Raw genomic sequence first — 55404 nt, 5'->3', positions numbered from 1 at the left:
CGCTGCCGCCGGAGCGTGGCGTGCGCAGGGCGTAGGGGAGGCTTGGGGGGGCGTGTGGCGCCCCCGGGTCAGCCGGCGGGCGCGAGTGCCACCGGGGCGCCGCCGGCGAGCCGGCTGCGTTCGGCGGCGAACGCCATTCGGTGGCTGTCCAGGGACTCCTGCGGCCCCGAGCGCATCCGGGACCGGTCGCCGGTGGCCACCGCCTCCACGAAGGCCGCCATCAGCGCCATGTCGCCGCCGCCGTGGCCGGAGCCGGCGTCCGCCCCGCCGCCCCGGGTGTCGGTGGTGACGGTCTCGCCGGTGACGAAGTCGGTGACGGCGACCTGTTCGCCGTCGCCCTCCAGGTAGCCGTGGGTGCCCATGATCCGGGTGCGCCGGTGCCCGCCGGGGGTGAAGGCGCTCATGGTGAGGGTGGCGGTCGCGCCGCCGGCGAACGAGACGGTCACGCTCTGGTGGTCGGCGACGTCGTTCCCGCCGCCGTAGACGCACCGGCCGTACGGTCCGTCGTGGAGCGCGGCGTCCACTCCCGCCTCGGTCAGGTCGCGGGTCACCACCGCCAGCGGCCACTGGTGCCGGTCGGGGTCGGCAAGACAGGCGCGGTAGAAACGGGCGGCCGAGTAGGGGCAGGTCGACTCGACCCGGCAGTCGAGGCAGCGGTCGGCGGCGCCGCGCGGCCGGTTGCCGGGGTGGAAGTGGTGCAGTGCGCCGACGCTGCTGACCCGCGTCGGGGTGTCGTCGACGATGTAGCGCAGCCAGTCCAGGTCGTGGCAGCACTTGGCGAGCAGGCTGCTGGAGGAGTCCTCGGCGCGGCGCCAGTTGCCGCGGACGTAGGAGTGCGCGAAGTGCCACCAGCCGACCGGCTCCAGGTGCTCCACGCCGACGATCCGGCCCAGCGCGCCGCTGTCGACGTACCGCTTCACCGCGTCGGTGTAGCGGGTGTAGCGCAGCACGTGGCAGACGGCGAGCAGCACGCCGGTTCGCTCGGCTGCCGCGGCAACGGCCTGGCACTCGGCCTCGCCGGGTGCGATCGGCTTCTCCAGCAGGATGTGGTAGCCGAGGTCGGCGAGGCGGACGGCCGGTTCGGCGTGCTCCCGGTCCGGGGTGGCGAGGACGACGGCGTCGGCCAGTCGGGGTTGCGCGGCGAGGTCCTGCCATGATTCGAACGACGCGGACGCCGGGACGCCGTGGGCGTCGGCGAGCGCGGTGCGGTGGGCGGGCCGCGGGTCGGCGACCGCGACGACGCGGGCCCGCTCGGGGTGGCGCAGTGCGTATCCGGCGTACGTGCTGCCGCGGTTGCCGGCGCCGACGACGGCGAGGGTGACGGTCATCGGAGTCCTTCGCTATTACGGTTCTGGATCGATCTGTCCAGGTATTCACACGAACAGTAACGATGTGACCTCGGTGCATACGGGCTCTAGTATCGGCCCGGACCGTAAGTTAATGTACTGCGAACCTGACTCCCCCGGAAGGATGCGAGATGCGTGTTCGGAAGAGCCTGTCGGCCGTGGCGGTGGCGACCGTCGCCGCGCTCGCGGCTACGGGCTGTGGCGGTTCCGGCTCCGGTGACTCCGGCAAGGCGACCGTGACAATGTGGACATATCCAGCTATCTTCGACGAGGCGAAGCACCGCGCGCACTGGGACGAGACCATCAAGGCGTTCCAGGCGACCAACCCCGACATCAACGTCAAGGTTGAGATCTTCCCCTGGGCCAACCGCGACCAGGCGCTCGCCACCGCGATCGCGGGCAACAAGGGGCCGGACGTCGTCTACCTGATCCCCGACCAGCTGCCCAAGTACGCCCGCAACATCGAGCCCGTCGACAAGTACCTCGACGAGGCGACCAAGAGCGACCTGCACGCGAACGTGGTGCAGTCGGTGACCATCGACGGCAAGATGATGGGCGCCCCGATCCTCACCAGCGCCTCCACCCCGATCTGCAACAAGAAGGTCTTCGCGGCCGTCGGCGAGACGAACTACCCGACGAGCTGGAACGACCTGCTCACCCTGGCTCCGAAGTTCAAGGCCAAGGGCTACGACATCATCTCGTACGCCGGCGACGCCAAGCAGACCCTGAACCAGACCTTCTACCCGCTGCTCTGGCAGGCCGGGGGCGACGTGTTCAGCCCGGACGGCAAGTCGGTCGCCTTCAACAGCGACGCCGGGAAGAAGGCGCTGAACTTCCTCAAGCAGCTCGTCGACGGCGGCTACGTCGACAAGTCCATGATCACCGCCGTTCCGCCGATCGAGCAGACCCGCATCGCGCAGAACAAGGTCGCCTGCAGCTGGTACACGCCGGTCGCCGAGATCGAGAAGTTCTGGGGCAAGGAGAACATCCAGGTCATCCCCCACCTCACCGAGACCAAGCAGATCGGCTACGGGACCGTCGGCTCGCTGTCGATGCTGAAGACCTCCAAGGACAAGGAGGCGGCCGGCAAGTGGCTGGCCTTCGCCACCAACGCCGAGAACACCAAGAAGTACGACATCGGTGCCAGCCTCTTCTCCCCCAGGAAGTCCAGCGGTCCGCTGTATGCCAGCGACCCCGTCCTCGGGGAGCAGGAGAAGCACGTGGCCACGAGCACGGTCGGCCCGCTGCACGAGAAGGCCCGCGACGTCCAGGGCGTCCTCTCCCCGGAGATCCAGGCCGCCCTGCTCGGCAAGAAGTCTGTGGACCAGGCGCTCGAGGACGCGGCGAAGGCCGCCACTCCGCTGCTCGGATAGTGCCGGCGCGGCTCGCGGTGGGCGCACCCGGCCCACCGCGAGCCGCCGAGAAAGGTTGTCAGATGGTTGCACTACCGGGGACCCGCCGCCCGCGCATACGCGTGCGCCGCCCCTCCGCCCGCGAGGCCGGCACGGCGCTGCTGTTCGTCCTGCCGTTTCTGCTGCTCTTCGTCGTCTTCCGGTTCGGGCCGGCGATCGCCGGGGTGGTCCTCGGCTTCACCGACTACACCATCGGTGGCGAGACCAGCTTCACCGGGCTGGAGAACTTCCGCCGGCTCGTCGACGATCCCACGTTCTGGACGGCGCTGCGCGTCACGGTCCTGTTCACCGCGCTGTCCGTACCGCTGTCGATGCTGGCCTCCCTCGGCATGGCGCTGCTGACCCGCCGCGCCTTCCGCGGCGCGAAGCTCTTCCGGTCCATCTTCTTCCTGCCGGTGGTGACCAGCCTGGTCCTCGCCGGCGTGGTCTTCGCCTGGGTCTTCGCCGAGGACGGGCCGTGGTCGCGGGCCATGGGCGCGATCGGCCTGCCGGCCGGCTCCTGGCTCGCCGACAGCGTGCTGGTGGTCCCCGCGCTGGTGCTGGTCTCGGTCTGGTCCCGCTTCGGCTACGGCATGCTGATCCTGCTCGCCCGGATGCAGGACATCCCGGCGGAGCTGGAGGAGGCCGCGCTGACCGACGGCGCGTCGGCGTGGCAGCGCTTCCGGTACGTGACGCTGCCCCAGCTGCGGCCCGCTCTCTTCTTCGTCGCCATCATCGAGACCACCGTCTCGTTCCAGGTCTTCGACCTGATCTACGTGATGACCGGCGGCGGCCCCGTGCGGTCCAGCTACAGCCTGGTCTACCTGCTCTACGACCAGGGCTTCAAGTACTTCGACCTGGGCTACGCCAGCGCCGTCGGGGTCGCGCTGTTCGTGCTGACGATCATCGTGGCGCTGATCCAGCGGCTGACCCTCGGGAGGGAAGAATGACGGACACGATCACGCCCGCAGCCACCGCCGTCCCCACCCCGCCGGCGTCGCCCACGCGCGCCCGGCCGTACCGGCCCGGCCGGCCCGGCAAGGGCTGGGTGGTCGGCCGCACCACGCTGCTGCTGATCGGCGCGGCGGTCACGCTCTTCCCCTTCTACGCGATGGTCGTGCTGTCGTTCAAGCCGACCGGACCGGTCACCTTCCCGGACAGCCTGCTGCCGTGGCCGTTCTCCACCGAGGCGTACGACCAGGTGATCGGCGCCAAGAGCGTGCTGCGCTGGATGTGGAACACCGTCATCTACTCGGTGGTGTCGGTCGTCGGCGTGCTGCTGTTCGCCTCGATGGCCGGCTACGCCTTCGCCAAGAAGCGGTTCCCCGGCAAGGAGACCATGTTCTGGTCGTTCCTGGCGATGCTGATGGTGCCGTACCACGTCACGATGATCCCGACGTTCATCATCATCTCCGAGCTGAACGGCGTGGACACGTACTGGGGCATGATCGTGCCGACCCTGGCCAACGCCCAGGCGGTGTTCCTGATGCGGCAGTTCATCGCCTCGCTGCCCGACTCGCTGTTCGAGGCGGCCCGCCTCGACGGCTGCTCCGAGTGGCGGGTGTACGTCTCGATCGTGCTGCCGCTGATCAAGCCGATCCTCGCCACGCTCGGCGTCTTCGTCTTCCTGTGGCACTGGAACGACTTCCTGTGGCCGCTCATCGTCGGGCAGAGCCTCGACATGCGTACCCTCACCACCGGCATCGCCTCGCTCCAGCAGGAGAACGTGGCGCTGAACATGCTCCTCGCCGGGTCGGTCGTGGCGTTCGTGCCGATCTTCATGGCGTACCTGATCGGACAGCGCTACTTCCAGGAGGGCGTCGCCACGACGGGCATCAAGGGATGAGCGTCATCGCGGTGGCGGCCTCGCCGGAGGTCCGCGAGCTGTTCTTCGACACCGACGCCTGGGCGGCGCTGGCTCGGCTGGGGGAGGTGCGGATGCCGGCCGACGGTGCCGACGTCGGGGACGAGACCGTGCTCGCCCGGCTGCTCACCGACGCCGACGTGGTGGTCACCGGCTGGGGCACCGCGCCGCTGTCGGCGGCGGTGCTCGCCGCCGCGCCCCGGCTGCGGCTGCTCGCGCACACCGGCGCCAGCGTCAAACCGTTCGTCACCCCCGCCAGCTTCGCCCGGGGCGTCCGTGTCACCCAGGCCGGCGAGGCGATGGCGTACGCGGTGGGGGAGCAGGCGTTCGCGCTGACCCTCGCCCTGCTGCACCAGCTGCACCGCTTCGACCACGCGCTGCGGACCGGGGTCGACTGGGCGACCGCGAAGGCGGCGCCGCCCCGGCGGGAGCTGCGCGGGGCGGCGGTCGGGGTCGTCGGGGCTTCCCGCACCGGTCGGGCGTACCTCGGCCTGGTGCGGGCGCTCGGGGCGCGGGTGCTGGTGGCCGACCCGTACCTGTCCGACGGCGAGGCCGCGACGCTCGGGGTCGAGCGGGTCGCGCTCGACGACCTGCTCGCCCGCAGCCTCGTGGTGTCCCTGCACGCGCCGGTGCTGCCGGAGACCGTCGGGATGATCGGCGCGCGCGAGCTGGCCCTGATGCCCGACGGCGCGCTGCTGGTCAACACCGCCCGCTCGGCGCTGGTCGACGAGGCCGCGCTGCTGGCCGCGCTGCGCTCCGGGCGGATCGATGCCGCGCTGGACGTGTTCGACGCCGAGCCGCTGCCGGTGGACCATCCGTTCCGGCGGCTGCCGAACGTGCTGCTGACCCCGCACGAGGCGGCCGGGACGGTCGGGTCGCGGCGGCGGGCCGCCGACATCGTCGTGGACGAGATCGACCGGTTCCTACGCGGGGGGCAGCTGCGCCACGAGGTGCGACCGGAGCACCTCGATCGCACGGGCTGAGCGCGGCTGACCTGCTCTGGCGCGGCGGCAACCCGGATGAGTAGCCTCTGCGCTCATGCGCATCGCCCTCGCCGGACTGGCCACCAGTCACCCCTACACCGACGCCCGCACCCTGCGCGACGACGCGGAGCTCGTGGTGTGGGAGCCCGACCCGCAGCGGCTGGCGCGGTTCCGGGCCGAGCAGCCGGACGCGGCGGTCGCGCCGGACCTGGCGGCGCTGCTGGCGACCGACCCGGACGGCGTGGTCCTCACCGTCCCCACCTCGGACGTGCCGGAGGCGTTGGCGCAGGTGCTGGAGCGTAAGCTGCCGTGCTTCGTCAACAAGCCGGCCGCCGCGACCGTCGAGCAGCTCGACCGGTTGGAACGCGTCGTGGCGCGGGCCCCGGAGCTGGTGCTCTCCTCCTCGGTGCTGCGCTTCGCGCCGGAGTTCGTCGCGTTCGACGTGCCGCGCGACGAGGTGCTGTCGGTGCGCGCCACGGTCCGGCACGACGTCGGGATCTGGGCCACCGGCTACAACCCGTGGCAGGACGACCCGGCGGTCGGCGGGGGCACCCTGGTCATGATGGGCCTGCACGGGGTGGAACTGCTCGTCGCGCTGCTCGGGCCGGCCGTGCGGCTGGTGGGGGCCGCCGGCACCGTGCGCCGGCACCGGGGCCTGCGCTCGGAGGACACGGGGCTGCTGGCCGTGCAGTGGGACGACGGGGTGCCCGGCACGGTGGAGGTGCTCGGGGTCAGCGAGGGCGAGGCGTACGAGGTCACCGTGCACACCGCCGCGGGGGAGCGCCGGGTGGTGCTGCGCGGCGGGGCCGACGAGTTGGGCTACCGGGCCACCATCGACGCGTTCGTCGGCATGGTCCGGGGCGCCCCGAGCCCGGTGCCGTGGGCGCAGACCCGTGCGGTCCTGGACGTTCTCACCTCGGCGCGCGCCGTGGCCTGACAATCGCCGACCCGATCCACGCGTCGGGTGCCTTGACGCCCCTCCGGCCGGAGGTTACGGTCATGACCGTTACTTCGGAAGGGGTGTGGTGGCATGCGTACGGTGGCGGACCTGGAGGAGCGGCTCTCCCGCCCGCGGGACGTCCTGGTGGACGATCTGCGCAAGCTCGACGGGGACATCCTGATCCTCGGGGCGGGCGGCAAGTTGGGGCCGAGCCTCGTCCGGCTGGCGCTGCGGGGCGTGGCGGCGGCGGGCACCGGCGCCAAGGTCATCGCGGTGTCCCGCTTCTCGGAGGCGGGGCTGGCCGACGCGTTGCGCGACGAGGGCGCGGTGGTGGTCGAGGCGGACGTCACCGACGACGCCGCGTTGGCCGCGCTGCCCGACGCGGCCAACGTGGTCTTCCTGGTCGGGGCGAAGTTCGGCACCTCCGGCCGGGAGCACGCCACCTGGGCCACCAACACCTACCTGCCCGGGCGGGTCGCGCAGCGCTTCGCCGGGTCCCGCCTGGTGGCGCTGAGCACCGGCAACGTCTACCCGCTGGTCCCGGTGACCTCCGGCGGCTGCGTCGAGGAGGTCCCGGTCCAGCCGGTCGGCGAGTACGCCATGTCCTGCCTGGGCCGCGAGCGCATCCTCACCCACTTCGCGCTGCGCGACGACACCCCGCTGGCCCTGATCCGGCTCAACTACGCCGTCGAGATGCGCTACGGCGTCCTCGTCGACATCGCCCGCACCCTGCACGCGGGCGAGCCCGTGGACCTCACCATGGGGCACGCCAACATCGTCTGGCAGGGCTACGCCAACGAGGTCACCCTGCGCGCCCTGCACCACACGCGGACACCGCCGTTCGTGTTGAACCTGACCGGGCCGGAGCTGGTCTCGGTCCGTCAGGTCGCCACCGCGCTCGCCGCCCGACTGGGCCGTGAGCCGGTCTTCACCGGCACCGAGGCGCCGACCGCCCTGCTGTCCAACGCCCAGCTCTGCCACCGGCTCTTCGGCTACCCCGACGTGCCCGTCGCCGACCTGATCGACCTGACGGCGGACTGGGTCGCCGACGGCCAGCCCCTGCTCGGCAAGCCGACCGGATTCCAGCGCCGCGACGGCAAGTTCTAGGAGAGACCGTGTTGACCGCATCGAGCACCCGACAGACCTCGGCCCTGGCCCGGTTCCAGCGCGGCTGCGTCATCCCCGCGCACCCGCTGGCCCTGGACGCCGACCGCAAGCTCGACGAGCGCCGGCAGCGGGCGCTGACCCGCTACTACCTGGCCTCCGGCGCGGGGGGCATCGCCGTCGGCGTGCACACCACCCAGTTCGCCATCCACGACCCGAAGGTCGGGCTACTCGCCCCCGTGCTGGAGCTGGCCGCCGAGACCGCGGCCGGCTCGGACGCCATCCTGGTCGCCGGCGCCTGCGGGGACACCGCCCAGGCGGTCGCCGAGGCGGAGCTGGCCGCCTCGCTCGGCTACGACATGGTGCTCCTGTCGCCGTACGCGCCACTGGACGAGGACGCCCTGGTCGAGCGGGCCCGCGCGGTCGGCGAGGTGCTGCCGGTGATCGGCTTCTACCTGCAACCGGCCGTCGGCGGGCGGGAGCTGTCCCGGGGCTTCTGGGCCCGGCTGGCCGCCCTCGAGTCGGTGGTCGGGATCAAGGTGGCGCCCTTCGACCGCTACCGCACGCTGGACGTGCTGCACGGCGTGGTCGCGGCCGGACGCAACGGCGACCTGGCCCTCTACACCGGCAACGACGACCACATCCTCGCCGACCTCGTGGCGCCGCACCGGGTCGTCGTGGACGGCCGGGCCGTCGAGGTCGAGTTCGTCGGCGGGCTGCTCGGCCAGTGGGCGGTCTGGGCGAACACCGCGGTGAGCCTGCTCGACGAGGCGCGCCGGGCCCGCTCCGGCGACGACGCCGCGCTGCGCCGGCTGCTCACCCTCGACGGCCACCTGACCGACGCCAACGCGGCCATCTTCGACTCCGCCAACGGCTACCACGGCTGCATCCCCGGCATCCACGAGGTGCTGCGCCGGCAGGGCCTGCTGGCCGGCCGCTGGTGCCTGGATCCGGCCGAGGAGCTGTCGCCGGGGCAGATGGCCGAGCTGGACCGGGTGCACCGGGCGTACCCGCACCTGCGCGACGACGACTTCGTCGCCGAGCACCTCGACACCTGGCTGTCCTGACCGCGCGAGGCGGTAGGGAGGTCGGCGGCGCGGGACACCGTCCCCGCCGCCGGCCTCGGGGCCGCCCGCCCCGGACAGGGGCGGGCCGGCAGTCAGAGGGTCAGGCGGTAGAGGGTCAGCGGGCGGCCGCTGGTGCCGGAGGCGAGGTTGCCGGTCCGCTCGGCCAGGCCGGCCAACTCCAGGCGGTGCAGCATGCGCCGCGCGGTGCGCTGCTGCACCCGCAGTTGGTCGGCGACCTCCCGGCTGGTCAGCGGCTCGTCGCCGACCGTCGTGCGCACCTCGCGCAGGCGCAGCAGGGTGGGCACGGACAGGCCGACCCGTTGGGCGATGACCGCCAGGTTCACCTCCGCCGGCGGCGGGGCCGGCGTGGTGGACTCCAGCACGATGTCGGTCTCGCCGCGCAGCGACAGCACGGCCGTGGTGGGGCCGACCCGGCGGGCCCGGCTCAGCGCGCGGCGTGCCAGGTTCTCCGCCTCGGCGGCGCTGCGGCCCAGCCCGAACCCGATCTGCACGGTCTCGTGCCGGTCGGCCAGGCGGCGCAGCATCGGCAGCGCCGTGAAGCCGCCGGTGGCGTCGTGCAGCGGCCCGCGGGTGGTGACGATGAGGTACGTGTCGGGGGCGAAGCGCGCGACGGTGCCGCCGAGCCCGGCCACCTCCTTGAGCAGCCCGTCGTCGCCGTCGGACAGGTTGGCCAGCCCGAGTGCGATCTGGGCGTCCTCCTGGGCCTGGCTGCCGACGTGCAGCAGGAGTTGGCGCAGCGCGGCGCGCACCGAGTGGTTCGACGGGGCGAGGCGGAACGCCGGCATCTCGTGGCGCAGCACCTCGTAGACCGAGCTGATGCAGGTGACGGCGACGTCCGCGCCGGCCTTGCGCTGCCTGCGGTGGAAGGCGACCACGTCGTCGGAGCTCAGGCCGCTGCGGTAGGGCAGCGACCGGACCCGGTCCACCGGCAGGTCGGCCTCGCCGAAGGTGCCGGCGACGTCGGCGCCGGTGACGGTGTCGATCGACATGCGGGTGACGTCGCGGCCGTCGCGCAGCAGCCGCACGGCGGCCTGGAGCAGGGTCGCGCCCGTGTAGTCGACGAAGACCGCCGGCCGGTGCAGCAGGTTCGCCTCCCGGGCGAGGGTGTACGGCACGACGCCGGTGAACAGCCACGCCTCGACCTGGCCGGCGTGCGCCTCGACGATCGCCGGTGCCTGCGACTCGTGGTCGTAGTGCAGCCGTCTGGCGGTGACGCCGGGCTGCTCCTCGCAGGTGGCGGCCACGTCGTCGACCAGGTCGTGCGGACCGACGACCCCGATCTCAATGGTCACCGCTGCCTCCTGTCAGGGTTGCGTTGTTCGCAGCACAAGATTACGGTCAGGCCCGGTATTACTGTAGCCCTGGGAGGGTGCGTGTCGTTCCCCAGCATGGCCGACGCCGGCGGCCGGACGATCGGTGCGGAGGAGCTGGCCGCTGTCAGCCGGGTGCTCCAGTCGGGCATGCTCAGCTCGGTCTGGGGCACGGAGGTCCGCGCCCTGGAGCGCGAGATGGCCGACCTCCACGGAGTGTCGCACGCCGTGGCCGCCAGTTCCGGGACCGCTGCGCTGCACCTGGCCGTCGCCGCCGTCGCGCCGGACCCGGGCGACGAGATCATCACGTCTCCGATCAGCGACTTCGGCACGGTCGCGCCCATTCTCGCCCAGAACGCCGTGCCCGTGTTCGCCGACGTCGATCCGTACACCGGAAACCTCGACCCGGCAGCGGTCGCCGCCGCGATCGGGCCGCGCACCCGGGCGATCCTCGGGGTGCACCTGTTCGGCGCGGCCGCCGACCTCCGCGAGGTCGCCGACACCGCCAGCGTGCCGCTGATCGAGGACTGCGCCCAGGCGTGGCTCACCCGCTACCCGGACGGCACCCTCGCCGGCACCGCCGGCGCGATCGGCTGCTTCAGCCTCCAGCAGTGGAAGCACATCACCTGCGGCGACGGCGGCCTGACCGTGACCGACGACGCCGTGCTGGCCCGCCGGATGCGGCTCTTCGCCGACAAGGGCTGGCCCCGCGACGAGGCCCGCCGGCACGTGAGCCTCGGCCTGAACTACCGGATGACCGAGCTGGCCGGCGCCGTCGCCCGCGCCCAACTGGCGAAGCTGCCCGGCGTGCTGGCCGACCGGCGGCGCACCGCCCGCCGACTGGCCGCCGCGCTGGCCGACCTGCCCGGCGTACGCCTGCCGGCGGACCTCGACGCGCACGCCTGGTGGCTGTTCCCCATCGTGCTCGACCCGCCGCTGACTAACCACGAGGTGGCCGGGAAACTGGCCGCCGCCGGGATCCCCGCCCGCGCCGGCTACCTCCAGCAGCCGCTGCACTGCGCCCCGGCGCTGACCGAGGCCCCCGTCTACGGCACCTCCCGCTTCCCGCTGACCGTGCCGCCGGCCGACCGCCTGCCGGCCTACGGGCCCGGCGCGTTCCCGGTCGCCGAGCGGCTCATCGCGGAGACCCTGCTGGTGATCGACTGGAACGAGCGGTACACCGACGCGCACGTCGACGAGATCGCCCGGGCGGTCCGGGCGGCGGTGACCCCGTGATCGCGCCGGCCGCCGCCGCGCTGCGCGAACGGCTGCGCTGGCGACTCGTCGCCGCCACCGCCACGCCGATGGACGCCGACCGGGCGGTCGACGCCGCGGTGCTCGACCGCTACCTGCGCGGCCTGGTCGTCGACGGCGCGGACGCCCTCGCCGTGTGCGCCCACACCGGCCGCGGCCCCCACCTCGACCCGGCGACCCGCGACCTGGTCGTGCGCCACGCCGTCGACACCGGGGTGCCGGTGGTCGTCGGCGTGGGCGGCCGGCCGGGCGAGCACACCGACGAGGTCGCCGCGCAGGCCGCCCGGGCCGCCGACCTCGGCGCCGCCGGCGTCCTGGTCTTCCCCGTCGACGGCGACGCGGTCGCCCACCACGACGCCGTCTGGCGCGCCGCCGGCCTGCCGATGCTCGCCTTCGACCTCTACACCCGGCCGTACTCCGCGTCGCGGCTGGCCGCCCTGCTGGAACACCCCGGCGTCGCCGGGGTGAAGGTGGCCCGGCTGCACGACGCGATCGCCTGCCAGGCCGCCCTGGCCGCCGCGCACCGGGCCGACCGGCTGGCGGTCACCGGCGAGGACCGGATGTTCGGGCCGTCGCTGATGTGGGGCGCGCAGGCCGCCCTGGTCGGCCTCGCCGCCGCCGCCGTGCCGGTCACCGCCGCCGTGCTGCGGGCGTACGCCGACGGGAAGCACGACGACTTCGTCGCCGCCTCCGCCCGGCTCGACCGGCTCGCCGAGGTCACCTTCACCGACCCGATGGAGGGGTACGTGCACCGCATGCTCCAGATCGCCGCTGACGAGGGGCGGATCCCCGCCTCCCACGCGGTCGACCCGTACGCTCCGGCGCTACCGGACGGCGACCGGGACCGCGTGCTCGCGGTGGCGAGGCAGCGGTGAGCGGCAACCCGTTCGTCGCGGCCGACCTGCCCCCGGTCACCTTCGACGTCGACGTCCTCGTCGGCCGGTACGCCGACCGGCCGGGCCCCACCGGCGACCCCCGCGACGTCGCGGCCACCCTCCGCGCGAACGGCATCGCGCGGGCGGCCGTGGCCAGCCTCCGGGCGGCGCTGTTCGACATGGCCAGCGGCAACGACGAGGCCGCCGCCCTGGCCGGCCCCACCGTGCTGCCGGTCGGCGCGCTCGACCTGCGCGACCCGCTCGGCGCGGAGCGGGAGGTCGTCCGGCTCGCCGAGCGCGGCTTCCGGGCGGTGCGGCTCTTCCCCGACGAGCAGCGCGTCGAGCCGGACTTCCCGTCCGTGCGGCACGTCGCCCGCCGGGCCGCCGAGGCCGGCCTGGTCATCCTGACCGGCGGGGACGTCCGCCGGTTCTGGCGGCCGCTGCGCGGCGCGACCGTGGTCTTCCTGGACACGCACTTCTACCACCTGGGCGACTTCGTGGTGGCGGCCCGCGACGAGCCCGGCTTCCACACCTCCACCCGGCTGCTCAACTCGCCCGACGCGCTGGAGACCGTCGTCGCCCACGTCGGCGTCGGGCGGCTGCTCTACGGCTCCCGCACCCCGTTCTACGAGCCGGTCGTGCCGCGACTGCGGCTGGCCCGCGGCGGCCTCGGGCCGGCCGAGGTGGCCGCCGTGGCGGGCGGCAACGCCCGCCGGATCCTGGAGGGCCAGGAATGATCATCGACGTGCACGCCCACTGGGGACCCTGGTTCTTCAGCATGGACGTCGGGGCGGTCGCCACCAACCTCGCGGTGATGGACCGCTACGGCATCGACCTCGCCGTCGTCTCCGCCACCGAGGCGGTCATCTACGACGTCACCGCCGGAAACCGGGCGATGGCCCGGGTGCTGGAGACCAACGACCGCCTGCTCGGCTACCTGACGATCAACCCGCGCCGCCTCGACGACGCCGAACGGGACCTGCGCGAACTGCTCCCCACCGGCCGTTTCGTCGGCGTGAAGATCCACACCGACTACACCGGCTCCCCGGCGGACTCCCCGCAGGCCCGCGCGGCGCTGGAACTCGTCGCCGCGCACGACCTGCCCGCCCTCGTGCACACCTGGGACGCGACGCCGCTCGACCTGGCCCAGGCCGTCGCGGACATCCCCGGCCTGCGCGCCATCGCCGGACACATGGGCGCGAACGGCTGGCGGCACGCCGTCGAGGCGGCCAACTCGGTCGACCGGCTCTGGCTGGAGCCGTGCTTCTCGCACACCGAGGCGGGCCGGTTCGCCGCCGTGGCGGCGGCGGTCGACCCGTGTCGGCTGCTCTTCGGCACCGACGCCACGCTCATCGACCCCGCGGCGGCCTTCGGGGCGGTGCTCGCCGCCGACCTCGACGCGGAACTGGCCGAGCGGGTCGCCTGGCGCAACGCCGCCGAGTTGTTCCGTCTCGACGTGTAGCTGACGTCGGCTCTGTCCGGTCACCGGGCGTCGACGTGTCGCGGGGGCCGCCTCCTGACGGGAGGCGGCCCTTTCCGCTGTTGGCGGACGGCAGTAACCTGCTCGCCGCGCGCTCAGTCCGGGTCGGTGACCCGGGCCAGCACGATGCCGCCGATGATCAGGGCCAGGGCGGCGAAGCGGCCGACACCGACCGGATCCTTGTGCACGACGATGCCCAGCGAGATCGCGCCGATCGCGCCGATGCCGGTGAACACGGCGTAGGCCGTGCCGACCGGCAGGTCCTGCATCGCCCGGGAGAGCAGGTAGACGGCGGCGGCTCCGAGCGCGACGCAGAGCAGGGTCGGCACCGGCCTGGTGAAGTTCTGCGTCGGCTTGATGGTCTGCGACCAGATGATCTCGACCAGGCCGGCGAGCGCCAGGACGAGCCAGCTCATGCCTGCGGTCCCGAGGGCGCCAGCGCCTCGGCGGCGACGGCGCGGGCCACGTCGACCGCCGCCTGCCGGGCATCGGCGTACGACCGGTGGTAGGACTCGCGCCACTGCTCCAGCCTCGGGTCCACGGTGGAGTTGACGAACTCGGTGTTGATGACGGTGACGTCGTCGACCTGGAAGTGGCCGAGGAAGAAGTCCCGCAGGTAGCGCTCCTGGTGGTCGACGGGCTCGCGCGGGGTGCCGGGGGCGTAGGAACCGCCTCGCGCGCCGGTGACGACGACCTTGAGGTTCAGCGTGGCGTGCGGGAACGTCACCTGGTCGATCCACAGCTTGAGGCTCGCGGGGATCGAGAAGTTGTACATGGGAGCGCCGATGAGCAGCACGTCGGCGGAGACCAGTTCGGTGAGCAACGGCTCCACCACCGCCCAGGCCTCCCGCTGAGCCGGGGTCCGCACCCCCTCGGCGAGGCGGCCGGGTTCGGTGATGGCGTGCCGCAGCGCGTAGTCGCAGATCTCGGTCCACGCTTCGCCGATGACGGGCACGGGGTCGGCGGCGAGATCGCGGTAGGTGTAGGTCCCCGTCGGGTGGGCGGCCCGCCACTCGTCGGCGAACTCCCTGCTCAGCGTGCGGGAGTGTGATGCCCGACGGGCGCTGGCGTCCAGGTGCAGCAGGTGGGCCATGACTCTTGTCCCTACTCGTCGGAGAAAACGGACACGATGTCCGGTTGTTCGGCGACGCTAGCAGCTAAGTGGACGCCGTGTCCATTTAGCCGTGCGTGCGGGGGCCGCCGCAACCGGACGGGGTGTCCGGTTAGGCTGTCGGGATGGCGGATGACCTTCTGGCCCCGGCCCCCGCGGAACGGGCCGACGCCGCGGCCAACCGGCGACGCATCCTCGCGGCCGCGGAACGCCTGTTCGCCGAGCGCGGTCCGCAGATCTCCATGACGGACCTGGCCACCGCCGCCGGCGTCGGCCGCGCAACGCTCTACCGCCGCTACCCGGACGTCACGTCCGTGGCTGTCGCCCTCCTCGACGTGCACGAGCAGCGGTTGCAGCAGCAGATCCTCTCCGGCCCGCCGCCGCTCGGGCCGGGCGCGTCGCCTCGCCGCCGCCTCGACGCGTTCTACGACTCCATGATCGATCTGCTCGAACGACACCTGCCGCTGGCCCTCGGCGCCGAACTGGGTGCCAGCCGCTTCGCCACCGGCGCCTACGGCTTCTGGCGGACGTTCGTCATGTCCCTGATCCGCGACGCCGGCTGGCAGGAAGACGCCCTCGCCGACGTCCTGCTCGCGCCGCTCGCCCCCGAGGTGTACCGGTACCAGCGCCACGACCGGGGGCGAACGGTGCCCGAGATCAAGTCGGCGCTCGCCCGCCTCGCGTACGTCCTGCCGGACTGACTCCGGCACGGAACGTCCTCGGCGACGAGGGCCTCGGCGGTGATAAGGAACGGGCGGGTCAGGCGAGGCGGTGGTCGAGGGCGGTGTGGCGGCGCCCGGCGCCGACGGTGCGGACGGCGGCGGCGAGGGCGCGCCGGGAGCCGACGAGGACGACGAGCCGCTTGGCGCGGGTGACGGCGGTGTAGAGCAGGTTGCGTTGCAGCATCATCCACGCGCTGGTGGTCAGGGGGATGACGACGGCGGGGTACTCGGAGCCCTGCGAGCGGTGGATGGTCATGGCGTACGCGTGGGCCAGCTCGTCGAGTTCGTCGAAGTCGTAGTCGATGCTCTCGTCCTCGTCGGTGCGTACGGTGAGGGTCTGCTCCTCGGCGCTCAGGGCGGTGACGATGCCGACGGTGCCGTTGAAGACGCCGGCCTGGCCCTTGTCGTAGTTGTTGCGGATCTGGGTGACCTTGTCGCCGACGCGGAACACCCGCCCGCCCACGCGGCGCTCGGGCTGCCCGTCGCGGGCGGGGGTGAGGCGCTGCTGGAGCAGCGTGTTCAGGGCCGCGGCGCCGGCGGGGCCGCGGTGCATGGGGGCGAGGACCTGCACGTCGCGCCGCGGGTCGAGGCCGAAGCGGGCGGGGACGCGGGTGCAGGCGACGTCGACGGTCAGGGCGGCGGCGGCCTCGGTGTCGTCGCAGGCGAACAGGAAGAAGTCGCCGAGCCCCTGGAGCAGGGGTGGCTTGCCGGCGTTGATGCGGTGGGCGTTGGTGACGACCCCGGACTCCGCGGCCTGCCGGAAGATCTGGGTCAGCCGGACCCGGGGGATGGCCGGGGCGGCGAGCAGGTCCCGCAGGACCTCCCCGGCGCCGACGGAGGGGAGCTGGTCGACGTCGCCGACGAGCAGCAGGTGCGCGCCGGGCGGGACGGCCTTCACGAGCTTGTTGGCGAGGACGAGGTCGAGCATGGACGCCTCGTCGACGACGAGGAGGTCGACGTCGAGGGGGTTGTCCCGGTCGTAGGAGGCGTCCCCGCCGGGGCGTAGCTGCAGCAGCCTGTGCACGGTGGCGGCGGGATGGCCGGTCAGCTCCGACAGTCGCTTCGCGGCGCGGCCGGTCGGCGCGACGAGGGTTACCTTCGCCTTCTTCGCGGCGGCGAGTTCGACGACCGAGCGGACGGTGAAGCTCTTGCCGCAGCCCGGCCCACCGGTCAGCACGGCGACCTTGGCGGTGAGGGCGAGCCGGACCGCCTGTTCCTGCTCCGGGGCGAGGTCGGTGCCGGTGCGGGCCTTCAACCAGGCCAGCGCCCTGCCCCAGTCGACGCCGGCGAAGTGGGGCAGCCGGTCGGCGCGGTGGTGCAGCAGCCGCAGCAGTGACCCGGCCAGGGACTGCTCGGCGCGGTGCAACGGCACCAGGTACACCGCCGCCGTCGGCTCGCCGTCCGGCCCGGGCAGGGTCTCGCGGACCACCCCCTCCTCGCCGACGAGTTCGTCGAGGCAGGTGGTGACGAGGTCGGCGGGCACGTTGAGGATCTTGGTGGCCTCGACGACCAGTTGACCGTCGGGCAGGTAGCAGTGCCCGTTGTCGGTGGCCTCGGAGAGGGTGTACTGGAGGCCGGCCTTGACCCGCTGGGGGCTGTCGTGCGGGATCCCCACGGCCTGGGCGATGGTGTCGGCGGTCTTGAACCCGATGCCCCACACGTCGGCCGCCAGCCGGTACGGCTCGTTCTTCACCACCGTGATGGAGGCGTCGCCGTACTGCTTGAAGATCCGTACGGCCAGCGAGGTGGACACGCCGACGCCCTGGAGGAAGACCATCACCTCCTTGATCGCCTTCTGCTCCTCCCACGCCGCGGTTATCTTGGCGGTGCGTTTCGGCCCCAGGCCGGGCACCTCGACCAGCCGGCTCGGTTCGGTCTCGATCACCTGGAGGGTGTCGAGGCCGAAGTGCGCGACGATCCGCTCGGCGAAGACCGGGCCGATGCCCTTGACCAGTCCGGAGCCGAGGTAGCGCCGGATGCCCTGGATCGTGGCCGGCAGGACGGTGGTGTAGGAGTGGACCTCGAACTGCCGGCCGTACTGCGGGTGTGACGACCAACGGCCGGACAGCCGCAGGCTCTCCCCGGGCTGGGCCCCCAGCAACGCCCCGACCACGGTGAGCAGGTCGCTGCCGCGGTCGGTGGACACCCGGGCGACGGTGTAGCCGGTCTCCTCGTTGACGTAGGTCAGCCGTTCGAGCACCGCGTCCAACACGGCCGACGGCGGGCGAGTGGGGGCAGTCACCCGCCCATCCTGCCCTGCGTGCCGCTCGACGCTCGCGCGTGTCCCGGGTGAGGGTCACCCACCAGGCGATTCGGGTACGCCGGCACCCGTGGCGCCGGCAGCCCGTCGCACCGGTCGTCGGTCGAGGTCCCGGTCGGCCGCCGGTGGCGGGTTGCCCTGGTGGCAGGGGCGGGCGCCGCCGGGACGGCGGCGGCGCCCGCGTCCTGCCTCAGCAGCCGCACGTGTAGAAGAGGATGTCCCAGTGGCTGCCCTCCTTGGTGTAGAGGTTGCCGGAGGGCGCCCGGTACTGGTAGCCGAAGCCGGAGATGTAGCCGACGTAGGTGTAGTGCGCCGAGATGTAGTTCTGGATGCAGGTGCTCAGCGCGATGTCCAGCTTGTAGCCGTTCCAGTGGCTGTAGGTGCCGCTGGTGTGCCCGACCTCGGTGCCGGCGGTGATCGTGATGGCGCAACCGCTGGCGCGTTTGAAGGTGATGATCCCGTCGATGGTGGCCTGCCGGACGCCGTCAAACGAGGTGCAGGTCGAGACGTAGCGGTCGCTGCAGTTGCCGCTGGAGGTCCAGGAGATGCCGGCGGCGCTCAGTTGCGACGTGGCGCTGGAGTGGGTGATGGCGAAGGCCGGGCTGGCCAGCCCGAGCGCGGCCCCGATCGTGGCCGCGACAGCGACCAGCAGGGTGAGCAGGCGGCGGCGCAGGGGGGAGCGGGTGGACGACATGGCTCTCTCCGTTCGCGTGGGGGATCCTTGCGATGGGAAAGGCCGACCTTGAAAATTTTCTACCAGACATCGATGGATATGACTAGTAGGAGCTGGTGCCGCCCTGCCGGCGCGCTACCCGGTGGGGGACAGGGCGAGGTCGGTACAGCCGCGCAGGTCCCCGTACTCCCGGAGGATGCGCGCCGCGTCGTCCCCTCCGGCGAGCTGGGGCTGGCCGGTGCGGCGGGAGATCAGCGCCGGCACCAGCTCCGTCTTCACGATCTCCGCGCCGCGCAGGGTGACCCGCAGGATCCCCGTGTCGTTGCTGTACGCGTCGTCGCGCCACCACAGGAAGTTGCCCAGCCCGTACTGGACGAAGGTCCGGTCGATCCAGCCGTCACCGAGCAGCAGGTGCGCGTGGGTGCCGACGACGAGGGAGGCGCCCGCCCGGGCCATCTCACCCGCGAACGCGCGCGCGTCGGCGGGTGGGCAGCTGTCCCCCTCCGCGCCCCAGTGGACGTACACGACCACGACGTCGGCCTGCCGGCGCGCGGCGCGTACCGCGGCGACCGCCCGGGTCAGGTCCCTCGTCATCGCGATACCGGCACGGTCGTCGGTGGCCCGCCACTGCGACCACAGCTCGTCGACCTGGCTGAAGGCGAGGAAGGCGATCCGCGTGCCGCCGATCCGGGTCGTCCACGGCGCGTACGCCGCCGCCGCGTCGGCGCCCGCCCCCACGGTCGGCATCCCGGCGGCCCTCGCCGCGTCCACGGTGTCGGTCAGTCCGACCCGTCCGTAGTCCAGCGTGTGGTTGTTCGCGATCGACACGACGTCGACCCCGGCCGCCTTCACCGCCTCGTACGCACCCGCCGGAGCCCGGAAGAGAAACTGCTTCGGCTCCGGGGTGCCGCGCGTGGTGACCGCGGTCTCCAGGTTGACCATCGTCAGGTCCGCGGCGGACAGCGCCGACGAGATCGACCCGAACGCGGTCGCCGGATCGTCCAGCAGGGCCGCCGTACGGCCGGCGAAGTGCACGTCGCCCGCGAAGGCCAACGTGACCTCGGCCGGCCCGGCCCGCGACGGGGACGCCGTCGCCGCCGCGGCGGAGCGGGCCGGCTCACCGGCCGGCGGCGTGGACCCGACCCGGCATGCGGTCAGCGCCACGGTCAGGGTCGTCGCCAGCGCGACGAGGGATCGTGCCCGTCTCACCCCAGGCAGCGTACGGCGCAGCGCCTGTCTCGGCGCCGACTTGACGAAGTTGCCCGGCGCACCTTGGGTCGACACCATGACCGCGGGCACCGATGGCAGGCACGGTACGGAACGTCGGCCGTCGTCCCGACCACGTGTCGACTGGCAGGATGGACCCATGCGGGTTAACCGATGGTCGGCGGAGGCACTCGTCATCGTCGCCGTGATCCTGTCGGCGGCGGCCTGCACGTCTTCGCGGGATGTGGGCCAGCGTGACGGTCCGCGGCCCGCACCGGGAGCCGCCACCCCGGCCAGCGCCGGCACCGGTGCGCCGCCCCCGACCTCTGGAGGTCCCGCCCAGGTGACGTGTGCGGATTCCATCGGCGTCTCGCCTCAGCCACCCGACGGGTACCGGATCGTCCTGGGGGATGCGGCGGTGCCGACCGGGAGAGTGCTCCAGGTGGCGGAATCGGGGGAGGCAGACCCCGCTGCGCGGTGGTTCGCCAAGTGGGGATTGGTGGTGCGGGCAGGCGCAGAAGTCGACCTCCTGGTCGCACCTGGCTGGAAGGACCGGGCCCGCATCACGTGGGGTCCCTCGGCGGCGCCCGCCGCGACCGTGCACGTGAGCGCCTGCGCGCCTGCCGCCGGCAAGGGTCAGTGGCTGACCTTCGCCGGCGGGACCTGGGTCGCGCGGGCGGCCTGCGTTCCGCTGCTCGTCCGTTCAGGTGGGCGACAGGCCGAGGTGCGTCTGGCGGTCGGCGCGCCCTGCGACGACGCCGACCGTCCGTAGCGCCACCCCGACGGCACACCGAGGCCGGGCCGACTCCGCCCGGCCTCGGGGTCCTGGTCGCGTACGCCACCGCGAGCGGATCACGGACCATGAACGATGTGGACGGCTCCAGCCCGCCGTGCGGTTAGATGTCCCGGTGGGCGGTGACTACGAGCGCGAGCGTGCCCGAAAGATACGGATGGCGAGCGGGAACCTCGGCCGCGCCATGCACCTGATGAGAAGCCGTGATCCGCAGGCGGCGGAGGACGGGTTCGCGCTGGTGCGGGACATGGCGGGCCAACACGTCGACGAGCTCATCGACGCGTTCGGCCGCGAGACCGACCACGGCGTGCGGTGTTGGCTGTTGGAACTGATCGGGGATGCGCGTTCACCCCGGGCGTTCGACGTGCTGGCCACGGAGCTGCTGAGCGACGACGAGTCCTTCAGCTTCTGGGCGGAACGGGGCCTGCGCCTGCTGGACACCAGAGAGGCTCGACGGTTGCTGTGGCAGCGAGGAGAGGGTGGGCCGTCGGCGGCGAGGGGAAGCCGCGCCGCGCCTGATAGCCACGAGACATGACCCTGCGCCTGGTCGCCTTCGCGACCGCGGCGGGCGTCTCGCGGGACGTGCTGTCGTTGCTGGTCAGAGGCACCGTTGGGGACGGCCCGGGGCTGGAGCTACTGGCCAGCATGGACCGGATGGACCTGCCGGACCCCGAGGCGCTGCTGGCCGACCCGGCGGCCGCCGTCCTGCCCGAGCGGGGAGACCTCCGCCAGGCCGTGCTGGACGGCGTGGTGGAGGCGGTCCGCCGGCGTCCGGAGAAGGCTCGCTGGGACGCGGCGTGGGCGCTGTTGGTGCGGGCGCTGGAAACCGGAGCCCCGGACCTGGTGGTGGTTCCCTCCACCACACTCGCCGCCCTGCGCCAGGAGGATTGGGACGTCCCGGCGTCGGTCGAGCGGCTCGCCGGGGTGGTGTCGGTGTCCCGGCGCGCAGACCAGGCGGCGGCCCGGGTCGTGGCGGCGGCGGGGAGTAGCCGATGACCCCCGAGCGCACGCTGGACCTCGGAAAGCTCTTCGCCGCGCGGCTGCACGCCGCCCGGGTCCGGCCCTATTTGGCGACGGCGTTGTTCGCCCTGCACGTGGTGGAGTCACGGCGGGTACCGACGATGGCGGTGGACCCGCACTGGCGGTGCTACGTCTCGCCCGCCTTCGTGGACCGTACCCCGGTGGAGGAACTCGCCGGGGTGTGGGTGCACGAGGTCTCGCACCTGCTGCGTGACCACCACGGGCGCGGTGACCGGGTGGCGCGGGAACGGGGGCTGGTCGGGCCGGGGGAGCGGCTGCGGATGAACATCGCCGCGGACTTCGAGATCAACGACGACGTGTTCGGTGACGGGTTGGCCCGGCCCGAAGGCGCCGTCGAGCCAGGGTTGCTGGGGCTGCCCGAGGGGGAGCTCATGGAGGACTACCTGCGGCAGTTCGGGCTCGGGCCGCGTACGCAGGGGCTGGTCTGGCTGGACTGCGGCAGCGGCGCCGACGGGCTGGACCGGGAGTGGGACCTGGGACCGGGCGGCGCGCACGGCCTCAGCGCGCACGAACGGGACCTGGTGCGGTTCCGGGTGGCGCACGGCATCACGGGCCGGCCCGGGGACGTCCCGCAGGGCTGGCGGAGGTGGGCGGAGAAGGCGTTCCACCCGCCGCAACCGTGGCGGGAACTGCTGGGGGCGGCGGTCCGCTCGGCCGCCTCCGCCGCCGGCGCCGGCGAGGACTACACCTACGGCCGGCCGTCGCGGCGCTCCGCCGGGGTGCCCGGCGCGATCCTGCCGAGCCTGCGACGCAGGCCTCCTCGGGTGTGCGTGGTCATCGACACGTCCGGGTCGGTGAGCGACGCCGAACTGGGCAGCGCGCTGCTCGAGGTCGCCGCGATCTCCCACGCCGTGGGCGGCCGGCGCGACCTGGTCACCGTGCTTCCGTGCGACGCCGCGGCCCAGGTCGTGCATTCGCTGTGCCGCGCCGAGGACATTCCGCTGCTGGGCGGCGGAGGGACGGATCTGCGCACGGGCTTCGCCCGGGCGCTGCGCGCCCGGCCCCGACCGGACGTCGTCGTGGTCCTGACCGACGGGCAGACGCCCTGGCCGGCGACGCGACCACCGTGTCGGACGGTGGTGGGACTGTTCCCCCGGCATGGGCCGGCCCGGTCGTGGCACGAGGACGACCCCGACTACGTGCCCGACTCGCCGCCCACCTGGGCGCGAGTGGTCGACATCGGCTCCGGCGCCCGGTGAGTCCACCGGGGTGGCGGGGCCGACCTGCCGGCGACCCCGCCCCTGACCTACCGGCCTTTCATGGCACCGGTTGCGGCGGGGGAGGGCCCACGTAGCGCGAGTCCGGCCGGATGATCTTCGAGTCCTCGGCCTGTTCCAGCACGTTCGCGCACCACCCGATGACCCGGCTGGTGGCGAAGGTGGGCGTGAACATCTCCCGGGGCAGCCCGCACAGGTGCATGACGACGCCCGCGTAGTACTCCACGTTGGTGTGCAGTTCGCGGCCGGGCTTCAGCTCCGCCAGCAACGACAGGACCCGCTCCTCGACGGCCACGGCGAAGTCCACCAACGGCCCGCCGAGGTCCTGGGCGATCTCCTTGAGCATGCGGGACCGCGGGTCCTCCGTGCGGTAGATCGGGTGCCCGAACCCCATGATCCGCTCGCCGCCGAGGATGCGTTCGCGCAGCCACGGGTCGGCCCGGTCGATCGTGCCGATGGCGTCGAGGGTGTCCAGGGCCCGGCTGGGGGCACCACCGTGCAGGGGGCCGGAGAGCGCGCCGAGGGCGCCGCCGACGCAGGCGTAGAGGTCGGCGCCGGTGGAGGCGATGACGCGGGCGGTGAAGGTCGACGCGTTGAAGCCGTGGTCGACGGTGGCGATCAGGTAGCGCTCGATCGCCCGGGCGTGACGTTCGGACGGCTCCTCGCCGGTGATCATGTACAGGTAGTTCGCCGCGTGGGACAGGTCGTCGCGCGACTCGATCGGCTCCAGCCCCGCTCGCAGGCGGTACAGGGCCGCCAGCAGGCTGGGCGTCAGCGCGCAGAGCGCCATGGCCTGCGCCCGCCGCTCGGTGGGCGACGTGTCGTACAGCGGGCGGGCTCCGGCGGCGAGGCCGGCGACGGCCAGCGCGGCGCGCAGGCCGCCCATCGGGTCCGGCGACGTCGACGCCGTGGCGATGTCGGGCAGCGCGGCGGCGACCGCGGGTGGGATGTGGCGCAACGGGACGATCTCCTCGTGCAGCGCCTTGGGCTCGGCGGGCAGGGAGCCGTCGATGAGCAGCGCCCAGACGTCCTCCAGCGTCCGGCGCTCGGCGAGGTCGATGGCGGAGTACTGCCGGTAGTGGTAGAAGCCCTCGATGCCGCGGACGTGGCCGACCGTGGTGTCGGTGACCACGACGCCGGCGAGCCCGCGGGGAGCGGTGATGGTGTCAGCCATGCGGGCAGCGTCATGCCGGCGGCCGGAGCCAGTCAACATTGATCCAGTCAACGTGAGACCATGACCACATGGCCGAGGAGCAACTGCTGACGACCGCCGAGGTGGCCCATCGCCTGCGCATCAAGCCGGAGACGATCTACGCGTACGTCAGCCGGGGGCTGCTCGCCAGGGTCAGGGTTCCCGGCGATCGGACCAGCCGCTTCCGGCTGGCCGACGTCGAGCGGCTGGCCGCCCGCACCCAGGCGACCCGGCCGGAACGCGATGCCGCGCCGGCGATGCGGACCGCCACCACGTTGATCGCGTACGGGCGGCTGCACTACCGGGGACTGGATGTCGCGAAGCTCGCGCCCGTGACGCCGTTCGAGGAGACCGCCCGGTGGCTCTGGACCGGCGAGCGGCGCCGGGAGACCTTCGTCGCGTCCGCCGAGACCCTCGAGACGGCGCGGCAGGCGAGCAGTCACCTGCCGGCCCAGGCCCGGCTCTTCGACCGGCTGCCGGTGATCGTCGCCGTGGCGGCCGCGATGGACCCGCTGCGCTTCGACCTGGCGCCCGCCACCGTGACGGCGCTCGCGCCCGCGCTGCTGTCCAACATGGTCGACGCGCTGCCCCTCGCGGGCGAGACGGCCGCCGACGACGCCCTGGCGACCCGGTTGTGGTCCCGGCTTACGGGTGCGCCGCCCTCCGGTGCGGGGCTCCGGGCGCTGAACGCCGCCCTCGTCCTGCTCGCCGACCACGACCTGGCCGCGTCGACCATCGCCGTACGCGTGGCCGCCTCGACCCGGGCGAACCCCTACGCGGCGGTGCTGGCGGGCCTCGGCGCGCTGGACGGGCCGATGCACGGAGCCGTCGGCGGCAGCGTCCACCGGATGATCGACGTGGCGCTGCGGGACGGGGCGCCGGCCGCGATCGCCGAGTGGCTGCGGACCGGCGCACTGCCCGGGTTCGGGCACTCGCTGTACCCGGACGGCGACCCGCGCGGAGCCGCCCTGCTCGATCTCGTCGCGGACCTGCCGACCGGGGGCGAGCTGCGGCGGGCCGTCGACGGCCTGATCGCCACGGCGGCGCGGCGGGGCGCCCTGCCCAACGTCGACCTCGCTGTCGCCGCGTTGGCGCACGCGACCGGCATGGGGCCGGGCGCGGCGGAGGTGATCTTCGCGGTCGCGCGGACGGCGGGCTGGATCGCGCACATCGTCGAGGAGTACGCGCAGCCGAGCAACCGGTTCCGGTGGAGCAGCGGCTACACCGGGCCGCCACCGGAGCCGGCGTGAACTCCGACGTACGACAGCCTCCTGGCCCCTACACGTTCCGAAGGCTGAGTCCCCGCCGACGCCGGCAGGGTGGCCGCCCGACGGGCGGCCACCCTGCGCACGACCGATTCCCGCGGCCCCGGTCGCGGCTCGGGCGATCCGGGGTGGTCGCTCAGCCGGCCCTGCGAAGACCGGCGAACTGCAGGACGGTGTAGCCGGCGACCACGACCGCCTGCACGATCACCAGCGCGGTACCCAGGCCGGTCAGCGGGAACCAACCGGCGACGAGCACCATCACGCTCGCCGCCACCCAGGCGACGTTGACACCCATCACCACACCCACAGCGGCCCTGCTCACCACGGGCCGGGAGGCGAGAACCAACAGGGCGGCCGCGTAGGCCACCAGGAACACCCCGGCCGGGTAGAGGAAGCCGGCGGGAAGGCCGAACATCTCCCCGAAGATCGCGGCGACGGCGACGTACACGACCCCGTTGCCGCCGGAGCCGATCGCGTCCTGCTTGAGGGCGAAACGGAGCAGTTTGGTGTCGGCGACGGTCTGGGCGGGACTGGTGACGGTGGTCATGTCGGAGGTCCGTTCGTAGTCGTGACGTGCTAGCGAGCACGACGCTACGGAGATCCACCCCGAGCCGAATCAGTCGTCGTGACGGTAGGTTCCTGACCGTGCTGCACGGACGAGCCGGGGAACAGGCGGACATCGAACGGCTGCTGGCGGAGGCCAGAACCGGCAGGAGCGGGGTGCTGGTCATCCGCGGCCCGGCGGGAATCGGCAAGTCGGCGCTCCTGGACCACGCCGCCGAACGGGCGGAGGGCATGCGGGTGCTGCGCGGCGTCGGTGTCCAGTCCGAGGCCACGCTGCCCTTCGCCGCACTCCACCTGCTCCTGCGTGCCGGGCTCGACCGGATCCCGGCACTGCCTGACGCGCAGGCCGCCGCGCTCCGCGGCGCCCTCGGGTTGGGTGACCCCGCCCCGGAGAACCGGTTCCTGGTCGGGTTGGCCACCCTGAGCCTCCTCGCCGACCTCGCCGGAGACGGCGCGCTGCTCTGCCTCGTCGACGACGCACAGTGGTTCGACCAGGCCTCCGCCGATGCGCTGCTGTTCGCCGCCCGCCGCCTCGAAGCCGAAGGCGTCGTCATGATCTTCGCCGCCCGCGCGGGATTTCCTGCCACGGGGCTGCCCGAACTCCGGCTGGGCGGGCTGGATGCCGTGGCCGCTGCCGCCCTGCTTCCGCCCGATCTTCCACCGCAGGTGCGGGAGCGCCTCATCGAGGAGTCCGGCGGCAACCCCCTGGCGCTCGTCGAACTGCCCGCCGCGCTCACCGCCGAACAGCGGGCGGGACGACTGCCGCCGGTGGGTGCGATGCCGGTCGTCGACCGGGTCCAGGAAGCGTTCCACGCACGGATAGCCGCGCTCGCCGAGCCGGCGCGGACCGCGTTGCTGATCGCGGCGGCGGACGGCTCGGGTGAGCTTGCGACCCTGGTGGGTGCGGGTGCCTCCCTCCACGGCCTGGAGGAGGCCGAGCGGAGTCGGCTGATCGAGATCAGGGGCGCGACCGTGGGATTCCGCCATCCCCTGATCAGGGCCGCCGCCTACCAGAGCGCGCCGGTCACCCGGCGCCTCGCCGTACATCGAGCCCTCGCCGACGCCCTCACCCGCTCGGCCGCCGTGGACGCGGCCGACCGGCGGACGTGGCACCTGGCCGCCGCCACGCTCGGCCCTGACGAGGACGTCGCCCGGGAGTTGGAGGGGGCGGCGGAACGGGCGCGCACCCGTGGCGGCCACGCCGCGATCGCGACCGCCTACGAGCGGGCCGCCGAGCTCACCGCCGACCCGGTGCGACGATCCGAACGGCTGGCCGCCGCCGCGCTGGCCGCCAGTGACGCGGGTCTGACGGGTCGCGCCGCCGCGCTCGCCGACCAGGCGACCCCTGAGGTGGACGACCCGGACATGATCGCCGCGCTGGTCCAGGTGCGCGCGCATCGGGAGTTCGAGCTGGGCACACCGCTCGCGGCGGGCCGGATCATCCTGGACAACCTCCCTCGCGTGGCCCCCCGCTCCACCGAGCGGGCCACCTGGTTGCTGGTGGAGGCCATCCGCTGCGCCTGGTTCGCCGGTGACGCCCGACTGGCGGAGGAGGCCGCGGAGAGTCTCCGCGCGCTTCCCGAGATCGGGTCACCGCTGGTCGGTGCGGCGCTCGGGCTGAGCCGCCTGTTGGGCGGTGACGTCGGCGGCGGGATCACGCTCATGGGCGAGGCCGTCGACGCACACGCACGTGCGGGGCTGGGGGTGCCGGGACTGACCTTCACCGCCGCTGTCTGCCTTCCGCTGAGCCGCGCCGCCCTCTGTGAGGAGATCACCGGCCGGGTCGTGGCCGACTGCCAGAAGAACGGGATGATCGGCTGGCTCGCCTTCGCGCTCAACGACCACGGACTCGCGCAGGGGTGGCTCGGCCGGTACGGCGAGGCCATGACGTCCCTGAACGCGGGGCTGCGGCTGGCGACGGATCTGGGCCACCAGCCTCGGGTCAGCCACCTCACGTGTTCGCTCGCCTGGGTGCTCGCGCACCAGGGGAACGTCGAAGAGTGCCGCACGAAGGCCGAAGAGGGCATAGCGGGAGCCGGCGAGCGGGGGCTGGTCCTCGCGGCGGACATCGGACGCTGGGCACTCGGCGTGCTGGAGCTCGGCCTGGGGCGTCCGGCCGCCGCCCTGCGGCAGTTGGCGGCCATCCCCTCGGCGGGGATCGCCCTCCTCAGCGCCGCGGACCAGGTGGAGGCAGCCGTCCGCAGCGGCGCACCGGAGCGGGCGAAGGAGCCGCTCGCCCGGTTGCTGGCCTGGGCCCGGCACGCCCGCCAGCCGTCGTCGGACGCGATCGCCCTGCGGTGCCGCGCCCTCGTCGAGGAGAACGAGGCGCACTTCGCGCACGCCGTACAGCTTCACCAGCAGGACGTTCAGCCGTACCAGCAGGCGAGGACGCAGCTCGCCTACGGCGAGTGGCTGCGGCGGGCACGGCGGCGGGCGGACGCCCGCACGCAACTGCGCGACGCGCTGGACACCTTCGACCGGCTCGGCGCGCGACTGTGGGCCGAGCGGGCTCGCGCGGAGCTGCGCGCGACGGGGGACGTGCCGGCGGCGCCACGCAAGGCCGACGACCCGCTCAGCGTGCTGACTCCCCAGGAACGCCACGTCGTGCGGCTGGCCGCCACCGGCGCTTCCAACCGTGACATCGCCGCCCGGCTCTTCCTCAGCCCGCGGACCGTCGGCTACCACCTCTACAAGGCGTTTCCCAAGCTGGGTATCACCTCGCGGGCCCAACTGGCTGCCATCGCCGGGTCGTCGTCGGCGCTCGGCTGAGATCCTGACGATCAGGCTTCCTCGGCACCGTGCCAGGCATGCCGGCCGGTGGCGACGGGTAGGCCGATCGACGGACAGCCGACGTCGGGCGAGTGGCGGTCCCGTGGGCCTTGACGGCCGGCGATGATGGAGGCCATGGGAGCGCGCGGCGTCGTCAACGCCCGACCCAGCCTGCAAGGCGCCGGCGGGCGCCTCGGTCGGCTCTGGGACGCGTACTTCGCGGGGGTCCTGTTGCTCACCCTCGCCGTCGTCGCGGTCGCCGACGCGCCCGGTGCCGGCCGGCTGCAGGCCGAGGCCGCCGTCGCCGTGATCGCCGTGCTGCACCTGACGTTCGGGCGCCGGCTCATCGCCACGGGCACGACGGGCTGGCGCCTGGTCGCCTACCTGGCTGCGCTGCTCGCCGCGTTCGAGGTGGCACTACTGGGCGCGACACCGAGCAGCTTTGTCCTCTTCCTGCTCTGCCCGCTGATGTTCCTGCTGCTGCCGCCCTACCCGGCGATCGTGCTGTGCGTCGTCGTCAACGCCATGCCGGCGGTCGTCGTGATCCAGAACGAGGGTGTCACCTCCCACGTGCGGATCCACTTCATCCCGATGGCGGTCGGCGGCGCGCTGCTCTCCGGTGGTCTCGGCCTGTGGATCCACGCGGTTGTCCGGCGTAGCCGCGAGCGCGCCGAGCTCATCGAGCAGTTGCGTGACAGCCGCGCCGAGGTCGCCCGCCTGTCCCGCGAGGCCGGTGTGACCGCGGAGCGCACCCGACTCGCCGGCGAGATCCACGACACGCTCGCCCAGGGCTTCACGAGCATCATCACGCTGCTTCAGGCCGCGGACACCGATCTGGACAAGAACCCCGCTGCGGTACGTCGCCGACTGGATCTCGCCGTCCGCACAGCCCGCGAGAACCTGGCCGAGTCGCGGGCGATGGTCGCTACCCTGACGCCGCCCGCGCTCGGTGCCGGTACTCTCGACCAGGCGCTTCGTGGGCTCGTCGTCCGCCTCCGCGAGGAGACCGGGATCGAAGCGGAGCACGACACCGAGGGCGCCGTGCGACCGTTGCCGACCGCCGTCGAGGTCGTGCTGGTGCGGGCGGCCCAGGAGTTGCTCACCAACGTCCGCCGACACGCTGAGGCATCGCGAGTTACGCTCCTGCTGTCGTACGCCGAGAGGGCCGTCTGCCTTGTCGTCACCGACGACGGCCGGGGCTTCGACCCCGGCGGGCCGTCCGGCGGCTTCGGGCTCGCGGGCATTCGCGCCCGCGCCGAGCAGGTCAACGGCGCGCTCGACATCCATGTCGGACCGGAGGGCACGCGGATCCGGCTGGAGGTGCCGGCGTGATCACCATCCTGCTCGTAGACGACCATCCGGTGGTCCGGGACGGTCTGCGCGGAATGATCGAGGCTGAGGACGACCTCGCCGTGGTCGGCGAGGCGGCGTCGGGTGAAGAGGCCGTCGCACTCGCGGCTGAGGCGACGCCCGACATCGTGCTGATGGATCTGCGCATGCCAGGGCTCGACGGGGTCGGTGCGACCGAGCGGATCCTCGCGGGCCCGGGCGGCGCGAGGGTGGTGGTTCTGACGACGTACGAGTCCGACACGGACATCGTCCGCGCCGTCTCGGCGGGCGCCGCCGGCTATCTACTCAAGGACGCGTCCCGCGCCGAGTTGGCGGCGGCGATCCGGGCGGCCGCCCGTGGCGAGACCGTCCTCGCGCCCTCGGTGGCGTCGAGGCTCGTGCAGCAGGTCCGCACCCCGGCGGGCCCGGGCCTGTCGGCGCGTGAGATCGAGGTGTTGCGCCTGGTCAGCCAGGGTCTGACGAACGCGGAGATCGGCCGGGCCCTGTTCATCTCCGAGGCGACCGTCAAGACCCACATGTACCGGGTGTTCAGCAAGCTCGACGTGGCCGACCGAACCGCGGCGGTCACGACCGCGATGGCGCGCGGTTTCCTGGCCAGCCCGTAGGCTTTGTCTCGCCCCCTTCCAGGCCACCGCCGCGAGTCGCTGGTCCTCCGAGGGGCAGGTCGTCGCGGTGCGACGCCCGAGAGCGCCGCACCGCGACGAGGGAAGGCGTCAGGCCGTCAGGGACGGTTCACTCGACGTCGACGGACGGACGTGCCGTTCTCGGCGTCGACGGTCCGCCCACGGCCGGGCGACGCGCAGCGCGACCAGGCCGAGCACGAGGCCAACCAAAGCCAGTACGAGCGGGCGCACAGTCGTCGCCCACGGCCAGGAGGGGCCAGCCAGATCCAGCTCCCCGGCCGGGTACTCGAGCAACTTCGCGCGCCAGGCGGCGGTCGGAACATCGGTGGTGGCGGCCACGTCGCGTAGGACGGCGCCGAACGCGAAGCCGCCGTCACGGTGCGGATATTCCGGGGTCAGGCCGGTCGCGGCCGCCACGGCCAGCACGTCGCCGCCGGAGTGGGCGGCCGCGTTGACGCCGGGGACCAGCAGGCGGTCGAGTGCGGGCCGGTCGACCACGCTCTCCCGCGGTACGAAGGCCAGCCCGTGACGCGAGCGGACGGGCGAGTGGGTGAGGCCGACCGTGACGGTGCGGGCGGCATACGTGGCCTCGGTGTAGGAGCCGAACACGGACGCCAACTCCACCTCGCCGACCCCGTCGGTCAGCAGCACGCCGACCCGGGGCACGTCCCAGCGGAAGGCCAGATTGAGCCCCGCCACCGCGTCGCCGGGACCGAACCGCTGCACGGGCAGCGGCGCCGGAGAACCGGGGACGTAGTGCGTCCAGCCGACGGCCGTCGCGGCGGCACGGGCCCTGTCGGTGCCCAGGAACCGTTCGACCACCCGCAGCGTTCCGTCCACGCCGGACAGCACGCCGGCCGTACTGACGACGGCGCCGTCATCGACGTACCGGACGCCGTTCCGCCAGGACACCGACGGATGGGACCTTTTCAGCCCGCCGAGGTGGAACCAGTGCGAGGTGGCTTCGTGCCCGTCGAGGATTCCGGCCGCCGCGGCTACCCTCGCGCCGTAGCAGACGCTCAGTGTCACCGCGCCTCGGCCGGCCTGACCGCGCAGCCAGGCGAGCACGGCGGGCTCCGACGCGTCGGGCATCGCGGGCACCACGACCACGTCGGCGGGGCGGCCGTCCAGCCGTGCGTCGAGGTCGGCGAAGCTGAGGTCGGGCAGCAGGTCCAACCCGCCCGTCAGCGGTACGGGGCTTCGTGCCGGTGCGACCGTGTAGACGTTGAAGGCGTCGGTCGCGGCGAGAACCTCGTACGGCGCGAGGGCGTCGGCCACGTTGGCGCCCCTGGTACCCACGACGACGGCCGCGGTCGGCTTGGCGGGGTCGTGGGACGGAGACGGAGCGGGTCTGAGATCGGAGCGGGCCGAGGCCGGCGCGTAGACGCTGCTCGCGTTGGACCGCGCGACCACGGCACCGACCAGCAGCGGCGGCAGCACAGCTGCCACCACGAGCACACCGACCCGGATGAGCCGGGTGGGAAGCGGGTGCGCGTGGGTGTACTCGGACCGGCGGCGCAGCATCACGAGCGTCATCGCCGGCAGCATCAACAGGTGGCCGAGCGACATCAGTGCCCCGCCATCGAGCATGCCCGCCGCGTAGGGGAACAGCAGCAGCAGGAAGGGCGCGTACATCGCGCCGCACATCTCCGTGATGGCGCGCCAGCCATGCCGCCGCACGCGCATCCATGCCGCCATTCCGACCGACATGTTGGTGGCCATCACGAGCGCGTGTGCGGCCGGTCGCCCGTGCAGACCGGGCCACGCGGCGTTCCATACGGGACTGAGCAGGAGCATCCCGGCCGTCATCGCGACGACCATCTCAACGAGGTGCCGGAGGAATCTCAGGGTCGGTTTCATCACGTCTCCGATCGGCCTGCGGTTACAGGTCGATCGTCGCGGGATGGAGGTGTCGGCCGGGACGGCCGCGAGACCGACGGCGGCTGTCAGTCGACCGATGGACACGCTGTCGTCGCCGTACGTGTGGCGGCGTCGACCCGGGGCGATCCCCCTACGCGCTGCTGGCTGGCCTCGGCATGCTGGACGGGGCCGATGCATGGCGCGGTGGGCAGCAGCGTCGTCGGGCGCGGACAGTCGCCCGGGGTCGCAGACTCGGATGGATCCCGCCGGACGATGCGCCCAGAACTTACAACGAGGGGTCGTGTTCTGGTGGTTCAGTGTCGCTGTCGGGCGGCCTTCTCGATTTCGCGGAGAACGAGGCCGAGGGTTTGCGAGCGGCGGTTGGTCGGTAGTGCTGCCCATGCGCGTCGGGCGTGTGCCAGTCCGCCGGGTCCGTCGCCGGCTTTGGCCATCATGAGGGCGCGGTGGAGTTCGATGTGGGTGGCGAAGCGGGTCAGCGAGGTGGGCCGGAGGCGGTCGGCGTCGGTCTGGGCCTGTTCGCCGGGTTGGATCAGCCCGAGGCGGGCGTAGAGCATGGATCGGAAGGTCGCCATGCGCCAGGCGGGTACGGCGGCGTCGGAGATTTCGCCGTCGGGTGAGGCGGTGTGGTCGAAGACCCGTTGGGCGTCTTCGTCGGCGGCGATGGCTGCGGCGGTGTCGCCTCGTCCGGCGGCGACGTGTGCGCGGGCCATCAGTGCTTGGAGCCGGCCGAGTGACGGGCGGTCGGACAAGGCGATGGCTTCGTCCGCGTAGCGCTGTGCGACGGGGAGTGCGGCGCCCTCGTAGGCCAGGGCGATGGCGGCTCGGCCGCGTACCCAGACACGGACGGCGAGGTCGTCGGAGCGGTCGGCGGCGACTCGGGCGGTGTGGTACCAGCCGATCGCCTCGGTCGGGTCCTTGGTCGTCTTGCCGTAGGTGGTCAGGGCGCGGGCAGCGGTGGCCCACATGGTCGGGCTGTCGAGTTGCTGTTGCATGACGACGAGGTCGCTCGCGAGCCGTGTTTGCAGGGAGTCCGCGCCGATCTCCATGTAGTCACGGCCGTACTGGTCGACGCGGTCGCGCCAGCGGTCGGCGCTGTCGCGGTGGCCGGCTAATGCGGCGGTGAAGCCGTTGCGGATCAACTCGTTGGCGGCGATCGGGCCGATGGTGGCGGCGGCGAGGAGGTCTCTGCGTCTCACGTCCGCTTCTCCCAACGCTCGCGCGTATGCGAGCACGATGTCTGGCGTCGCGGTCCGGCGTCCCGCTTCGACGTTGCTGAGGTGCGAGGCCGAATAGCAGGTACGGGTCGCGATGGAGGCCAGGGTCACGCCTGCCTCAATCCGAGCCTGCCTCAATTGCGCACCGAGGTCATCCATCAGATCCCCTGTGAAAGGTCCTGAAAGCATCGAGGTGCTTCCGAGCGTAGTCGCGCGGTCACCAGAGTAGATCCCACATGAGGCAGGAGCGGAAGCACTGCGGAGGCAGGGATGAGCGACAACACCGCAGGCGACGGGATTGGCGAGCGGACCCAGGCAGCGGAGCAGGAGGCGGCCAAGAAGCGGATTCTGGAGCAGGCCGAGGCTGAGCGCATACCGGTCGAGGAAACGACTCGGGCTGTGCCGGATCGGCGGTGGCGTCGTGACCGGTGATTCGGTTCCGATCGGTCGGCGCGTCGCGTACCTGCGGGCACGGCGCAAGCTGTCGCAGCAGTCATTCGCGGATCGGCTGGGGAAATCCAAGAGCTGGGTGGACAAGGTCGAGCGCGGGGTGCGGTCCTTGGAGCGGGTGTCGACAATCCGGGACATTGCCGCGATTCTTCGGGTCGAGACCGCGACACTGCTCGGACGTGATGCTCAGCCCGCCGAGCTGGCCGAGCGTACGGAAGGAATCTCCCGGATTCGGGCGGCCCTGTCCACGTACGGGATGGCGTTCGGTCAACCGGTTGCTTGCCGGGACGCGTCACCTGACCAGTTGAGCCGGGCGGTGGGGCACGCGTGGAGCACCCAGCAACCATGCCACCGAACCGGCCCGAGAAGCGCCTCAGCAGGCCGCTTGACCTCGCATCGAGCCCGATCCGACCCGCTCGCCGACAGTGGCGAAGCGGTCAGCGAGGCGGACCGGAGGCGGTCGTGGCGCTCGGCGAGCTGAGGGCGACGGCAACCGAGGGCGGGACCTACGGCCCTGCCGTATCGAGTTGATGCGCCGCAGGATTCGCACAGCGCGTCCGTCGCTGCCGGTCTGGTCGCCGCGCGGCGGCGCGTCCCGGTCGTGACAGGACGAGCGGGCTGGAAAACGGCGCCCGCGCGAGCTGGACGCGGCGGCAGGAGGGACGAGGATGGCCGAAGTCGTGGCAGGTGCGGCGGTGTACCGCCGCAACCCGGGAGTGCTGGCGGATCTGTGGGGCCGATCCGTTCCGCGTGACGTGGTCCTGGTCGTCGGCGCTATCGCCATGACGGGGGCCGCGGCACAGATCGCGCTCCCGGTGCCGGGGTCACCGGTGCCGATCACCGGGCAGACCTTCGCCGTTCTGCTCGCCGGGGCGGCGCTGGGACCGACCCGCGGGGCGGTCAGCATGCTGCTGTACGTCGCAGCCGGCGGATTCGGCCTACCGTGGTTCGCCGGCGGCGCGTCCGGGTTCGGCACCGCCACTCTCGGCTACCTGCTGGGCTTCGTGCTCGCCGCCGCGCTCGTCGGCCGGCTCGCCCTGGCTGGCGCGGACCGACGGCCGTGGCGCACCATCGGCATGATGGCGGCCGGCAACACGCTGATCTACCTGGTCGGCGTGCCGTGGCTGGCCGTCGCGACGGGTGTGGGCCTGCCCAGAGCGCTTGCCTTGGGATTTGTTCCCTACCTGATCGGGGACGTGCTCAAGGCGGTGCTGGCGGCCGGTCTGCTGCCCGGGGCCTGGCGGCTACGGCAACAGTTGCTCACACGCGGCACCAACCGGCGGGACCGTTGATGGCCGGCGAGACGGCTCCGGCCGTCATCCAGGGCGGCATGGGGGTCGGCATCTCCGGTTGGCGGCTGGCGCGGGCGGTGGCGGCCACCGGGCAGCTCGGTGTGGTCTCTGGCGTCGCCCTCGACGCCCTGCTGGCCCGGCGCCTGCAGCGCGGCGACGACGGCGGTCACATCCGTCGGGCTCTCGGCCATTTCCCGGTCCCGGCCGTGGCGCAACGGATACTGGACCGGTACTTCGTGCCCGGTGGGCGGCCCGAAGACGAGCCGTTCCGGCCGGTGCCGCGGCTGCGGCTGCGGCCCGGGCACCACGGGCAGGAACTGTCGGTGGTCGCCAACTTTGTCGAGGTCTTCCTGGCAAAGGAAGGCCACGACGGCCCGGTCGGGGTGAACTACCTGGAGAAGATCCAGCTGGCCACGCCAGCGGCGGTGTACGGCGCCATGCTGGCCGGCGTCGACTATGTGCTGATGGGCGCCGGGTTGCCCACCGAGATACCGCGCCTGCTCGACGCCCTGGCCGCCGGCGTCCCGGCGCGGCTGTCGGTCGCGGTGGACGCCGCCGCGCCCGGCGAGCAGCACCAGCTCGCCTTCGACCCGCGGGACCTGTTCGGCGAGGCGTCCCAACCGCTGCGGCGGCCGCGGCTGCTGGCCATCGTGTCGTCCGCCACGCTGGCCGCCTACCTGGCCCGCGATGAGAGGACCCGTCCGGACGGCTTCGTGCTGGAGAGCCCGGCCGCCGGCGGGCACAGCGTCCGGCCCCGCGGCCCGCTGACGCTCAGTGTCGACGGCGAGCCCGTGTATGGGCCGCGGGACCGCTTGGACGTGGCGAAGGTGGCCAACCTGGGTCTGCCGTTCTGGCTGGCCGGCGGGCAGACCGGCCCGGAGCGGCTGAGCGCCGCCCGGGCCACGGGCGCCGCGGGGGTGCAGGTAGGGACCGCGTTCGCGCTGTGCCGCGAATCGGGCCTCGACCCGGCCATCCGACGACGGATGCTGCGGGACGCGGCCCGCAACGCGCTCGTCGTACGCAACCATGCCACGGCCTCCCCGACGGGGTTCCCGTTCAAGCTGGTTCACCTGCCCGGCACCGCAGCCGACGAGCAGGTCTACGCCGACCGGCCACGCCACTGCGATCTGGGATACCTGCGTACGCCGTACCGCCGCCCGGACGGCAGGGTCGGATACCGCTGCCCCGCGGAACCGGTCGACGAGTACGTACGCAAGGGCGGGTCGGTCGACGACACGGTAGGCAGCCGGTGTCTGTGCAACGGGCTGGTCGCCACCGTAGGGCTCGGTCAGCGGCGGCCGGACGGCTACGTCGAGCCACCGCTGGTGACGCTCGGGCAAGACCTGGCCTTCCTCCCGCACCTGACTCGCCGAGGTGACGACTACACCGCCGCCGACGTCATCGCGTATCTGCTCGGTCCGACGGCACCGGGTAACCAGATCCCAAGCTAAGGCCTGTCGCCGAGGTGCTGTCCGAAGAAGCGCTGGCTCGCCGCGACGAGTTCCTCGTACTCGGTCTGGCTGTCGGCGTGCGGGAAGTGCCCAGCGGTCAGCACGTGTAGCTCGCGCGGCCCGGCCAGGCCGTTGTGCACGGCGAACTGGCCCGGCGGCGGCACGGCGGGGTCGAAGAGGGCGGGCGCGACCAGTGTCGGGATGCGCAGCCTCGTCGCGGCCGTGGCGGCGTCGAAGTATCGCAGGACCTGCGTCACTTCGGGGTGTTCACGGTGGTGTGCGCGGACGGACTCACCGCTGCCCACACAGGGGAGGGTGAGCCGCAGCGGGTGGTTGCCGAACGTGGGTACGGTCAACCGGGCTGCGGCGAAGCGGTCGTCCCAGGGGAGGGCCAGGGCACCGATGCCGCCGCCGAAGCTCTCGCCGAGATAGCCCAGGCGCGGGCCAGCGGGCAGGTCGAGACTCGGCACCAGTTGCAGCAGCGCCGACGCCGCGCACCACAGGTCGGCGACGCAGTCTCCGATGACGTACCGGTCACGCGAGTCGATGCCGTGCAGCACGTGCCCGTCGGCGTGGTCGGGTATGTCCGGCAGCAGGCTGCGCGCGCCCATGCCCCGTACGCAGGGAAGGATCGCCGCCGACCGAGGCAACGGCAGTGGTACCGAGGGGCCTGGCTCCTGGCGTCCGCCATACCCGTGGCCGATGACGAACCCGTGCTCGACGCCGCTGACGGTCGCGGTCGGCCCCGCCGACTCGGCAGGCAGCACGAGCCACCCGCCGATGCGGACGCCGCCCACGGACGAGTAGGTGACTCCGAAGATCCGTACGCCGTCGCGTTCCTCTTCCAGGGGGCCGATGACGGGATCCGTCGCGACCTGCCGCGCGGCGTCGTATCGAGCGCGCCAGAACTCGTCGAAGTCGGCGGGTGCGGCTGGCGCCGGGATGCGGAGCAACTGGTCGAGGCGGTGACCGTAGCTCGGGTCGAAGGGAAAGTCGTGGTCGAGCCGAACGGCGGCACGTTGGCGGGCGTCGGTGTGCCGGGCGCCGTCCGGTACGTGCGGTGGCGCCGGTTCGATGTTCTGGCGTTCGTGCCGCACAGGTCTCCGTCCAGATCGCAACCTCTGGTGGATGGGCCCGCCGTGATCCGGCGGGCCCATCCATCGCACCGCCTACCGGGTCGCGTCCGGCGGCGGGTCGGTCTACGTGCCCGGTTCGGACTACTTCTTGGGCAGCGGGAAGCGGGCCAGGTCCATGCCGTGCATGCCCCAGGTCGACTTGCCGTCCGGGGTGAAGTGGAACGCGGGGTTGTTGTACCAGCCGCGCGGCACGTTGTCGTACAGCGTGGTCACCGCGCCGCCCGGGACGGTCGGCAGCTCGCAGATGTCGTTGGTCCAGTGCACCCAGGAGAAGACCCGGCCGTCGACCCCGTTGAACTGGCCGTACCCGCCGAGGTCGCCCTCCATCACGATGGTGCGGGTGTGCAGGTCGTAGGCGAACCAGGCGCCGCGCGGGCGCCGGCCCATGGCGTAGAGCAGGTTGCCCACGACGTGCAGGCTCTCGTACGACTGCCAGTCCGGCTTGATCTCCTCGCGCCACAGCAGCGTACGGGTGACGATGTCGACGGCAGCGACCTGCGCGACCTTGCGGATCGGGCCGGTGGTGCCCTCGCCGTAGGTGTCGCCGGCGATGTAGGCGGTGGTGCCCTGCACCACCACGTCCATGACGCTCTGTTCGGGCAGGAACTCGCGGTGCGCGTCGAAGGTGTTGGTGGCCAGGTCGACGAAGGTCAGCGCGCCGGTGTGCCTGGTGGTCTGCGGGCTGGACGCCACGATGAGCTGGTTTCGCGGCTGGTCCACGACGATCCGCTTGGTGCGTAGCTGCTCGTTGCCGAGCAGGCCGAGCACGCTGATCTCGTAGTTGTCCGGGTCGACCGCCACGATCTGCGTGCTGGGGTAGAGGCCCGCGTAGACCACGCCGGCCTTGCCCTCGGCCATCGTCTTGACCTCGCCGTTGATGTCGAACCGGTCGTTGGTGCCGGCCTCGGTGCGGTGCACGGTCATCGCGTAGTGGCCGCCGACCCAGATCGTGCCCCGGGTGTGCCGCATCATCGACTGGATGGTCTCCGGGTATCCGAAGCCGCGGGTGGCGGTCTGCCACACGCTGGCCGTGCCGCCCGGCGTCGCCTTCCAGACGTGCCCCAGCCCGCTGACGCCGAGCAGGGCGCCGCCGGGCAGCGGGGCGAGGAGCGCGTTCTCCACGTCGGCGAGGGGCTGGCCGACCTTGACGAGCCCGTCGGCGGTGACCTCGTACAGGTTGGTGGTGAGTCGGGTCAGCGCGTACACCTTGCCGTCGCTGCCGACGGTGACCTGGTCGACGTAGCGGTCCTCGGCGGGGATGTCCCGAGAGACCCGGTTGGAGCCGTCGCGGTCGAAGGAGATCAGCTGCCGGCCGCTGGCGACGTAGATGACGCCGTCGGAGACCGTCATGTCGAGGATGCCGACCGGGGAGGCGCTCAGGTGCGGGGTCAGGTTGGTGGGCGCGCCGCCGGCCTTCGGCCAGGCCAGCAGTGTGCCGGGCGCGGCCGACCCGCCGTAGACGTACTCGTCGTCGACCGCCACGGCCGCCGCGTACTGGGAGGTGGAGATGCGGCCGTACGTCTCGATGGTCGCGTCGGCGAGGCGGATCCGCTTGACGGTGCAGTCCGGGTACGTGCCGATGTAGAGGTGCTCGCCGTGCACGACCATGTCGTAGTACCAGGTGGTGCTGCCTCCGGCGCGGGCCCAGGCCGCCAGCTCCTTGGTCTGCGGGTCGAACCGGTAGACGTACGCGCTGCCGGCGGGGCCGATGTAGACGTACCGGCCGTCGGCGGCGAGCTTCTGCCCGCCGTTGCTGGGGATGGTGAGGTCGTCGATGCTGCGCATCTCGCCGGTGTTGACGTCGAACTCGCCCAGCCGCATCTTCCCCTCGGGCGTGTTGAACCGGGAGGTGATGAAGACGCTGTTGCCGATGACGGCGGCACCCCGGACGGCGGCGGTCAAAGAGGCAGGACCGAAACTTGTGGGAGTGAGCTCCTGGTCGCCCTGAGCCATGGCCGGGCCGGTCACCGCCCCGTGGCCAACTGCCAGTGCGGCACCAGTAAGGGCACTACCCGCGAGGAGCGAACGACGGCTGAGGGGCATGGGGGCTCCGTTCGTCTAAGTCAATACGGCCCGGACCTTAATCACGCTGTTGGGGGCCGTCAAGGATCCCGTTCGGGTCGTCGGGCGGCAGCCTGGTGGGTCACGCCTTGACAACGTGCAACCGATCGGTTGTATATTCGGTCCGTGACCGAGGAGAGCGACGACCGGGCGGACGCCTTGTTCCACGCGCTCGCTGACCGCACCCGGCGCGACATCCTGCGCCGCGTGCTGACCGGGGAGCACTCCGTCTCCGCACTCGCGGCGAAGTACGACATGAGCTTCGCCGCGGTACAGAAGCACGTCGCCGTGCTGGAGAAGGCTGGTCTGCTGACCAAGCGACGCAGTGGTCGCGAACAGTTGGCCAGCGGCGACGTGGAAGCGGTGCGGTCGGTGGCCTCCATGCTCACCGAGCTCGAACAGGTTTGGCGTGGCCGCATCGCACGCATCGACGTACTCATCGCATCCGACCCCGATCAGGAGGACTGAACCATGCCCGTGACCGACGTCCAGCACGACCTTGACAACCTGACCCTGACCATCACCGCGGACTTCGCCGCGCCGGTAGAGCGGATCTGGCAGGTCTACGCCGACCCTCGCCAACTGGAGAAGGTGTGGGGACCGCCGACCTACCCGGCGACGGTGGTCGACCACGACCTCACGCCTGGCGGTCGGGTGACCTACTACATGACCGGCCCGGAGGGCGACAAGCACGCCGGATACTGGCTGGTCGCCACCGTCGACGAGCCGAGGGGCTTCTCCTTCGACGACGGCTTCGCCGACCTGGACTTCAACCCGAGGCCGGAACTGCCGGTCTCCAAGAACGCCTACACCTTCACCGAGCACAACGGCGGCACCCGCGCGACCTACGTGAGCAGGTACGCCTCCGCCGAGGCGCTTCAGCAGGTGCTGGACATGGGCGTCGTGGAGGGCGCCACATCGTCGATCAACCAGATTGACGACCTGGTCGCCTCCTGATCGTTGTGGGACCGGGGCCACCACGGCCCCGGTCCCACAACGACGGGTCGGTGGGTGACGCCCAGGGCCCCGGCGGAAGCGTCCCTCACCCGGCCACAGGAGTTTTTGTGGCGCCGAACCACTTGGCCAGCGCGACCTCGAGCGTCTGCTGGTCCTCGCCCACCCACGCGACGTGCCCGTCCGGCCGGAGCAGTACCGCCGGGACGTCCAACTCCTCGCTGGTGTCGGCGACGTGGTCGACCCGGTCGGCCCAGCCGTCCACCGAAAGCCGCCCCGTCTGGTCGAGCAGCAGCCCGCTGCCGGTGCGCATCAGCTCGAACAGGCGCCCACGCTTGAGCTGGACGTCGCGCAGCCGCCGCCCGAGCAGGGCATGGCCCTCACCGAAGTCGTACCGGACGCTGATCGCCGTGATCTTCTCGATCAGGAACCGGTTGACGTCGTCGAAGTCCATCAGCTGCGCCAACAACCGCCGAACCGCCTGCGGTCCGGGCTCGTTGGTCGTCAGGTGCATCTGTACACGGGTGTTGTTCAGCACGTCGGCGGCCACCGGATGCCGCTCGGACTCGTAGCTGTCCAGCAGGTCGTCCGGCGCCCAGCCGTTGATGGCCGCTGCCAGCTTCCAACCCAGGTTGAACGAGTCCTGGATCCCGAGATTGAGCCCCTGCCCGCCCATCGGCGGGTGGACGTGCGCGGCGTCCCCAGCCAGAAACACCCGTCCGACCCGGTAGCGTTCGGCCTGGCGGGTCGCGTCGCCGAAGCGCGACAGCCAGCGGGGGGAGTGCGCGCCGAAGTCGGTGCCTGCGTACCTGCGCAACTGTTGCTTGAACTCCTCGAGCGTCGGCGGCACCGAGCGGTCTTCGGCCACGCCCTCCGCCGGCACGACGGCCCGGAACACCCCCGGCTTGCCCGACGGCCCGATCCCGAACCGCTTCTCGGTCTTGCGCACCGCGGTCATCACTGCGGTGATGTCGTCCGGGGACGCCGTCACCTCCATCTCGCCCAGCAGCGTGTCGATTTCCGACGGCTCGCCGGGGAATCCGACCCCGAGCAGTTTTCGAACCGTGCTGCGCCCACCGTCGCAACCGACGACAAACCGCGCCCGCAACGGCGTTGCAGTTCCATTCCCAAGGTGGACGGTCACGCCGTCGTCGTCCTGCTCCAGCCCGACCACCGCACAGCCGCGCCGGATCTCGGCTCCGACTTCGGCCGCGTGCTCGGCGAGCAGCCGGTCGGTGACCGTCTGCGGAATGCCGAGCACGTATCCGTGGGCGGTGTCCAGCCCGGTGGGAGCCGGCTTCTCGATGCCCGCGAAGAATCCCCGGGGTTCGCCGGGACGGATCGGGTACTGCTTGCCGTTTTCAAGGAACCGCTCCAACAGCCCCCGCTGATCCATCACCTCGATACTGCGCGCGTGCAGCCCGAGCGACCGCACGAACGGCGGCAGCTCGGCCTCCTTCTCCACCACGAGTACGCTGACGCCCTGCAGACGCAATTCGCTCGCCAGCATCATGCCGGTCGGGCCGCCGCCAGCGATGATCACATCGAACATGCATTCCCCCATGGTGTGCCGATTCTTGCGCTCGGCCGACGATTGTGCGCCACGACCGGGGTCTTGCCACAAGCCCGGGGGTGCGGTATATGTTAATAGTGGCAAGGAGTTCTCCTCCTTGCCTTTGTAGTTTCCGCCTTTGTGGTTTCCGCCTTTGTGGTTCCCGCCAGCGCGCAGCCCAGCCCACGGTTCGACGGCTGGCTCGCCGAGCACGATGGCAAACGAGCACCAGTTCGAACGTCACACAGTCGTGCTCCGGCGAGCGCATCCGGCTCAGGCCGCACGGTCTCGGCGGGCACGTCGGCGACCCGTTCGGCGATCGCGGAGCAGGAGCGATGAGCGGCCATCACGGCGCAGACCGCCGCGGTGACCACCTACAGGCGGTGCCGGACCCAGACGTTGGGCTCGACGTAGACAGCGTGGTCGTGCGCCACGTCGCAGTGCACGGGCACGAGGGCTCCCGGCACGTGGACGGGTCCGCTGGTGTCGAACGGCAGGCCCGTCCAGCGGCGCCAGTCGGCGAGCGTCCCGGTGATCGTCATCGACCGGGGAGCGACGCGTTCGATGCGTCCACCGGCCCGGACGTGCACCCGCAGCCACGGGTCGACCGGCAGGCCGTCCTCGCGGACCCGCGCCGCGTACTCCGTCATCGGCAGGTCGGGCTCGGCGTGCTTGCCGCTCGGGCGGACCGGCGCGACCAGCGTGTCGTAGCCCCGCTTCGCCACGGCCTCCCGCATGGCGGCGAGCATCAGGGCCGACAGGCCGGTGCCCCGCCGGTCCGGCCGGATGCAGATCTCCAGGGCCGAGACGAGGTTCGGGGTGGCGCCGGTGAGGCGGTTGATGGTGGCACGCTGGATCATCCGGTCCCAGCCGCCGTCGGGCAGCTCCGCCTCCGTCCAGCGCAGCGGCACGGCGTACGCCCGCGCGACGGCGCGTCCGGGCTCGGCGGAGTCGACGGCGACGAACACGAACTCGGGATACAGGTCGTGCGCGACGCCGTAGTACACGGCACCCATCGGATCCCAGAGCATGAACGGCGGCCACGCCCCGTCGAAGTCGTCGTCGAGCAGCGGTGCCAGGTCCGGGCGGTCCGCCAGGGACACGATCTTCACAGCCACGGCGGAACCCTAGAGGGTCGGGACCGTGCGGCGCACCTCGGATTCGGCAGGGGGCGGTTGCGAGTCGCGGAACATCGCTTCGCCCTTGACGAGCCACGCGGCACCGAAGGCGAGCACCGCCACCGCCTCGCACCAGAACAGCGGCTTGAGCGTGTCGCGGACGGAAAAGGGCAGCGCGTTGCTCGCCACAGCGAGCGCGATGGCGCCGATGATGATGCCGCCGCAGGCGTAGTAGATGCCGTTGCGGGCCCGCGTCCGCCCTGTCGCGGGGACCGTCGGGCCGGTCTGGGGGAACAGGAAGATGCAGAAAACGGCCAGCAGCACGAACAGGGCAGCGGCCGAGACCTGGTGCAGCCGCCCGATCGTGACGTCGGTGGGCGTGAGCGTTCCCCTCGGTGCACCCGTCGCGGCGGGGAACACCGCCACCGCGATCGCCAGCACGCCGGCGATCGAGCTGAGGACGTCGTCCACCTTCCGGTATCGGTAGCAGACGAGGAAGACGCCGATGGCGCACATTCCGCCGACGAAGACGTCTCGCATGTCGGTGTGGTAGAAGGCGCTGATCGAGTCGAGCAGGGCGAACCTGCCGGTGAGCAGCGCGTTGCCGACCGTCAGCACGATCGGCAACGCGATGCCGACCGTGCCGATCCCGAGGCGGAGACGGCGGAGGGTCACGGCGTCCTGCGGCGGCCTGACGGGCGAGGACATGACGCCTCCCTACTGCTGCAACGGTGTCGGCCGGGGGAGCCGGGCCGGCAGTGCTGTTGCAAGCAGTGGAATCCCTACGACGCTCCGTGTCAATCGACCTGTCCCCGGCAGGGCGTCAGTGGTCGCGGTAGAGCGCGTCGATGTCGGCGGCGTAGCGCTCCTGCACCACCGCTCGCCGCACCTTCAACGTGGGGGTGAGTTCACCGTCGGCCTCGGTGAGGTCGCGGGGAAGGATGCGGAACTTCTTGATCTGCTCGGCCCGGGACACCGCGCGGTTGGCCCGGTCGACCGCGTGCTGGACCGCCTCCCGCAGCGCCGGGGAATCCCGCAGGTCCGACACCGAGGCGTCCGCGCGACCGTGCGCGGCCCGCCACCCCGGCCACGCCTGCGGGTCGATCGTGACCAGCGCGACGAGGTAGGGCCGTCCGTCGCCGATCACCACGCACTGGCTGACCAGCGGATCCGCGCGGACCTGATCCTCGAACGGGGCGGGGGCGATGTTCTTTCCGGACGCCGTGACGATGATGTCCTTCTTCCGCCCGGTCACCCGCACGTAGCCGTCCTCGTCGAGTGCCCCGAGGTCGCCGGTGCGCAGCCAACCGTCGGTGAACGTCTCGCGGGTGGCCTCCGCGTTGTTCCAGTACCCGGGGAAGACTACCCCTCCCCGGGCCAGGATCTCCCCGTCCTCGGCGATCGCGATCTCGACTCCGGGCAGCGGACGACCCACCGTGCCGATCCGCATCGCCGCCGGCGTGTTGGCCGTCAGGGCGGGCGAGGTCTCGGTCAACCCGTACCCCTCGAGCACCGTGAGGCCGGCGCCGCGGAGGAAGTGCGCGAGCCGTTGCGCCAGCGGTGCCCCGCCGACGATCGCCACCCGGCAGCGTCCACCCAGCGCCGCCCGCAGCTTGCGATAGGCCAGCACGTCGCACACCAGATGCGCCAGCCGCAGCACGGTCCCCGGTCCGCCACGGGTGTCCAGCGCGCGGCTGTACCGCACCGCCACCCGGTCGGCGACCGCGAACAGCCAGCCCCGGTGCTCGTCGGCCGCCTTCCGTCTCGCCCGGTCGTAGATCTTCTCGAACACCCGCGGCACGGCCAGGACGAACGTCGGACGGTACCGGCGGAGCTGGTCCAGCACGCCGCCGATGTCCGCGCTGTGCACCATGGTGGCGCGCGTGCGTACGACGCCGACCTGGATCATCCGGGCGAAGGCGTGGGCCAGGGGCAGGAACAGCACCGTCGACGCGGCGGGATGGAACACCTCCGGCAGGATCGCGGTCGCGTTGCCGACGTCCAGGGCGATGTTGCCGTGCGTGAGGACGCAACCCTTCGGCCGTCCGGTCGTGCCGCTGGTGTACACGATCGTGGCGATGTCGCCGGCCGACACGCGCCGGCGGCGGGCCTCCACCTGCCCGACGTCGACGGCGCGGCCGGCCCCGGCCAGTCTGATCAGGTCGCCCGCGTCGATCTGCCACGCGTGCGCCAACGCCGGCAGGGAGTCGCGCAGACCGTCCAGCATCGCGGCGTGCCCGGCCGTCTCCACCACGCAGGCGACCGCGCCGGAATCGGAGAGGATCCAGGCCAACTGGTCCGCGCTCGACGTGTCGTACACGGGAACCGTCACCGCGCCGACGGACCACAGCGCGTAGTCCACCAGGGTCCACTCGTACCGGGTGCGGCTCATCAGCGCCACCCGGTCGCCCGGCTGGACACCCGTGGCCACCAGACCTCGGGCGACCGCCTGCACGTCGTCGCGGAACTGTCGGCAGCTCACGGTCGTCGCGCCCCGCCCGGACCGGCGAGCCGGCCAGGACCGGGGGTCGGGGTCCGGTCGTACGAACTGCGTCTGGTCCGGATCGCGTTCGGCGTTGTGCCACACCACCTCGGCCAGGCCGCGCTCGACGTCGGTGACGACCGGCGCAACCGCCATCTCCCGCACGCTCGCCCACCTACCCTCAGTCAGGTCGCTGAGAGTTCGATGATGAGGTGTGTACCGGCGTCCGGTCGCGCGAACGGCGAAACCCGGCCTCCTGGTTCCGCGGCGTGATAGCCGAGCGTCCCGGCGGCTGAGGGCCGCCCGCCACCCCGCCCGCCGAAGGTCCCCGCGGCCCGGCCTTGTGGCCGCCGCCGCAGGTGGTGGCCGATACGCGGGCAGCCGGTCTATGGTGACGCCGTGATCCGCTGCGGCCTGTCCCGGCAGCCCCGCTCGTCGGGGCTGCGGGCCGCTGCTGCACACCCGCGCCCGGTCCCCGCGGCAGCGGCGCCGTCGACGAACGCGCGGGCCCGCCTCGTCGCCGACCCGACCATGCGTCACCTCGTCGTGCCGGTGGTCGCCCGCGTCCGCCGGGGCACGGTCGCGCCGATCGTCGCGCCGCCGACCCGGCGGGCGCCCGGCCAGCGCCGCCCGCCGCCACCCGGCCGACATCTCAGGTCCGGCACCGGCGGGCGGAGCGCATCAGCGCTCCGCCCTTTCTTTTCGTCCCGAGCAGGAAGGAACCCCGATCGTGTACGTCGTGAGCAGGCAGGACGAGTTGGGCGTACTGCGGATCGTCCTGGAGGAGCAGTACGAGCGGCACAGCACCCAGCTGGCGCTGCTGGACCGGCAGGCCCGCCGGATGCGCGCCGACGTCGAGGCCGCCTCCGCGTTGACCGCCGCCACCCGGCGGGCCCTGGGCGACATCGCCCGGGCACTGCACTACCTCAAACAGGGCCACTACGGCACCTGCGAAGGGTGCCGCGGCGACATCCCCATCGAGCAGTTGGCGCACCTGCCGTCCGCCCGGTACTGCACCACCTGCCAGCCCGAATCCCACCAGCAGGCCACCCACGGCACACACAGCGCCGCCCCCGCCGGCGTACCTGTCGAAGACAAGTGGCCGAAGGCCGGAGCGCCGTCCTGGCGCCGGCTCCACGGCCGGTAGACCACGCGATCAGACGGCGCGGGGACCTACGCGGCCTCCACCGCGATCTCCATGAACCGGGCGACCTGCGGCAGGTCCCGCGCGCGGAAGTAGGCCGCCGGGTCGTCGCGCCACACCTCGGGGCGGATGCGCTCGTCGAGCGTGTCGACGGCGGTGGCCAGGAGCTGCCGCTGAGCCGGCGTCAAGGGTCCTCCCGCCGCCAGGCATGCGCTGACGCGGGAGTCCCGAGGAAGCTGAGCGTGGCGTGCAAGCCGATCGGCCGGTACAGCTGCACGCAGGACCACAGCGCCGACACCCGGCGCCGGTGCGGCAGGGCCGGATCGCGGACCTGGCGGGCGTAGGCGCCGAAGCTCACGACCGCGAGGCTGACCGGAAAGCGGCGCGGCCCGCCGACCGTGGTTCCTGGTCGGCGGGCCGTCGACGTTCTGCCGGGGTGAGTCGGGCCGAACCGGCCGGCCCGGGGCGGTGCCGGTCAGCGCAGCGGGTCGAAGGGGCGCAGCTCCACGGGCTGCCCACCGCCAGTGATCTGCTCGGCGAGCAGTTCGCCGGTGAGCGGGCCGAGGGTGATGCCCCACATGCCGTGGCCGCCGGCGGCGAAGACGCGCGGCGAGCGGGTCCGGCCGATCAGGGGCAGGCCGTCGGGGGTGCAGGGTCGCGCACCCACCCACTCGTCGGCGCGGGCGTCGAGGTCGGCGCCCCGCAGCAGCGGTCGTGCGGCCTCGGCGATGGCGGAGATGCGGCGACGGTCGAGCGGCGCCTCGGCGCTGCGGAACTCCATCATCCCGGCGACGCGCAGCCGGTCCCCCAGGGGCGTGCAGGCGACGCGCTGCGCGGGGAAGTAGACCGGACCGGCCGGCATGTGCTCGATCGCGACGCTGAAGCTGTACCCGCGGCCGGCCTGCACGACGGTCCGGACGCCAAAGCGCCGACCCAGCTCACCGAGCCAGGTGCCGGTCGCCAGCACCACCGCGTCGTAGCGCTCGTCCGTGCCGGCGGTGGTGATCACCCGGACGCCGGTGCCCTCGTCGCGGATGTCGGTGACATCGGCGCCGGCGACGATCGACGCGCCGCGGGCGCGGACGGAGTCGGCGAGCGCGTGCACGTACTGCCCGGGGTTGATGTACCGCTGGTCGTGCAGGCGGATGGCGGCGCCGACATTGTCCGACAGCGACGGCTCCACCTCGCGCGCCTCGGCCCCGGTCAAAACGTCGAACTCGATCGCCTGGCCGGCGGAGTGGATGTGCGCCAGCTCGTCCAGCAGGACCGACCGCTCGGCCTCGGTCCGGTACGCGGCCATGAACGACTTCGCCTCGTGCGTCATCGCCCCGACCCCGCCGGCCGCCAGCGCGTCGAACGACTCCAACGCGCGCCGGTTCATCGGGATGAAGGCCCGCATCGCGGTGCGCCACTTCGACGGGGTGCTGTGCCGGGCGAAGCCGGTCAGGAACCGCAGGAGCCGGGCGTCGGCGCGCGGCGGCACGTAGACCGGCGACGACGGGCTCAGCACGGCCCGCAGCCCGTAGCGCAGCACCGCCGGCTCCGGCAGGGGAGTGGTGATGCCGGGCGTGAGCCAGCCCGCGTTGCCCCACGACGCGCCCGCCGCCACGCCCGTACGGTCGAGCACGGTGACCTGGACGCCCCGTTCCTGCAGGAACCAGGCGGTGGCCAGCCCGACCATCCCCGCGCCGACGACGGCGACGTGTTGGGGGGCGGGGGCGGACTCGATGGGGGGCATCGGTTTCTCTCCTTCAGGGCAACCGGTCTCTCCTTCAGGGCGACCGGGATCGCGCCCATCCTGTCCCCGACCCGCCGGTACGTCATTGTTCCGGCAGGCCAAGGCTTGTTCCGACGATTGGCCGGGGCGAACAAGGACGAGGCACAATCTGGTGGTGATCACCGTGGCTGGCGTGGTGGACGCGGTCGGCGCCGCGTTGCTCAAGGTCGTCGTATCCGCCGACGAGGCCGAGGTCCGCGACGTGACCCTCGCCGAGGTCGACGACGCCACGAGCGGCCAGAGCGGCGACCTCGTGCTCGGTGCGGGCATCGGCACACCGGACCAGGCGCTCGCCGTCGTCGCGCGCTACGCCGAGGCGGGGGCGGCCGGACTCGTGCTCAAGCCTCCGCTGGCCGGGCACCCCGCCGTGACGGCGGCCGCCGCCGAGCGGCGGCTGACCCTGGTCGAGCTGCAGAGCCACGGTTCGTGGGCCCAGCTCGTCTGGCTGCTGCGCGGGGTGATCGACCGGGCCGTCGCGCCCGGCCCGGCCGACACCGGGGAGACCGGGGTGTACGACGAGCTGTTCGCCCTCGCCGACGCGGCCGCCGCCGTGGTCGACGCGCCCGTGACGATCGAGGACGCCCAGTCCCGGGTGCTGGCGTACTCGTCACGTCAGGACCGCGCCGACCCGGCGCGCGTCTCGACGATCGTCGGGCGGCGCGCCCCCGGCAACGTGGTCGCGCACTTCCGGTCCCGTGGCGTCTTCCGCAAGCTGGCGACGGGCAGCGAGCTGATCTTCGTGCCGCAGGGGCCCGACGGGACGCTGCCCCGGCTCATCATCCCGATCCGGGCCGGGGGCGAGCTGCTCGGCTCGATCTGGGCCGTCGTCGAGGGCCCGGTCCCCGCCGCGCGGCTACGCGATCTCCAGGGCGCGGCGTCCGTGCTGGCGCTGCACCTGCTCCGCCTGCGGGTGCAGGCCGACGTCGCCCGCCGGGTGTCGGCCGACCGGCTGCGCGCCGCCCTGCGGGCGCCCGGTCGGTTGGGCCGGGAGGAGTTGGCGCTTCCCGAGGGCCCGTGGCGGGTCGTCGGGCTCGGCGCGCACGGCGGGACGGGGGAGATGGTGGACAACCTGGCCATGTGGGAGTCGATCACCCGTCGCCACGGGTGGCGCCAACCGCTGATCGCGGACGTCGGCGACGTCCTGTTCGCCGTCCTGGTCGACGGCGGCGAGTCGCCCGGGTCCCGGCGCTGGATGGAGCGGCTGATCCGCGACATCGCCGTGCACGACCCGGGGCTGTACGCCGCGTCCGGCGGCGTCGCCAGGAACCTGACGGACCTGCCGCGCTCCCGGGCCGAGGCGGCGGAGCTGCTCGCGCTGCACGGCCCGGCCCGGCAGCGGGGACCGGTGCTGCGGTTCGAGGACCAGTGGGCGGAGGTGGTCGTGCACCGCGTGGTCCGCGCCGTGCCGAGCGCCGACCTGCTGGTCGGCGGCCCGCTGCCCGACCTCGTCGCCCATGACCGGCAGCACGGCACCGACTACGTCGCCACCATCGCGGCCTGGCTGGAGCAGCAGGGCGACCCGAAGCGGGCCGCCCGGCAGTTGCACGTGCACCCCAACACGCTCCGGTACCGCATGCGCCGCCTCGCCGAGGTCGTCGCCGTCGATCTCGAGTCGCCGCGTACGCGGTTGGCGTTGCAGATCCAACTCGCGGCGCTGGGTCCCGCGCCGGGCGCGCCCCGCCCGACGGCATAGCGGGAACGCTTTCAACGTTCTGGAGTGGGCCTTTCGGCGCGACTTGTGCGGAGTGACGTCGGCCTCGACAGCCGGAAATCCGGAAGCCGAATGTCACTGCCGGTCGTTAGTCTGCCCGCGGACATCGCTGCGCACGTGACAGCGCGCGCCGGCCGTACCGGATCGGCGCCCGGCCAGCTCCCGCTGGCCCCAACGGGGATTCAGGAGACTTTGTGACACAGCAATCCATCGCGACCTCAGACAAGCTCGACGGCGCGGTCCTCAAGGTGGCAGGGGTCGTCGTCCTCGGCGCGATCATGTCGATCCTCGACGTGACGGTCGTCAGCGTCGCCCTGCCGACCTTCCAGCGCGAGTTCGACGCGACCTACGCCCAGGTCGCCTGGACGATGACCGCCTACACGCTCGCGCTGGCCACCGTGATCCCGCTCAGCGGCTGGGCCGCCGACCGGTTCGGCACCAAACGCCTCTACATGGTCGCGCTGGCCCTGTTCACGATCGGATCCGTGCTGTGCGCCACGGCCGACACGATCGGGCAGCTGATCGGCTACCGCGTGCTGCAGGGCCTCGGCGGCGGCATGCTCATGCCGATCGGCATGACGATCATGACCCGGGCAGCCGGGCCCCACCGGATCGGCCGGCTGATGGCCGTCCTCGGCATCCCGATGCTGCTCGGCCCCATCGGAGGCCCGATCCTCGGCGGCTGGTTGATCGACACGGCGAGCTGGCACTGGATCTTCCTGATCAACCTGCCGATCGGCGCCATCGCGCTCGTCTACGCCGCGCTGGCGCTGCCGAAGGACGCCCCCGAGCCGTCCGAGTCGTTCGACTTCGTCGGCATGCTGATGCTCTCGCCAGGCCTCGCCCTGTTCCTCTACGGCGTCTCCACGCTGCCCGAGGCCGGCACCTTCGCCGACACCGAGGTATGGGCACCCATGCTGGTCGGCGGAGCGCTCGTCGTCGCGTTCGTCCTCTACTCCTTCAAGCCCCGGCACCCCCTGCTCGACCTGCGGCTGTTCGCCAACCGCAACCTGACCATCGCGTCGGTGACCATGTTCGTGTTCATCATCGCGTTCATGGGCGCCGGCATTCTGTTCCCGAGCTACTTCCTGCTGGTCCGCGGCGAGTCGACGCTGGCCGCCGGCCTGCTGATAGCGCCGCAGGGCATCGGCGCGATGATGACGATGCCGATCGCCGGGATGCTGGCCGACCGGGTGCCCGTCGGTCGCACCGTGCCGTTCGCGCTGGTGCTCATCGCCGCCGGGTTCTTCACCTTCACCCAGCTCGGCCCGGACACGTCGTACTGGCTGCTCTGCGGGTCGCTGTTCGTCATGGGCCTCGGCATGGGCGGCACCATGATGCCGATCATGACCTCGGCGCTGAAGACCCTCAGCGCCCACGAGGTCGCCCGCGGTTCCACGCTGGTCAACATCCTCCAGCAGATCGGCGGATCCGTCGGCGCCGCGGTGATGTCGGTGATCCTCACCAACGAGCTGAACGGCTCGCGGCCGATCCCCGGCGTGACCGACCCGAGTGGCGAGCCGGTGACCGAAGCCGGCCTCGCCACCGCCGTCCAGCAGCAGCCGGAGCTGACCCAGCAGTTCCCCGTCGACCCGTCGCTCATCGACCGTGGCCTCGACTTCGCCGCCGGTGCGTTCGCGAACACGTTCTGGATCGGCTTCGCGCTGGTGCTGGCCACGTTCATTCCGGCCGCGTTCCTGCCCCGTCGGCGCAAGCCGTCGCACCTGCTCGACGACCAGCAGGCAGAGCAGGAGAAGGTTCCCGTCATGCTCCACTGACCCGCGGCCGGGCGGGGCCGTCGGGCACACCCCGGCGGCCCCGCCCGGTCCGTGGAATGCTCCGTGATTGGATGGCTTGGTGCAGTTCACCGTTACAGACGCGCCGGAGCGGGAGCGTTTCGAGGCGCGGGACGAGACCGGAGCGCTGGCCGGTGTGGTCACCTATCAGCTGACCGGCACCATCGTCGCCTACACCCACACCGAGGTCGACGCGGAGTTCGAGGGCCGGGGAGTGGCATCGACCCTGGCCCGAGCGGTGATGGACGACGCTCGCGCCCGAGGCCGGACAGTGGTGCCCATCTGCCCGTTCCTCAGCGGATGGCTGGAGAAGCACCCCGAGTACGACGCCATCGTGGCCCGGTCGACGCGCAAGATGAAGTAGCCGGCCGGGTCACCTCGCCGGCAGCCGAGCGAGACCACGCGCCGCGGGCTGGGGTCCGTCCCGGTGCGTCGCCTGACGGCCGCACATGCGGCGTCTCCGTGGCGGGCGTCGCGGTGACGGTCCCGAGACGGCGGGACGAGGAGAGTGGTGTCGCGCTCGCCTGTCCCTGGCGGGCGACGCCGGCATCAACTGGCGTGTGTCGAGGACCCGGGGTACGCCATGAGAAGACGCAGCGTTGTCGCCGGTATCGCCCTCGCCCTCGCCGTCTGCGTCAGCGTCGCCGGGCCGCCCGCCACGGCGACCGCTCACGAGCCCACCGGCGAGCGTGGATTCGGCTGGCACGGATTCGACTTCACCCGACCGGAGACCGTCGCCACCGGCCTCGAAGCGCCGTGGGGGCTGGACTTCCTGCCCGACGGCAGCGCGCTCGTCACCGAGCGGAACAGCGGGCGGGTCCTGCGGGTACGTCGTGGGTCGGCCCCGCAGCAGGTCACGCAGATCTCGGGGGTCGTCGCGACGGGCGAGGCCGGACTGCTCGGGTTGACAGTCTCGCCCTGGTACCGCACCGACGGCCACGTGTACGCGTACCTCACCTCCAGCACGGCCAACCGGATCATCCGCTTCCGCCTTACCGCGCCGCAGGTCCAGCAGCCGATCCGCACCGGGCTCGCCCGGTCCGGCGCGCACGACGGCGGGCGCATCGCGTTCGGCCCGGACGGGATGCTCTACGCGGGCGTCGGCGACGCCGGACCGCCGGCCACCGCCCAGGATCCGTCGCACCGCAACGGGAAGATCCTGCGGATGCGGTCGGACGGCAGCGTGCCGTGGAGCAATCCGACCGCCGGGTCTTTGGTCTACAGCCTCGGCCACCGCAACGTGCAGGGCCTGGCCTGGGACTGGCGGGGTCGGCTCTACGCGGCCGAGTTCGTTCGAGCCGCTTCGACGAGGTCAACCGCATCGTGCCGGGCGGCAACTACGGCTGGCCGGTGGTGGAGGGAGTGACCGACGACCCGGGCTTCCGCGACCCGATCGTGACGTGGACGCCCGCCGAGGCGTCGCCCAGCGGCGTGGTGATCGTGGGCAGGACGCTCTACGGCGCCGCCCTGCGCGACGTTGGCGGCGATCTGGGGTGCGGTGGCGGCGATGAGGGCGGCGCAGTGTGGGGGGCAGGGCGGCGCCGAGGCCCATTTCAGGTAGGGGTGTCCACATCCTCCCGGGGGAAAGCCCAACCCTCGGTGCTCTGTTGGTCACCGTGGCTGGGCTGTGCCGGCGGTATCGGTGCCGGCGCAGCCCAGTCGTGGGTGGTTGGGTCTCCTCGTGCCGGGTGGACATAGCGAGTGGGGTTCGCGGTTCGTGGTTTCCGTGCCGAGGCTTGGTTGGCGGCGGTGGTCTGGGGAGGGGTCAGTCCCACTGGTCCTGGTTGAGGAAGCGGGCGAGGCCCCGCCACGAGTTCGGTCCCATCACCCCGTCGATCGGGCCGGTGTAGCCCCAGCCGGAGGCGAGTCGCTGCACCGCCTTCCAGGTGTTCGGCCCCGGTACGCCGTCGATGGGGCCGGTGTAGCCGTAGTTGCGCATGGCTCGTTGGAGCGCGGCGTACGTGTTCACGCCGGGCACGCCGTCGATCGGGCCGGTGTAGCCGGCGGTGATCCGTAGCCAGTTCTGCATCCGTTGGTAGAAGATCGGGCCGGGGATGCCGTCCTGCTCGGTGGTGGTCTTGGGCAGTGGGTCGTCCGGCGGCGGGTCGACCGGTGCGCCGTCAACGATCTCGAACGCGCTCGGCTTGGCCACGTTCAGGTCCACGGATGCGATTCCGCCTGTCGATCCGGACGAACTGTACTGGTGCGCACTCCATGTCGGGTAGGCGCCGCCCAGGTTCGGCTCTCCGGGGTAGCTGCCGTTGTTGGCGCCCCACGACGCCACCCAGAGCTTCACGCCGGCCGTGATCGTTCGAGGCCACGTCCCGGAGCGCAGGTCTGCCGCACCCATGTACAGCCAGGGCACCTGGTTGCCGATCCGGTCGCGCATGTGCTGGAAGAATGTCGCGACGTCGGTGTCGTTCCACAGCCTCGTCGAGTCGTCGAGCACCTCGTTGTCCAGCGCGATCACGTCGCCAGGCCGATAGTCGTGCAGGTGGTCGGCAAAGTAGTCGGCAGCCTGAACGGGGGCTTGGAAGTCTCCAGCGAGCCAGTAGTGGCCAACCTTGAGCCCCGCTGCCCGTGCACCATCCACCTGGATCGCGTACTGCGAGCCGGTGTACGGGCCCTCCGACAGTTGGGAGCCGCCAGCCTTCACGATCACGAACTGGTAGCCGTCGGCGCCGACATCGGTGAAGTCGATACCGGCTTGCCAGGTAGAAACGTCAATGCCGGACACCGTGCCGGCCGGCAGCGCTGCGGCGGCAGGGGCCGCCGCTGCGCTCACCGGCAACACGAAGGCAACTGCGGCCACCACCGCAAGCCGCCCCAGGAAAGCGGTCATGTTGAATCTCCCGTCGAAAAGTCCCTGCTAAGAGCGCGTCTCAGGTGGCGGTTGGCTGACCTTGGTGGTAGATCATCTCTACTGTGGATGAACGGTTGGTTCACCAGTGGGTGCCGGATGAG

The 55404-nt window shown here is 72.3% G+C and carries 53 protein-coding genes and 1 pseudogene (1 of these 54 only partly in view); 33 read left to right on the top strand and 21 right to left on the bottom strand.

The window, feature by feature from the left end; all coding sequences use genetic code 11:
- Nucleotides 1-35, top strand: partial view of a BTAD domain-containing putative transcriptional regulator gene (locus ACGFZ2_RS27790; protein WP_393458478.1) — the end only. The gene continues 748 nt to the left of window position 1, outside the view; 35 of the gene's 783 nt are visible here — the last part of the coding sequence; its start codon lies off the left edge, out of view; the stop codon is at nucleotides 33-35.
- A 33-nt stretch (nucleotides 36-68) separates the two neighbouring features.
- On the opposite strand, the gene ACGFZ2_RS27785 is transcribed toward ACGFZ2_RS27790, so the two are convergent.
- Nucleotides 69-1328: a Gfo/Idh/MocA family protein gene (locus ACGFZ2_RS27785; RefSeq protein ID WP_393458475.1), complete on the bottom strand. Its 1260-nt coding sequence runs from the start codon at nucleotides 1326-1328 to the stop codon at nucleotides 69-71.
- Between the two features lie 149 nt (nucleotides 1329-1477).
- On the opposite strand from ACGFZ2_RS27785, the gene ACGFZ2_RS27780 reads away from it, so the two are divergent.
- The 7 genes from ACGFZ2_RS27780 to ACGFZ2_RS27750 all read left to right on the top strand — a co-directional run bounded on the left by ACGFZ2_RS27780 (nucleotide 1478) and on the right by ACGFZ2_RS27750 (nucleotide 8695).
- Entirely contained in the window at nucleotides 1478-2719 is a 1242-nt protein-coding gene (locus ACGFZ2_RS27780) for an ABC transporter substrate-binding protein (RefSeq protein WP_393458472.1), read from the top strand.
- A 62-nt stretch (nucleotides 2720-2781) separates the two neighbouring features.
- Nucleotides 2782-3687: a carbohydrate ABC transporter permease gene (locus ACGFZ2_RS27775; protein WP_393267132.1), complete on the top strand. Its 906-nt coding sequence runs from the start codon at nucleotides 2782-2784 to the stop codon at nucleotides 3685-3687.
- A complete protein-coding gene (locus tag ACGFZ2_RS27770) occupies nucleotides 3684-4583 on the top strand; it encodes a carbohydrate ABC transporter permease (RefSeq protein ID WP_393267134.1) in 900 nt (299 codons plus the stop codon). Before ACGFZ2_RS27775 ends, ACGFZ2_RS27770 begins: the two co-directional genes overlap by 4 nt.
- Nucleotides 4580-5584, top strand: coding sequence for a hydroxyacid dehydrogenase (locus ACGFZ2_RS27765; RefSeq protein ID WP_393267136.1), 1005 nt, complete (start codon nucleotides 4580-4582; stop codon nucleotides 5582-5584). The genes ACGFZ2_RS27770 and ACGFZ2_RS27765 overlap by 4 nt, the downstream gene beginning before the upstream one ends.
- Before the next feature lie 55 nt (nucleotides 5585-5639).
- Nucleotides 5640-6521 carry a Gfo/Idh/MocA family protein gene (locus tag ACGFZ2_RS27760; RefSeq protein ID WP_393267139.1) on the top strand — a complete coding sequence of 294 codons (882 nt, stop codon included), beginning with the start codon at nucleotides 5640-5642 and terminating at the stop codon, nucleotides 6519-6521.
- 93 nt (nucleotides 6522-6614) lie between these two features.
- A complete protein-coding gene (locus ACGFZ2_RS27755; protein WP_393458469.1) occupies nucleotides 6615-7631 on the top strand; it encodes an NAD-dependent epimerase/dehydratase family protein in 1017 nt (338 codons plus the stop codon).
- An 8-nt stretch (nucleotides 7632-7639) separates the two neighbouring features.
- The gene (locus ACGFZ2_RS27750) at nucleotides 7640-8695 is read left to right on the top strand and encodes a dihydrodipicolinate synthase family protein (RefSeq protein WP_393458466.1); all 1056 of its coding nucleotides are present in this window, start codon (nucleotides 7640-7642) and stop codon (nucleotides 8693-8695) included.
- 92 nt (nucleotides 8696-8787) lie between these two features.
- On the opposite strand, the gene ACGFZ2_RS27745 is transcribed toward ACGFZ2_RS27750, so the two are convergent.
- On the bottom strand, nucleotides 8788-10008 hold the full coding sequence (locus ACGFZ2_RS27745) for a hypothetical protein (protein ID WP_357696756.1): 1221 nt from the start codon (nucleotides 10006-10008) through the stop codon (nucleotides 8788-8790).
- A gap of 81 nt (nucleotides 10009-10089) precedes the next feature.
- Between ACGFZ2_RS27745 and ACGFZ2_RS27740 the strand changes: the two genes are divergently transcribed.
- From ACGFZ2_RS27740 to ACGFZ2_RS27725, 4 genes are read left to right on the top strand one after another with little or no spacing between them, the layout of a single operon-like run.
- On the top strand, nucleotides 10090-11262 hold the full coding sequence (locus ACGFZ2_RS27740; protein WP_393267150.1) for a DegT/DnrJ/EryC1/StrS family aminotransferase: 1173 nt from the start codon (nucleotides 10090-10092) through the stop codon (nucleotides 11260-11262).
- A complete protein-coding gene (locus ACGFZ2_RS27735) occupies nucleotides 11259-12155 on the top strand; it encodes a dihydrodipicolinate synthase family protein (protein ID WP_393458463.1) in 897 nt (298 codons plus the stop codon). Before ACGFZ2_RS27740 ends, ACGFZ2_RS27735 begins: the two co-directional genes overlap by 4 nt.
- On the top strand, nucleotides 12152-12892 hold the full coding sequence (locus ACGFZ2_RS27730; protein ID WP_393267156.1) for an amidohydrolase family protein: 741 nt from the start codon (nucleotides 12152-12154) through the stop codon (nucleotides 12890-12892). The genes ACGFZ2_RS27735 and ACGFZ2_RS27730 overlap by 4 nt, the downstream gene beginning before the upstream one ends.
- Entirely contained in the window at nucleotides 12889-13617 is a 729-nt protein-coding gene (locus tag ACGFZ2_RS27725; RefSeq protein WP_393458460.1) for an amidohydrolase family protein, read from the top strand. The genes ACGFZ2_RS27730 and ACGFZ2_RS27725 overlap by 4 nt, the downstream gene beginning before the upstream one ends.
- 113 nt (nucleotides 13618-13730) lie before the next feature.
- On the opposite strand, the gene ACGFZ2_RS27720 is transcribed toward ACGFZ2_RS27725, so the two are convergent.
- Nucleotides 13731-14051: a DMT family transporter gene (locus ACGFZ2_RS27720; protein WP_393458457.1), complete on the bottom strand. Its 321-nt coding sequence runs from the start codon at nucleotides 14049-14051 to the stop codon at nucleotides 13731-13733.
- Nucleotides 14048-14728, bottom strand: a complete 681-nt coding sequence (locus ACGFZ2_RS27715; protein ID WP_393458454.1) for an FMN-dependent NADH-azoreductase — start codon at nucleotides 14726-14728, stop codon at nucleotides 14048-14050. The genes ACGFZ2_RS27720 and ACGFZ2_RS27715 overlap by 4 nt, the downstream gene beginning before the upstream one ends.
- Before the next feature lie 143 nt (nucleotides 14729-14871).
- Here ACGFZ2_RS27715 and ACGFZ2_RS27710 point away from each other — a divergent pair, with 143 nt between their 5' ends.
- The gene (locus tag ACGFZ2_RS27710; RefSeq protein ID WP_393458451.1) at nucleotides 14872-15447 is read left to right on the top strand and encodes a TetR/AcrR family transcriptional regulator; all 576 of its coding nucleotides are present in this window, start codon (nucleotides 14872-14874) and stop codon (nucleotides 15445-15447) included.
- A 58-nt stretch (nucleotides 15448-15505) separates the two neighbouring features.
- Here the strand turns inward: ACGFZ2_RS27710 and ACGFZ2_RS27705 are convergent, their stop codons facing one another.
- From ACGFZ2_RS27705 to ACGFZ2_RS27695, 3 genes are all read right to left on the bottom strand, one after another.
- Nucleotides 15506-17710, bottom strand: coding sequence for an ATP-dependent RecD-like DNA helicase (locus tag ACGFZ2_RS27705; protein ID WP_393458448.1), 2205 nt, complete (start codon nucleotides 17708-17710; stop codon nucleotides 15506-15508).
- Between the two features lie 208 nt (nucleotides 17711-17918).
- Complete coding sequence (locus ACGFZ2_RS27700; protein ID WP_393267169.1) at nucleotides 17919-18422, bottom strand: hypothetical protein; 504 nt, start codon at nucleotides 18420-18422, stop codon at nucleotides 17919-17921.
- 114 nt (nucleotides 18423-18536) lie between these two features.
- Nucleotides 18537-19610, bottom strand: a complete 1074-nt coding sequence (locus ACGFZ2_RS27695; protein WP_393458445.1) for a CapA family protein — start codon at nucleotides 19608-19610, stop codon at nucleotides 18537-18539.
- A gap of 439 nt (nucleotides 19611-20049) precedes the next feature.
- On the opposite strand from ACGFZ2_RS27695, the gene ACGFZ2_RS27690 reads away from it, so the two are divergent.
- The 4 genes and pseudogenes from ACGFZ2_RS27690 to ACGFZ2_RS27675 all read left to right on the top strand — a co-directional run bounded on the left by ACGFZ2_RS27690 (nucleotide 20050) and on the right by ACGFZ2_RS27675 (nucleotide 22640).
- Nucleotides 20050-20379 (top strand): hypothetical protein, encoded by a 330-nt coding sequence (locus tag ACGFZ2_RS27690; protein WP_393458442.1) that lies wholly within the window; start codon nucleotides 20050-20052, stop codon nucleotides 20377-20379.
- A 136-nt stretch (nucleotides 20380-20515) separates the two neighbouring features.
- The gene (locus ACGFZ2_RS27685; RefSeq protein WP_393458439.1) at nucleotides 20516-20935 is read left to right on the top strand and encodes a HEAT repeat domain-containing protein; all 420 of its coding nucleotides are present in this window, start codon (nucleotides 20516-20518) and stop codon (nucleotides 20933-20935) included.
- Nucleotides 20929-21396: pseudogene (locus tag ACGFZ2_RS27680) on the top strand (AAA family ATPase); the annotation flags it as partial. The gene ACGFZ2_RS27685 and the pseudogene ACGFZ2_RS27680, both read left to right, overlap by 7 nt.
- Nucleotides 21393-22640, top strand: coding sequence for a VWA-like domain-containing protein (locus ACGFZ2_RS27675; protein ID WP_393458436.1), 1248 nt, complete (start codon nucleotides 21393-21395; stop codon nucleotides 22638-22640). The pseudogene ACGFZ2_RS27680 and the gene ACGFZ2_RS27675, both read left to right, overlap by 4 nt.
- Nucleotides 22641-22698: 58 nt before the next feature.
- Here the strand turns inward: ACGFZ2_RS27675 and ACGFZ2_RS27670 are convergent, their stop codons facing one another.
- Nucleotides 22699-23832 (bottom strand): citrate synthase, encoded by a 1134-nt coding sequence (locus tag ACGFZ2_RS27670; protein ID WP_393267185.1) that lies wholly within the window; start codon nucleotides 23830-23832, stop codon nucleotides 22699-22701.
- Between the two features lie 68 nt (nucleotides 23833-23900).
- Between ACGFZ2_RS27670 and ACGFZ2_RS27665 the strand changes: the two genes are divergently transcribed.
- The gene (locus ACGFZ2_RS27665; protein WP_393458433.1) at nucleotides 23901-25100 is read left to right on the top strand and encodes a citrate/2-methylcitrate synthase; all 1200 of its coding nucleotides are present in this window, start codon (nucleotides 23901-23903) and stop codon (nucleotides 25098-25100) included.
- 151 nt (nucleotides 25101-25251) lie between these two features.
- On the opposite strand, the gene ACGFZ2_RS27660 is transcribed toward ACGFZ2_RS27665, so the two are convergent.
- Complete coding sequence (locus ACGFZ2_RS27660; RefSeq protein WP_393267190.1) at nucleotides 25252-25662, bottom strand: hypothetical protein; 411 nt, start codon at nucleotides 25660-25662, stop codon at nucleotides 25252-25254.
- A 98-nt stretch (nucleotides 25663-25760) separates the two neighbouring features.
- Between ACGFZ2_RS27660 and ACGFZ2_RS27655 the strand changes: the two genes are divergently transcribed.
- The 3 genes from ACGFZ2_RS27655 to ACGFZ2_RS27645 all read left to right on the top strand — a co-directional run bounded on the left by ACGFZ2_RS27655 (nucleotide 25761) and on the right by ACGFZ2_RS27645 (nucleotide 30403).
- Nucleotides 25761-28448: an ATP-binding protein gene (locus ACGFZ2_RS27655; protein ID WP_393458430.1), complete on the top strand. Its 2688-nt coding sequence runs from the start codon at nucleotides 25761-25763 to the stop codon at nucleotides 28446-28448.
- A gap of 135 nt (nucleotides 28449-28583) precedes the next feature.
- Nucleotides 28584-29780: a sensor histidine kinase gene (locus tag ACGFZ2_RS27650; RefSeq protein ID WP_393458427.1), complete on the top strand. Its 1197-nt coding sequence runs from the start codon at nucleotides 28584-28586 to the stop codon at nucleotides 29778-29780.
- Nucleotides 29777-30403 (top strand): response regulator, encoded by a 627-nt coding sequence (locus ACGFZ2_RS27645; RefSeq protein ID WP_393458424.1) that lies wholly within the window; start codon nucleotides 29777-29779, stop codon nucleotides 30401-30403. The genes ACGFZ2_RS27650 and ACGFZ2_RS27645 overlap by 4 nt, the downstream gene beginning before the upstream one ends.
- Nucleotides 30404-30511: 108 nt before the next feature.
- On the opposite strand, the gene ACGFZ2_RS27640 is transcribed toward ACGFZ2_RS27645, so the two are convergent.
- Together ACGFZ2_RS27640 and ACGFZ2_RS27635 are read right to left on the bottom strand one after the other, a co-directional pair.
- The gene (locus tag ACGFZ2_RS27640; RefSeq protein WP_393458421.1) at nucleotides 30512-32281 is read right to left on the bottom strand and encodes a DJ-1/PfpI family protein; all 1770 of its coding nucleotides are present in this window, start codon (nucleotides 32279-32281) and stop codon (nucleotides 30512-30514) included.
- Nucleotides 32282-32595: 314 nt separating this feature from the next.
- Complete coding sequence (locus tag ACGFZ2_RS27635; protein WP_393458418.1) at nucleotides 32596-33675, bottom strand: helix-turn-helix domain-containing protein; 1080 nt, start codon at nucleotides 33673-33675, stop codon at nucleotides 32596-32598.
- A gap of 111 nt (nucleotides 33676-33786) precedes the next feature.
- On the opposite strand from ACGFZ2_RS27635, the gene ACGFZ2_RS27630 reads away from it, so the two are divergent.
- From ACGFZ2_RS27630 to ACGFZ2_RS27615, 4 genes are all read left to right on the top strand, one after another.
- A complete protein-coding gene (locus ACGFZ2_RS27630) occupies nucleotides 33787-33948 on the top strand; it encodes a hypothetical protein (RefSeq protein ID WP_393267208.1) in 162 nt (53 codons plus the stop codon).
- Nucleotides 33938-34447 carry a helix-turn-helix domain-containing protein gene (locus tag ACGFZ2_RS27625; protein ID WP_393458415.1) on the top strand — a complete coding sequence of 170 codons (510 nt, stop codon included), beginning with the start codon at nucleotides 33938-33940 and terminating at the stop codon, nucleotides 34445-34447. Before ACGFZ2_RS27630 ends, ACGFZ2_RS27625 begins: the two co-directional genes overlap by 11 nt.
- A 187-nt stretch (nucleotides 34448-34634) precedes the next feature.
- Entirely contained in the window at nucleotides 34635-35258 is a 624-nt protein-coding gene (locus ACGFZ2_RS27620) for a biotin transporter BioY (protein ID WP_393458412.1), read from the top strand.
- Complete coding sequence (locus ACGFZ2_RS27615) at nucleotides 35258-36709, top strand: nitronate monooxygenase (protein ID WP_393458409.1); 1452 nt, start codon at nucleotides 35258-35260, stop codon at nucleotides 36707-36709. The genes ACGFZ2_RS27620 and ACGFZ2_RS27615 overlap by 1 nt, the downstream gene beginning before the upstream one ends.
- Here the strand turns inward: ACGFZ2_RS27615 and ACGFZ2_RS27610 are convergent.
- Together ACGFZ2_RS27610 and ACGFZ2_RS27605 are read right to left on the bottom strand one after the other, a co-directional pair.
- Nucleotides 36706-37806 (bottom strand): acetylxylan esterase, encoded by a 1101-nt coding sequence (locus ACGFZ2_RS27610; RefSeq protein ID WP_393458406.1) that lies wholly within the window; start codon nucleotides 37804-37806, stop codon nucleotides 36706-36708. The genes ACGFZ2_RS27615 and ACGFZ2_RS27610 overlap by 4 nt on opposite strands.
- Nucleotides 37807-37926: 120 nt before the next feature.
- Nucleotides 37927-39747, bottom strand: a complete 1821-nt coding sequence (locus ACGFZ2_RS27605; RefSeq protein WP_393458403.1) for a hypothetical protein — start codon at nucleotides 39745-39747, stop codon at nucleotides 37927-37929.
- A gap of 285 nt (nucleotides 39748-40032) precedes the next feature.
- Between ACGFZ2_RS27605 and ACGFZ2_RS27600 the strand changes: the two genes are divergently transcribed.
- Nucleotides 40033-40374, top strand: coding sequence for an ArsR/SmtB family transcription factor (locus tag ACGFZ2_RS27600; protein WP_393267222.1), 342 nt, complete (start codon nucleotides 40033-40035; stop codon nucleotides 40372-40374).
- Nucleotides 40375-40377: 3 nt separating this feature from the next.
- Nucleotides 40378-40863 (top strand): SRPBCC domain-containing protein, encoded by a 486-nt coding sequence (locus ACGFZ2_RS27595; protein WP_393267225.1) that lies wholly within the window; start codon nucleotides 40378-40380, stop codon nucleotides 40861-40863.
- Between the two features lie 85 nt (nucleotides 40864-40948).
- Here ACGFZ2_RS27595 and rox read toward each other — a convergent pair whose 3' ends face one another.
- The 4 genes from rox to ACGFZ2_RS27575 all read right to left on the bottom strand — a co-directional run bounded on the left by rox (nucleotide 40949) and on the right by ACGFZ2_RS27575 (nucleotide 46177).
- Nucleotides 40949-42412 (bottom strand): rifampin monooxygenase, encoded by a 1464-nt coding sequence (rox, locus tag ACGFZ2_RS27590; RefSeq protein WP_393458400.1) that lies wholly within the window; start codon nucleotides 42410-42412, stop codon nucleotides 40949-40951.
- A 374-nt stretch (nucleotides 42413-42786) separates the two neighbouring features.
- Entirely contained in the window at nucleotides 42787-43530 is a 744-nt protein-coding gene (locus tag ACGFZ2_RS27585) for an N-acetyltransferase (RefSeq protein WP_393458397.1), read from the bottom strand.
- Between the two features lie 9 nt (nucleotides 43531-43539).
- Nucleotides 43540-44238 carry a DUF998 domain-containing protein gene (locus ACGFZ2_RS27580; protein WP_393267230.1) on the bottom strand — a complete coding sequence of 233 codons (699 nt, stop codon included), beginning with the start codon at nucleotides 44236-44238 and terminating at the stop codon, nucleotides 43540-43542.
- Nucleotides 44239-44353: 115 nt separating this feature from the next.
- Nucleotides 44354-46177 carry an AMP-dependent synthetase/ligase gene (locus ACGFZ2_RS27575; RefSeq protein WP_393458394.1) on the bottom strand — a complete coding sequence of 608 codons (1824 nt, stop codon included), beginning with the start codon at nucleotides 46175-46177 and terminating at the stop codon, nucleotides 44354-44356.
- Between the two features lie 574 nt (nucleotides 46178-46751).
- Between ACGFZ2_RS27575 and ACGFZ2_RS27570 the strand changes: the two genes are divergently transcribed.
- Nucleotides 46752-47159 carry a TraR/DksA family transcriptional regulator gene (locus ACGFZ2_RS27570; protein WP_393458391.1) on the top strand — a complete coding sequence of 136 codons (408 nt, stop codon included), beginning with the start codon at nucleotides 46752-46754 and terminating at the stop codon, nucleotides 47157-47159.
- Between the two features lie 26 nt (nucleotides 47160-47185).
- Here ACGFZ2_RS27570 and ACGFZ2_RS27565 read toward each other — a convergent pair whose 3' ends face one another.
- From ACGFZ2_RS27565 to ACGFZ2_RS27555, 3 genes are all read right to left on the bottom strand, one after another.
- The gene (locus tag ACGFZ2_RS27565) at nucleotides 47186-47344 is read right to left on the bottom strand and encodes a hypothetical protein (RefSeq protein WP_393458388.1); all 159 of its coding nucleotides are present in this window, start codon (nucleotides 47342-47344) and stop codon (nucleotides 47186-47188) included.
- Nucleotides 47341-47514: a hypothetical protein gene (locus ACGFZ2_RS27560; RefSeq protein ID WP_393458385.1), complete on the bottom strand. Its 174-nt coding sequence runs from the start codon at nucleotides 47512-47514 to the stop codon at nucleotides 47341-47343. Before ACGFZ2_RS27560 ends, ACGFZ2_RS27565 begins: the two co-directional genes overlap by 4 nt.
- Before the next feature lie 117 nt (nucleotides 47515-47631).
- Complete coding sequence (locus ACGFZ2_RS27555; RefSeq protein WP_393267240.1) at nucleotides 47632-48894, bottom strand: NAD(P)/FAD-dependent oxidoreductase; 1263 nt, start codon at nucleotides 48892-48894, stop codon at nucleotides 47632-47634.
- A 154-nt stretch (nucleotides 48895-49048) separates the two neighbouring features.
- Between ACGFZ2_RS27555 and ACGFZ2_RS27550 the strand changes: the two genes are divergently transcribed.
- From ACGFZ2_RS27550 to ACGFZ2_RS27530, 5 genes are all read left to right on the top strand, one after another.
- Nucleotides 49049-50626, top strand: coding sequence for a helix-turn-helix domain-containing protein (locus ACGFZ2_RS27550; protein ID WP_393267243.1), 1578 nt, complete (start codon nucleotides 49049-49051; stop codon nucleotides 50624-50626).
- A gap of 212 nt (nucleotides 50627-50838) precedes the next feature.
- A complete protein-coding gene (locus ACGFZ2_RS27545) occupies nucleotides 50839-52422 on the top strand; it encodes a DHA2 family efflux MFS transporter permease subunit (protein ID WP_393458382.1) in 1584 nt (527 codons plus the stop codon).
- 67 nt (nucleotides 52423-52489) lie between these two features.
- Nucleotides 52490-52804: a GNAT family N-acetyltransferase gene (locus ACGFZ2_RS27540; protein ID WP_393458379.1), complete on the top strand. Its 315-nt coding sequence runs from the start codon at nucleotides 52490-52492 to the stop codon at nucleotides 52802-52804.
- Nucleotides 52805-53023: 219 nt separating this feature from the next.
- On the top strand, nucleotides 53024-53806 hold the full coding sequence (locus tag ACGFZ2_RS27535) for a PQQ-dependent sugar dehydrogenase (protein WP_393458376.1): 783 nt from the start codon (nucleotides 53024-53026) through the stop codon (nucleotides 53804-53806).
- The gene (locus tag ACGFZ2_RS27530) at nucleotides 53764-54138 is read left to right on the top strand and encodes a hypothetical protein (RefSeq protein WP_393458373.1); all 375 of its coding nucleotides are present in this window, start codon (nucleotides 53764-53766) and stop codon (nucleotides 54136-54138) included. Before ACGFZ2_RS27535 ends, ACGFZ2_RS27530 begins: the two co-directional genes overlap by 43 nt.
- Before the next feature lie 67 nt (nucleotides 54139-54205).
- Here the strand turns inward: ACGFZ2_RS27530 and ACGFZ2_RS27525 are convergent, their stop codons facing one another.
- Nucleotides 54206-55282 (bottom strand): GH25 family lysozyme, encoded by a 1077-nt coding sequence (locus ACGFZ2_RS27525; RefSeq protein ID WP_393458370.1) that lies wholly within the window; start codon nucleotides 55280-55282, stop codon nucleotides 54206-54208.
- Nucleotides 55283-55404 lie beyond the last annotated feature (122 nt).

The sequence above is a fragment of the Micromonospora sp. NPDC048063 genome (assembly GCF_043202855.1).
Taxonomy (GTDB): Bacteria; Actinomycetota; Actinomycetes; order Mycobacteriales; family Micromonosporaceae; genus Micromonospora.
This window is presented reverse-complemented; position numbering and strand designations above follow the sequence as displayed.

What these genes read in the sequence shown, in the direction of transcription:
- ACGFZ2_RS27785 (WP_393458475.1), bottom strand. Translation starts at nt 1,328, where the DNA reads ATGACCGTCACCCTCGCCGTCGTCGGCGCCGGCAACCGCGGCAGCACG.
- ACGFZ2_RS27780 (WP_393458472.1), top strand. Translation starts at nt 1,478, where the DNA reads ATGCGTGTTCGGAAGAGCCTGTCGGCCGTGGCGGTGGCGACCGTCGCC.
- ACGFZ2_RS27775 (WP_393267132.1), top strand. Translation starts at nt 2,782, where the DNA reads ATGGTTGCACTACCGGGGACCCGCCGCCCGCGCATACGCGTGCGCCGC.
- ACGFZ2_RS27770 (WP_393267134.1), top strand. Translation starts at nt 3,684, where the DNA reads ATGACGGACACGATCACGCCCGCAGCCACCGCCGTCCCCACCCCGCCG.
- ACGFZ2_RS27765 (WP_393267136.1), top strand. Translation starts at nt 4,580, where the DNA reads ATGAGCGTCATCGCGGTGGCGGCCTCGCCGGAGGTCCGCGAGCTGTTC.
- ACGFZ2_RS27760 (WP_393267139.1), top strand. Translation starts at nt 5,640, where the DNA reads ATGCGCATCGCCCTCGCCGGACTGGCCACCAGTCACCCCTACACCGAC.
- ACGFZ2_RS27755 (WP_393458469.1), top strand. Translation starts at nt 6,615, where the DNA reads ATGCGTACGGTGGCGGACCTGGAGGAGCGGCTCTCCCGCCCGCGGGAC.
- ACGFZ2_RS27725 (WP_393458460.1), top strand. Translation starts at nt 12,889, where the DNA reads ATGATCATCGACGTGCACGCCCACTGGGGACCCTGGTTCTTCAGCATG.
- ACGFZ2_RS27720 (WP_393458457.1), bottom strand. Translation starts at nt 14,051, where the DNA reads ATGAGCTGGCTCGTCCTGGCGCTCGCCGGCCTGGTCGAGATCATCTGG.
- ACGFZ2_RS27715 (WP_393458454.1), bottom strand. Translation starts at nt 14,728, where the DNA reads ATGGCCCACCTGCTGCACCTGGACGCCAGCGCCCGTCGGGCATCACAC.
- ACGFZ2_RS27710 (WP_393458451.1), top strand. Translation starts at nt 14,872, where the DNA reads ATGGCGGATGACCTTCTGGCCCCGGCCCCCGCGGAACGGGCCGACGCC.
- ACGFZ2_RS27700 (WP_393267169.1), bottom strand. Translation starts at nt 18,422, where the DNA reads ATGTCGTCCACCCGCTCCCCCCTGCGCCGCCGCCTGCTCACCCTGCTG.
- ACGFZ2_RS27675 (WP_393458436.1), top strand. Translation starts at nt 21,393, where the DNA reads ATGACCCCCGAGCGCACGCTGGACCTCGGAAAGCTCTTCGCCGCGCGG.
- ACGFZ2_RS27670 (WP_393267185.1), bottom strand. Translation starts at nt 23,832, where the DNA reads ATGGCTGACACCATCACCGCTCCCCGCGGGCTCGCCGGCGTCGTGGTC.
- ACGFZ2_RS27665 (WP_393458433.1), top strand. Translation starts at nt 23,901, where the DNA reads ATGGCCGAGGAGCAACTGCTGACGACCGCCGAGGTGGCCCATCGCCTG.
- ACGFZ2_RS27660 (WP_393267190.1), bottom strand. Translation starts at nt 25,662, where the DNA reads ATGACCACCGTCACCAGTCCCGCCCAGACCGTCGCCGACACCAAACTG.
- ACGFZ2_RS27650 (WP_393458427.1), top strand. Translation starts at nt 28,584, where the DNA reads ATGGGAGCGCGCGGCGTCGTCAACGCCCGACCCAGCCTGCAAGGCGCC.
- ACGFZ2_RS27640 (WP_393458421.1), bottom strand. Translation starts at nt 32,281, where the DNA reads ATGAAACCGACCCTGAGATTCCTCCGGCACCTCGTTGAGATGGTCGTC.
- ACGFZ2_RS27635 (WP_393458418.1), bottom strand. Translation starts at nt 33,675, where the DNA reads ATGGATGACCTCGGTGCGCAATTGAGGCAGGCTCGGATTGAGGCAGGC.
- ACGFZ2_RS27630 (WP_393267208.1), top strand. Translation starts at nt 33,787, where the DNA reads ATGAGCGACAACACCGCAGGCGACGGGATTGGCGAGCGGACCCAGGCA.
- ACGFZ2_RS27620 (WP_393458412.1), top strand. Translation starts at nt 34,635, where the DNA reads ATGGCCGAAGTCGTGGCAGGTGCGGCGGTGTACCGCCGCAACCCGGGA.
- ACGFZ2_RS27615 (WP_393458409.1), top strand. Translation starts at nt 35,258, where the DNA reads ATGGCCGGCGAGACGGCTCCGGCCGTCATCCAGGGCGGCATGGGGGTC.
- ACGFZ2_RS27595 (WP_393267225.1), top strand. Translation starts at nt 40,378, where the DNA reads ATGCCCGTGACCGACGTCCAGCACGACCTTGACAACCTGACCCTGACC.
- rox (WP_393458400.1), bottom strand. Translation starts at nt 42,412, where the DNA reads ATGTTCGATGTGATCATCGCTGGCGGCGGCCCGACCGGCATGATGCTG.
- ACGFZ2_RS27580 (WP_393267230.1), bottom strand. Translation starts at nt 44,238, where the DNA reads ATGTCCTCGCCCGTCAGGCCGCCGCAGGACGCCGTGACCCTCCGCCGT.
- ACGFZ2_RS27555 (WP_393267240.1), bottom strand. Translation starts at nt 48,894, where the DNA reads ATGCCCCCCATCGAGTCCGCCCCCGCCCCCCAACACGTCGCCGTCGTC.
- ACGFZ2_RS27535 (WP_393458376.1), top strand. Translation starts at nt 53,024, where the DNA reads ATGAGAAGACGCAGCGTTGTCGCCGGTATCGCCCTCGCCCTCGCCGTC.
- ACGFZ2_RS27525 (WP_393458370.1), bottom strand. Translation starts at nt 55,282, where the DNA reads ATGACCGCTTTCCTGGGGCGGCTTGCGGTGGTGGCCGCAGTTGCCTTC.